The organism is Mesorhizobium sp. M7A.F.Ca.CA.001.04.2.1 (genome assembly GCF_003998485.1).
Taxonomy (GTDB): Bacteria; Pseudomonadota; Alphaproteobacteria; order Rhizobiales; family Rhizobiaceae; genus Mesorhizobium; species Mesorhizobium ciceri.
This window is the reverse complement of record NZ_RZQT01000049.1, coordinates 1-43,194: the sequence shown is the minus strand read 5'-3', so window position 1 is coordinate 43,194 and position 43,194 is coordinate 1. Positions and strand designations below refer to the sequence as shown.

General features: G+C 63.1%; 43 protein-coding genes and 1 riboswitch. Of the genes, 20 read left to right on the top strand and 23 right to left on the bottom strand.

Translation table 11 applies throughout. The annotated features are described in order from the left end of the window. From EN955_RS17295 to EN955_RS17275, 5 genes are all read left to right on the top strand, one after another. Window positions 1–431, top strand: a 431-nt coding sequence (locus EN955_RS17295) for a zinc-binding dehydrogenase (protein WP_164769888.1), incomplete at its 5' end; no start/stop codon positions are given. Between the two features lie 69 nt (window positions 432–500). After that, window positions 501–971: a YaiI/YqxD family protein gene (locus tag EN955_RS17290; RefSeq protein ID WP_024505334.1), complete on the top strand. Its 471-nt coding sequence runs from the start codon at window positions 501–503 to the stop codon at window positions 969–971. Window positions 972–994: 23 nt separating this feature from the next. Then, on the top strand, window positions 995–1,672 hold the full coding sequence (locus tag EN955_RS17285; protein WP_013531945.1) for a DUF1345 domain-containing protein: 678 nt from the start codon (window positions 995–997) through the stop codon (window positions 1,670–1,672). Between the two features lie 97 nt (window positions 1,673–1,769). Then, a complete protein-coding gene (locus EN955_RS17280) occupies window positions 1,770–2,651 on the top strand; it encodes a cytochrome b/b6 domain-containing protein (RefSeq protein WP_024505335.1) in 882 nt (293 codons plus the stop codon). A gap of 1 nt (window position 2,652) precedes the next feature. Continuing rightward, window positions 2,653–3,444: a molybdopterin-binding protein gene (locus tag EN955_RS17275; RefSeq protein ID WP_024505336.1), complete on the top strand. Its 792-nt coding sequence runs from the start codon at window positions 2,653–2,655 to the stop codon at window positions 3,442–3,444. Between the two features lie 31 nt (window positions 3,445–3,475). Here the strand turns inward: EN955_RS17275 and EN955_RS17270 are convergent, their stop codons facing one another. After that, a complete protein-coding gene (locus tag EN955_RS17270) occupies window positions 3,476–4,273 on the bottom strand; it encodes an aspartate/glutamate racemase family protein (RefSeq protein ID WP_024505337.1) in 798 nt (265 codons plus the stop codon). Window positions 4,274–4,497: 224 nt separating this feature from the next. Here EN955_RS17270 and EN955_RS17265 point away from each other — a divergent pair, with 224 nt between their 5' ends. Further along, complete coding sequence (locus tag EN955_RS17265; protein WP_024505338.1) at window positions 4,498–5,778, top strand: D-amino acid dehydrogenase; 1,281 nt, start codon at window positions 4,498–4,500, stop codon at window positions 5,776–5,778. Window positions 5,779–5,786: 8 nt separating this feature from the next. Next, window positions 5,787–6,515, top strand: a complete 729-nt coding sequence (locus tag EN955_RS17260) for a GntR family transcriptional regulator (RefSeq protein WP_024505339.1) — start codon at window positions 5,787–5,789, stop codon at window positions 6,513–6,515. A gap of 37 nt (window positions 6,516–6,552) precedes the next feature. On the opposite strand, the gene EN955_RS17255 is transcribed toward EN955_RS17260, so the two are convergent. Then, complete coding sequence (locus EN955_RS17255; RefSeq protein ID WP_024505340.1) at window positions 6,553–7,554, bottom strand: hypothetical protein; 1,002 nt, start codon at window positions 7,552–7,554, stop codon at window positions 6,553–6,555. A 244-nt stretch (window positions 7,555–7,798) separates the two neighbouring features. Continuing rightward, window positions 7,799–7,885, top strand: a riboswitch (glycine riboswitch). A gap of 149 nt (window positions 7,886–8,034) precedes the next feature. Between EN955_RS17255 and gcvT the strand changes: the two genes are divergently transcribed. The 3 genes from gcvT to gcvP are packed head-to-tail and all read left to right on the top strand — an operon-like array spanning window position 8,035 to window position 12,337. Beyond that, a complete protein-coding gene (gcvT, locus tag EN955_RS17250; protein ID WP_024505341.1) occupies window positions 8,035–9,135 on the top strand; it encodes a glycine cleavage system aminomethyltransferase GcvT in 1,101 nt (366 codons plus the stop codon). A 5-nt stretch (window positions 9,136–9,140) separates the two neighbouring features. Beyond that, on the top strand, window positions 9,141–9,509 hold the full coding sequence (gcvH, locus tag EN955_RS17245) for a glycine cleavage system protein GcvH (RefSeq protein ID WP_013531953.1): 369 nt from the start codon (window positions 9,141–9,143) through the stop codon (window positions 9,507–9,509). 17 nt (window positions 9,510–9,526) lie between these two features. Further along, window positions 9,527–12,337: an aminomethyl-transferring glycine dehydrogenase gene (gcvP, locus tag EN955_RS17240; protein ID WP_024505342.1), complete on the top strand. Its 2,811-nt coding sequence runs from the start codon at window positions 9,527–9,529 to the stop codon at window positions 12,335–12,337. Window position 12,338: 1 nt separating this feature from the next. Here gcvP and EN955_RS17235 read toward each other — a convergent pair whose 3' ends face one another. The 10 genes from EN955_RS17235 to cpaB form a co-directional block, all read right to left on the bottom strand. Beyond that, window positions 12,339–13,514: a GGDEF domain-containing protein gene (locus tag EN955_RS17235; protein ID WP_024505343.1), complete on the bottom strand. Its 1,176-nt coding sequence runs from the start codon at window positions 13,512–13,514 to the stop codon at window positions 12,339–12,341. Window positions 13,515–13,674: 160 nt separating this feature from the next. Next, window positions 13,675–14,145 (bottom strand): hypothetical protein, encoded by a 471-nt coding sequence (locus EN955_RS17230; protein ID WP_013531956.1) that lies wholly within the window; start codon window positions 14,143–14,145, stop codon window positions 13,675–13,677. A gap of 160 nt (window positions 14,146–14,305) precedes the next feature. Beyond that, entirely contained in the window at window positions 14,306–15,130 is an 825-nt protein-coding gene (locus tag EN955_RS17225; RefSeq protein ID WP_024505344.1) for a hypothetical protein, read from the bottom strand. 80 nt (window positions 15,131–15,210) lie between these two features. Continuing rightward, on the bottom strand, window positions 15,211–16,173 hold the full coding sequence (locus EN955_RS17220; RefSeq protein ID WP_013531958.1) for a type II secretion system F family protein: 963 nt from the start codon (window positions 16,171–16,173) through the stop codon (window positions 15,211–15,213). Window position 16,174: 1 nt separating this feature from the next. After that, window positions 16,175–17,140 (bottom strand): type II secretion system F family protein, encoded by a 966-nt coding sequence (locus tag EN955_RS17215; RefSeq protein ID WP_013531959.1) that lies wholly within the window; start codon window positions 17,138–17,140, stop codon window positions 16,175–16,177. 4 nt (window positions 17,141–17,144) lie between these two features. Beyond that, entirely contained in the window at window positions 17,145–18,566 is a 1,422-nt protein-coding gene (locus EN955_RS17210; protein WP_024505345.1) for a CpaF family protein, read from the bottom strand. Next, window positions 18,563–19,777, bottom strand: a complete 1,215-nt coding sequence (locus EN955_RS17205; protein WP_013531961.1) for a CpaE family protein — start codon at window positions 19,775–19,777, stop codon at window positions 18,563–18,565. Before EN955_RS17205 ends, EN955_RS17210 begins: the two co-directional genes overlap by 4 nt. Window positions 19,778–19,821: 44 nt before the next feature. Next, entirely contained in the window at window positions 19,822–20,091 is a 270-nt protein-coding gene (locus tag EN955_RS17200; RefSeq protein ID WP_013531962.1) for a hypothetical protein, read from the bottom strand. Between the two features lie 4 nt (window positions 20,092–20,095). Then, window positions 20,096–21,544 carry a type II and III secretion system protein family protein gene (locus EN955_RS17195; protein WP_013531963.1) on the bottom strand — a complete coding sequence of 483 codons (1,449 nt, stop codon included), beginning with the start codon at window positions 21,542–21,544 and terminating at the stop codon, window positions 20,096–20,098. Between the two features lie 30 nt (window positions 21,545–21,574). Next, the gene (gene cpaB / locus EN955_RS17190) at window positions 21,575–22,501 is read right to left on the bottom strand and encodes a Flp pilus assembly protein CpaB (RefSeq protein ID WP_245265407.1); all 927 of its coding nucleotides are present in this window, start codon (window positions 22,499–22,501) and stop codon (window positions 21,575–21,577) included. A gap of 237 nt (window positions 22,502–22,738) precedes the next feature. Here cpaB and parE point away from each other — a divergent pair, with 237 nt between their 5' ends. Both parE and EN955_RS17180 read left to right on the top strand, forming a co-directional pair. Continuing rightward, complete coding sequence (gene parE / locus EN955_RS17185) at window positions 22,739–24,796, top strand: DNA topoisomerase IV subunit B (RefSeq protein ID WP_013531965.1); 2,058 nt, start codon at window positions 22,739–22,741, stop codon at window positions 24,794–24,796. 45 nt (window positions 24,797–24,841) lie between these two features. After that, complete coding sequence (locus EN955_RS17180) at window positions 24,842–26,908, top strand: FUSC family protein (RefSeq protein ID WP_024505348.1); 2,067 nt, start codon at window positions 24,842–24,844, stop codon at window positions 26,906–26,908. Here EN955_RS17180 and EN955_RS17175 read toward each other — a convergent pair. Beyond that, window positions 26,905–28,029 carry a DUF2336 domain-containing protein gene (locus EN955_RS17175; RefSeq protein WP_024505349.1) on the bottom strand — a complete coding sequence of 375 codons (1,125 nt, stop codon included), beginning with the start codon at window positions 28,027–28,029 and terminating at the stop codon, window positions 26,905–26,907. The genes EN955_RS17180 and EN955_RS17175 overlap by 4 nt on opposite strands. A gap of 151 nt (window positions 28,030–28,180) precedes the next feature. On the opposite strand from EN955_RS17175, the gene EN955_RS17170 reads away from it, so the two are divergent. Then, a complete protein-coding gene (locus EN955_RS17170; protein ID WP_024505350.1) occupies window positions 28,181–28,633 on the top strand; it encodes a MaoC family dehydratase in 453 nt (150 codons plus the stop codon). A gap of 2 nt (window positions 28,634–28,635) precedes the next feature. After that, complete coding sequence (locus EN955_RS17165; RefSeq protein WP_024505351.1) at window positions 28,636–29,517, top strand: CoA ester lyase; 882 nt, start codon at window positions 28,636–28,638, stop codon at window positions 29,515–29,517. A 7-nt stretch (window positions 29,518–29,524) separates the two neighbouring features. Here the strand turns inward: EN955_RS17165 and EN955_RS17160 are convergent, their stop codons facing one another. Next, window positions 29,525–30,199 carry an isoprenylcysteine carboxylmethyltransferase family protein gene (locus EN955_RS17160; protein ID WP_024505352.1) on the bottom strand — a complete coding sequence of 225 codons (675 nt, stop codon included), beginning with the start codon at window positions 30,197–30,199 and terminating at the stop codon, window positions 29,525–29,527. Between the two features lie 396 nt (window positions 30,200–30,595). Between EN955_RS17160 and EN955_RS17155 the strand changes: the two genes are divergently transcribed. After that, window positions 30,596–31,312, top strand: coding sequence for a TetR/AcrR family transcriptional regulator (locus EN955_RS17155; RefSeq protein ID WP_024505353.1), 717 nt, complete (start codon window positions 30,596–30,598; stop codon window positions 31,310–31,312). Between the two features lie 18 nt (window positions 31,313–31,330). Here the strand turns inward: EN955_RS17155 and EN955_RS17150 are convergent, their stop codons facing one another. Further along, complete coding sequence (locus EN955_RS17150; protein ID WP_024505354.1) at window positions 31,331–31,939, bottom strand: flavin reductase family protein; 609 nt, start codon at window positions 31,937–31,939, stop codon at window positions 31,331–31,333. After that, window positions 31,940–32,524 (bottom strand): nitroreductase, encoded by a 585-nt coding sequence (locus tag EN955_RS17145; protein WP_024505355.1) that lies wholly within the window; start codon window positions 32,522–32,524, stop codon window positions 31,940–31,942. It lies immediately after the preceding gene. Between the two features lie 152 nt (window positions 32,525–32,676). Between EN955_RS17145 and EN955_RS17140 the strand changes: the two genes are divergently transcribed. After that, window positions 32,677–33,639 (top strand): hypothetical protein, encoded by a 963-nt coding sequence (locus EN955_RS17140; protein ID WP_024505356.1) that lies wholly within the window; start codon window positions 32,677–32,679, stop codon window positions 33,637–33,639. A gap of 15 nt (window positions 33,640–33,654) precedes the next feature. Here EN955_RS17140 and EN955_RS17135 read toward each other — a convergent pair whose 3' ends face one another. From EN955_RS17135 to EN955_RS17115, 5 genes are all read right to left on the bottom strand, one after another. Continuing rightward, window positions 33,655–34,593 (bottom strand): GNAT family N-acetyltransferase, encoded by a 939-nt coding sequence (locus EN955_RS17135; RefSeq protein WP_024505357.1) that lies wholly within the window; start codon window positions 34,591–34,593, stop codon window positions 33,655–33,657. Between the two features lie 84 nt (window positions 34,594–34,677). Next, window positions 34,678–36,654: a threonine--tRNA ligase gene (gene thrS, locus EN955_RS17130; RefSeq protein ID WP_024505358.1), complete on the bottom strand. Its 1,977-nt coding sequence runs from the start codon at window positions 36,652–36,654 to the stop codon at window positions 34,678–34,680. A 176-nt stretch (window positions 36,655–36,830) separates the two neighbouring features. Continuing rightward, a complete protein-coding gene (gene blaOXA, locus EN955_RS17125) occupies window positions 36,831–37,658 on the bottom strand; it encodes a class D beta-lactamase (protein ID WP_013531977.1) in 828 nt (275 codons plus the stop codon). 135 nt (window positions 37,659–37,793) lie between these two features. After that, on the bottom strand, window positions 37,794–38,168 hold the full coding sequence (yidD, locus tag EN955_RS17120) for a membrane protein insertion efficiency factor YidD (RefSeq protein WP_013531978.1): 375 nt from the start codon (window positions 38,166–38,168) through the stop codon (window positions 37,794–37,796). Between the two features lie 85 nt (window positions 38,169–38,253). Further along, window positions 38,254–38,412, bottom strand: coding sequence for a hypothetical protein (locus EN955_RS17115; RefSeq protein WP_081714426.1), 159 nt, complete (start codon window positions 38,410–38,412; stop codon window positions 38,254–38,256). Between the two features lie 92 nt (window positions 38,413–38,504). Between EN955_RS17115 and EN955_RS17110 the strand changes: the two genes are divergently transcribed. Further along, window positions 38,505–39,422 carry a LysR substrate-binding domain-containing protein gene (locus EN955_RS17110; protein ID WP_013531980.1) on the top strand — a complete coding sequence of 306 codons (918 nt, stop codon included), beginning with the start codon at window positions 38,505–38,507 and terminating at the stop codon, window positions 39,420–39,422. 104 nt (window positions 39,423–39,526) lie between these two features. Here EN955_RS17110 and EN955_RS17105 read toward each other — a convergent pair whose 3' ends face one another. Further along, on the bottom strand, window positions 39,527–39,973 hold the full coding sequence (locus tag EN955_RS17105; RefSeq protein WP_024505359.1) for an iron-sulfur cluster assembly scaffold protein: 447 nt from the start codon (window positions 39,971–39,973) through the stop codon (window positions 39,527–39,529). A gap of 240 nt (window positions 39,974–40,213) precedes the next feature. On the opposite strand from EN955_RS17105, the gene folE reads away from it, so the two are divergent. From folE to EN955_RS17090, 3 genes are all read left to right on the top strand, one after another. After that, window positions 40,214–40,849, top strand: coding sequence for a GTP cyclohydrolase I FolE (gene folE, locus EN955_RS17100; RefSeq protein WP_013531982.1), 636 nt, complete (start codon window positions 40,214–40,216; stop codon window positions 40,847–40,849). Window positions 40,850–40,884: 35 nt separating this feature from the next. Beyond that, the gene (gene hisI, locus EN955_RS17095; protein ID WP_013531983.1) at window positions 40,885–41,346 is read left to right on the top strand and encodes a phosphoribosyl-AMP cyclohydrolase; all 462 of its coding nucleotides are present in this window, start codon (window positions 40,885–40,887) and stop codon (window positions 41,344–41,346) included. A gap of 81 nt (window positions 41,347–41,427) precedes the next feature. After that, window positions 41,428–42,402: a patatin family protein gene (locus EN955_RS17090; RefSeq protein ID WP_174299064.1), complete on the top strand. Its 975-nt coding sequence runs from the start codon at window positions 41,428–41,430 to the stop codon at window positions 42,400–42,402. A 7-nt stretch (window positions 42,403–42,409) separates the two neighbouring features. Here the strand turns inward: EN955_RS17090 and EN955_RS17085 are convergent. Further along, window positions 42,410–43,194, bottom strand: a 785-nt coding sequence (locus EN955_RS17085) for a DHHA1 domain-containing protein (protein WP_245492840.1), incomplete at its 5' end; no start/stop codon positions are given.

The following is a 43,194-nucleotide window of genomic DNA, read 5'->3' as shown; positions in this document are numbered from 1 at the left end:
CGCATTTCGTCAATCCGAAGGAGATCGACGGCGATGTCGTGCCCTACCTCGTCAACATGACCAAGCGTGGCGCCGACCAGATCGGCGGCGCCGACTACACATTCGACTGCACGGGCAGCACCAAGGTGATGCGTCAGGCGCTCGAAGCCTCGCATCGCGGCTGGGGCAAGTCGGTGGTCATCGGCGTGGCCGGCGCCGGCCAGGAGATCTCGACGCGGCCGTTCCAGCTGGTCACCGGCCGCACCTGGATGGGCACCGCCTTCGGCGGCGCGCGCGGCCGCACCGATGTGCCGAAGATCGTCGACTGGTACATGGACGGCAAGATCCAGATCGACCCTATGATCACCCACACGCTCAAGCTCGAGGACATCAACAAGGGTTTCGATCTCATGCATGAGGGCAAATCGATCAGAAGCGTCGTGGTTTACTGAGGAACATCACAGGCCGCGGTCCAACCGGCGCGCGGCCTCCGTGGTTCACAATGGGAGGAGAAAAGAAACATGAGCGAACTCCCCGCCATTCTCGTCGATGCAGATGCCTGCCCGGTCAAGGCCGAGGTCGAAAAAGTGGCCGACCGGCATGGCGTCCTTGTCACCTACGTCTCCAATGGCGGCCTGCGGCCGTCGCGCGATCCGATGGTCCGCAATGTCGTGGTCTCCAAGGGCGCTGATGCCGCCGACGACTGGATCGTCGACAATGCACGCACCAACGACATTGTGATCACCGCCGACATTCCGCTGGCCGCCCGCGCGGTTGCACTCGGCGCCCATGTGCTTGGGCCAACCGGACGTCCCTTCACGCCGGAAACGATCGGCATGGCGGTGGCGATGCGCGACCTGAAGCAGCATCTGCGCGAGACCGGCGAAAGCAAGGGCTACAATGCCAGCTTCGCGCCGCAAGACCGGTCGCGGTTTCTGGGCGAACTCGATCGCATCTTGCGGCGTGCCATGAAATCGGCCACACCGGATTAGCGCTACCCAGGGCTGGAACCACCATGGCCGCCGAAGCTCCGATAGACAAACCCATGCAGCGCCACATGCTGTTTGCTGTGTCTGCCTGCTTCGGCGTCTTTGCGCTTCTGGTGGCGTTGCTGCTGCACGCTCCGCTTGCCTATTCGATCGGCGCCAACGCGTTCTTTGCCGCCTATGTCATTCTCGTCGTCGCCCAGATGCCGAAGTTCACCGGCAGGTATCTGAGCAAGAATGCGCGCGCCACCGACCAGCCGGTGCTGGTCATCTTCGCCGTGACGCTTGTCGTCGTCGGCGTTGCCGTTGTCGCATTGTTCCTGCTGATCAATCAGAAGGACAGAAGCCATCCCATCGAGCTCTTCTTCGCGCTGCTGTCGATCCCGCTCGGCTGGTTCACCATCCATGCCATGGCAGCGCTCCATTATGCTCATGTCTACTGGATGGATGGCGATGCGATGGATGCCGAGACCAGGAAGAAAATCCCGGTCGGCGGACTGCTGTTTCCGGGCGACAAACGGCCGGAGGGTTGGGACTTCCTCTATTTCTCGACGGTGATCGGCATGACGGCGCAGACCGCCGACACCAACATCTCGACGACGCATATGCGTCGTGTCGTGCTTGTCCACTCGATCCTGTCGTTTTTCTTCAACACGGTCATCGTCGCCGCTGCCGTCAATCTCGCCGTCAGCCTGGGCGGTCCGTAATAAATCCGTGATCGGATGAAACATCGGTTTGGATCGCGACGTATCAGGAGGACAATGAGCGCGCAGGCCATGCCGCGAGGCCGGGAGACGAAACACGATGGAATCCGTTGCCAGAAGCCAATCCGCCGCCGATCCAGGCGCTTCGGCGTCGAACGACAAAACGCTGATTTACCGGCAGTCGCGCTGGACGCGGCTGACGCATTGGCTGTGGGCGATCTCGCTGTTCTTCATGCTGTTGTCCGGCCTGCAGATCTTCAATGCCCGTCCGCAGCTCTATATTGGCAAGCAATCGGGCTTCGATTACAACAACACCATCTTCGCCATCGGCGCCGAGAACTCCGATGCGGGTCCGCGCGGCTACACGGAGATCTTCGGCAAGCGCTTCGACACCACTGGGGTGCTCGGCTGGTCGGGTCCGGCCGGCCAGGAGACGTCCCGCGCCTTCCCGTCCTGGGCGACCATCCCGTCCTACTATGATCTCGGCACTGCGCGCGTCATCCATTTCTTCTTTGCCTGGATACTCACCACGACGTTGATCGTCTGGTTTGTCGCCAGCACCGTGAACGGCCATTTGCGGCGCGATCTCGCGCCACGCCTCGACGATTTGAAGCGGTTGCCGCAAGACATCGTCGACCACGCCAAGCTCAAATTCCATCACACGCGCGAATACAACACGCTGCAGAAGATGGCCTATGGCGGGGTTCTGTTCGTGCTGCTGCCGCTGATGATCATCACCGGTCTGGCGATGTCGCCAAGCATGAACTCGGTGCTGCCTTTCCTCAACGATCTGCTCGGTGGCCGGCAGACGGCACGCACCATCCATTTCACCGTGATGGTGCTGCTGGTCGCCTTCTTCGTCGTCCATATCCTGATGATCCTGGCCGCCGGCCCGATCAACGAGCTGCGCTCGATCATCACCGGCTGGTACCGCACCGATCCTCCCGCACAGGACGACAATACAGCCGAGAGGAGTGCCTGACATGGCGAAGTTTGAGATCAGCCGCCGCAAATTCCTGACCGCTGCCGGCCTTGGCGCTTCCGGTATCATGCTGTCGGGCTGCGACGCCTTCGACAGCCAGCTAAGCGTCGGCAGCGGCCTGCGCAGTTTCCTCGAAAACGCCAATGGCCTGACCTACCGCGCACAGCGCCTGCTGGCCGGACGCGACGCGCTGGCGCCGGAATTCACCGAGGCCGATATCCGCCAGCCGCAGCGGCCGAATGGTGTCACCGCTCCCGATGACGACGTCTACAAGGGCCTGCTCGCCAACAATTTCGCCGACTGGCGTCTGGAAGTGACGGGTCTCGTCGAAAAGCCGCTGTCGCTCAGCCGCGAGCAGCTCCAGAACATGCCAAGCCGCACCCAGATCACCCGCCATGACTGCGTCGAAGGCTGGAGCTGCATAGCCAAATGGACCGGCACGCCGCTGTCGCTGGTGCTGGACCAGGCGGTGGTCAAACCGCAGGCGCGCTATGTCATGTTCCATTGCCTCGACACGATCGACCGCAGCCTGTCGGGCGACATCAAATATTACGGCACCATCGACCTCATCGATGCCCGTCACCCGCAGACGATCCTCGCCTACGGCCTGAACGGCAAGCCGCTGCCGGTCGAGAACGGCGCGCCGCTGCGGGTTCGCGTCGAGCGCCAGCTCGGCTACAAGATGCCGAAATATCTCTACAAGATCGAACTGGTCGACGGCTTTGCCGATGTCGGCGGTGGCAGGGGCGGCTATTGGGAAGACAATGGCTATGACTGGTACGGCGGGATCTGAGCTGCACACCGCAAATCCGGCGCTGAAGATGCTAGCCTAGCGAGCGGCGAAACAGCTCGCCTTTTCCGGCAATCTGCTCGCCAATGCCGCCAAGCCGCAGCATATGCCAGGCAAGTGCATGGTTGCTGGAGGTGACCGGTTTCCCCAACTCCTTCTCGACCTCCTCGATGATGCGGGCAACGCGCATGCTGGTGCAGGAAACGAACACCGCATCACAGTCGCTCGACGCACCGATTTCCAAGATGGCCTGCTTGACCGATGCCGGCGTGATGCGTGCAACGACATTGTCGTCCGCCTCGTTGAAGGAGCCCATGACCGGAATATCCATCCCCCGCGCCATCAGCGATGCCCGCAGCGAATGATTGATTTTCGCCAAGTAAGGGGTGAGCAGCGCGATCCTCGAGACCCCCAGGGCCTTCAGCGCGGCGCGTGCCGCGGTCACCGGATTGGTCACCTGCACACCAGGCAGCACCTCGTGAACGCGCTCGGCAACCTTATCCTCGCCGATGACCAGCGCTCCCGACGTGCAGGCAAAGCCGATCACATCGAACTTGACGTCGGGCAAGAGTCCCACCGTTGCCGGGATTACCGCCGACATTTTCATCAGGTTTTCCGGTGTGATCTCGACATCGCTGTAGAGCCGCGCCTCGTACAGCGCGATGTCGCGCGCGGGCAGCGCATAGCGGAATTCATCCTCGATGGTCTGGTCGGTCCGCAGCACGAGCAGGCCGAGATTGGCGCGCGTGCCGATACCGTCATCGGTCGTGAAGGGAATGTGTTCCTTGTCGAGGACAAGCGTGTCGTCGGCGCGCGTAACCGGGGCGTCCATGGTGCAGTGCCCTTCCTGATGTCCTCAATCAGAATTGTCGACAATAGAAACGGCGATATTGCCGAAACTGTCAAGGGCTCTGTGCAGATCCTGGGAACCGGTAAACGCCTGAATTTTGCGCTTGCGCGGATCGCTTGTCCGTCGCCGACCCATTCACCGTTGACAGGGATCGGCGTCTTCCTATTGAATTGTCGACAATAGGAACACAGCCCTTCGGGACAGCAATGCGCGTATTGATCTTGGGCGGCGGCGTGGTCGGGATCACCACCGCCTATCAGTTGCAAAAGGACGGCCACGCGGTCACTGTTCTCGAGCAGGCACCGCAGGTGGCCGAGGGCGCGAGCTGGGCAAATGCCGGCATGATCGCGCCCGGTCACTCCTTCGTCTGGTCATCGCCAGCCGCGCCAAAAATCCTGCTGAAGTCGCTGTTCCTGAAAGACCAGGCGCTTCGCTTCAAACTTTCCGCCGACCCGCATCTCTACAGCTGGTCGCTGCGCTTCCTCAGGGAATGCACGGCCGCCAAAGCGCGTCGCAATACCCTCCTCAAACATCGGCTTGCGGTCCATTCCCAATCGGTCCTGCAGGCGGTCGTCAGGGAGGAAGCGATCCAGTACGACAGGACCTCGGCCGGCATCCTTTACTTCCACCGCAGCCGTCAGGCGCTCGACAAGGGCGTCGCCAACATGCGCCTGCTGGAGGCCGACGGCCAGGAGATCCGCATTGTCGACGCACAGGAAATCATTGACCGCGAGCCGGCGCTGGCTTCGTCGCGCGGCAGCATTGCCGGCGGCATAATGTGTCCAACCGATGAAACCGGCGACGCCGCCAAGTTCACGCGCGCGCTGGCGGCCATCGTCGAAACGAGGGGCGGCAAGATCCTGACAAGCACGAGGATCGTCGGGATCGAACGCAGGAATGACGCGATCATCCGGGTCGTCACCGACAAGGGAGAATTTCTGGCCGACGCCTACGTTCTGTGTCTCGGCGCCGAAAGCCCGATCCTCGCCCGCAAGATCGGCCTTGGTCTGCCGATCTATCCGGTCAAGGGATATTCCCTGACCGTTCCCATCGTCGACCCGGCGCTGGCTCCAAAACTCCCCGTCATCGATGAGCACAATCTCGTTGCCATCACGCCGATGGGTGATCGCATCCGCGTCACCGCCACCGCGGAATTCGCGGGCTATGATCGCAGCCACAAGCCTTCGGATTTCGCCTTCATGAAGCGCATCACGCAGGACCTGTTCCCGCGCGGTATCGCCTATGATCGCGCCGAAATGCGGGCCTGCCTGAGACCCATGACGCCCGACAATCTGCCGATCCTCGGCCTGCGCAACATCAAAAACCTCTGGCTGAACACCGGCCACGGCCATATCGGCTGGACGATGGCGCATGGATCGGCCCGCATCGTCGCCGAACTGATCGCCGGCCGGGCTGCGCCGATCGCCCTCGACGGTATCCTTCCCACACAGGCGCGGTTCGCCGAACCAAGCGCCGCAAAGGCTTGACCGACGCCATGCTCCGACCCACCAGGCACAGCAACCAGGACGACGATGCGGCGTTGGCATCCAAGCCGATCAAGACCGGCCCGCGCGTCTATGAAGAGATCCGTCGCATGGCGATGGACTATCGCTTCAAGCCGAACGAGCGCATCAACGAAGTGGCGCTTGCCGCGAGGCTGAATGTCAGCCGCAGCCCGATCCGGGAGGCCCTCCAGCGGCTGGTCACGGAGGAACTCATCACCTTCCAGACCAATCGCGGCTTCTTTTGCCGCGGCTTCGATGTCGACGAGGTCGTCAATCTTTCCGACGTGCGGGCGGTGCTTGAGGAGCGCTCCGTCAGGCTGGCGATCCAGCGCGCGACCAATGAAGAGCTCGCCGCGCTCGTCGACTGGTGGACGCTCACCATGGCGCGCGCCGACTCGTTTTCCAGCGCCGAGCTGACCGCCAGGGACGAGGAGTTTCACATCCGCATCGCCAGGCTGTCAGGCAATCCCGAACTGGCGCGCATGCTCGAAGGCATCAACACGCGCATCCATTTCGTTCGCAAGATCGAAGTGGAGAAGCACCGGCGACTGTCGACGACCTACACCGAACACAGCGAAATCGCCCGAGCCATGGTAACCCGCGATGCCGACACGGCCGCAAGGCTCATGCATGACCACATCGACATCAGTGTCGCCGATGCCATGTCGACCGTCCGGGAAGGCCTGGCCCGGATATACGTCGACGTCGATCAGATCTGACCAGCATCCCGGATCCGATTAAGCAATCCCTGGCCGGTCAGGCAACCTTGTCGAGCAGCGGCCTGAGCGCCGGGTGAATTTCCGGCGAGGCGTGCTTGATCAGGGTCAGCAGCGCGCGTTCGTTCTCGTAAAGAGGCCTGTCGACGCCGATATGTTCGATCAGCCAGCCGGCTTCGCCGGCATCGATCGTCTCGGCACGGTGGGCCAGGGCCTCGGCCGCCCTGTTCTTGGCTTCCCATTCGGCTTCGATGTCGCCAGGAGATCGGTAGGCCTCCATGATGCCGGCAAGCCCGCCGGAGATCATGCGGCTGAAGAAGCCGCCGATTTCCGGATCGGCATGTTCGAGGAAGGCGTCATGGCGCAGCGCCACGTCGCGCGTCGGTGCTTCGTAGCCGGCCGAGCACATGACGAAATTGGCGATCGCCTTGACGAACAGCTCGTTCCAGGACGGATCGTTTTGTCCTTGAGCAGTCCGCTCGTTGATCTTGAGCAGCACCTCGGCCTCGGCGCGCGTGATGGCGATGTTGCCGTCGCCGCCATGGGCATGGAGTATCCGGCGCAAAAGCTCGACCTCCGCCTGCGCGACGAGGCCCGGAGCCAGCGCGCCGCCGAGCATCAGCGGCCCCTTGCCGTCAATGACGGCATGCGCCACCTGCTCCAGCGCATACACACAAAGCTGGGCCGGCGACGATTTCGCCTGTTCCAGCACATGCACCAGCAATTCGAGTTCGGTCCGGCTGTCGACCATGCCGTCGCGCGAGATCGTGCGGATCAGCCAGTCGGCATTGTCCTGCGAGATATAGCCCGATGGCTTTTCCTGGTGGACGATATAGTCGGTGACCGCCTCAATGAAGAAGGGCGGCCATTCCTGGCATTTGTCCTTCGCCGTGGCATCGAGCGCGAACAGCGCCTCGGCCTCGCCACGCGTCACGACGCCGTCGCCGAACACTTCATGGCGCAACATCGCCACGTCCTCCGCGGCGATGCGGCTTTTCGAGGTCAGCCCGGCCACCGGCGCGCTCATGATCAATTCGCCCATTTGTCGTCCCCGTCCGCCGTCGCCAAGCGCCGGCCCCATAGCGTCATACAAGCCAACATATCAGCAGTGTCTTGAAAAACCGGCAAACGGCGTGGTTAGTGAAGACTTGTCGCCAACGCATGTCGCCTGACAGCGTGCCGCGGTTTGAAGAACGACATGCATGCGCTTTAGATGTTGCTGACAGGTGACAAGCCGTCGCGCGCAAGCTATGGATGGCGCGTCGAGGACTCAGGGTCTTGAGTCCTACCTGTTTGCGGGAGAGAACAGCGAGAGCTGTCGCCGAAGGGGAAATCGCCCGAAATCTCTCAGGCAAAAGAACCGTAGACGGGAAAGACACTCTGGAAAGTCGGGGCTTGCCCCCGCGCCGAAGGTGTAAGCGCCGCTGACAGAGTTCCGGCTGCGCGAGTCTCTCAGGCTTCAGACAGAGGGGCACGGACTGGTCGCCATTCGCGACCGATTGCGTGCGACTCTGGAGACGACATGACGGGCGACGACACAAAACACCTTCCCCTTGAAGATATCCATATGGCCGCCGGTGCGCGCTTCGGCGCCTTTGCCGGCTGGTCGATGCCGCTGACCTATCCGGCCGGCGTCATGAAGGAACACCTTCACACCCGCGAGCAGGCCGGCCTGTTCGACATCTCGCACATGAAGCTGTTCGAGGTCAGCGGACCGGAAGCGGCGGCACTGCTCAACCGTGCCTGCCCACTGGATGCCGGCGCGCTCGAAATCTCGCAATCCAAACTGTCCTTTTTCCTCAACGAAGCAGGCGGCATCCTCGACGACCTGATCGTCACCAGGCTTAGCGATGCCAGGTTCATGGTGGTCGCCAATGCCGGCAACGCCGTAGCCGACGAAAAACATTTGCGTGCACTTGCCGCGGATTTCGACGCCAGGATCGAGCCGCTCGACCGCGTCTTCCTGGCCATCCAGGGTCCTGAAGCCTGGGCCGCCCTTTCCCGCGCCGGCATCGAGACCGGCTCGCTGCTGTTCATGCATGGGGTCGAACCGCGCAAGAACTGGTTCATGAGCCGGTCGGGCTATACCGGCGAGGACGGGTTCGAGATCGGCTTGCCGGAGGCCGATGCACGCGACCTCGTCGCGAAGCTGCTCGGAGACGAGCGCGTGCTGTGGATCGGCCTGGCTGCGCGCGACAGCCTGCGCCTGGAGGCCGGTCTCTGCCTGCATGGCCAGGACATCACACCGGAAACCGACCCGGCCAGCGCCGCCTTGATGTGGGCAATTCCAAAGGACATCCGCGCTTCCGGCACTTTCATCGGCGCCGATGCGCTCCGCGCCGCGGTGGAACGAGGACCCGCGCAAAAGCGCGTCGGTTTGAAGCCGGAAGGCCGCCAGCCGGTGCGTGGCGGTGCCGCGCTCTTCGACGCCGACGGCAACCCGGCCGGCCATGTCACGTCGGGCGGCTTCGGCCCCTCGGCCGGCCATCCGGTCGCCATGGGCTATGTCTCGACACCTCTGGCAAAGCCCGGAACACGGGTTTTCGCCGATGTGCGCGGCACGAAAATCCCAGTCGATATCAGCTCCCTGCCCATCACACCGCATCGCTACCGAAAAGGATGATCTCAATGGCAACGACCTATTTCACATCAGATCACGAGTGGCTCCGCGTCGAGGGCGGCATCGCCACGGTCGGCATCACTGATTACGCGCAGGAGCAGCTCGGCGACCTCGTCTTCGTCGAACTGCCGGAGACGGGAAAGAAATTGACCAAGGGCGACACCGCCGTCGTGGTCGAATCCGTCAAGGCGGCGTCCGATGTCTATGCACCAGTCGACGGCGAGATCACCGAGGCCAACGGCACGCTGTCGTCGGATCCGTCACTGGTCAATTCGGCCGCAACAGGGGCCGGCTGGCTGTGGAAGATGAAGCTTGCCGACGAAAGCCAGCTCGCCGGTCTCATGGATGAGGCCGCCTACAAAGCCCATATCGGTTGATATCAGGACTTATTGAGATGACCGCAGCACCCTACCCCTTCTCGGCCCGCCATATCGGTCCCGGCCTCAACGATACCAGAGCCATGCTGGCCGCCATCGGCGTGCCCTCGATCGAGACGCTGATCAGCCAGTCCGTCCCGAAGTCGATCCGGCTCGATCGGCCGCTTGCCCTGCCGGCACCAGCGAGCGAGGCGGAAGCGCTGGCTGAGCTTTCGGCTGTCATGGCCGGGAATACGGTGCTGAAGAGCTTCATCGGCGCCGGTTATCACGGCGTCCATGTGCCGCCGGTTATCCAGCGCAATCTGTTCGAGAACCCGGCCTGGTATACGGCCTACACGCCCTATCAGGCCGAGATCAGCCAGGGCCGGTTGGAAATGCTGTTCAACTTCCAGACCCTGGTCACCGAACTGACCGGCCTGCCGGTGGCATCGGCGTCGCTGCTGGATGAAGCAACCGCCGTGGCCGAGGCGGTCGGCATTGCGCTGCGCCATCACCGCGACAAGCGCACCAAGGTAGCACTTGCCGGCACGCCGCACCCGCAGACGCTGGACGTGGTGCGCACCCGCGCCGAGCCGCTCGGCATCGAGATCGATGGCGAGACGATCGACGACAACACCGCCGCCCTGCTTGTCTCCTGGCCGGATACATTTGGCGTCTATGGCGACCACAAGGCAGCGATCGACAAGGCACACGCGACCGGCGCTCTCGTCGTCTTCATCGCCGACCCGCTCGGCCTGACGCTGACCGACGCGCCGGCCAAGCTTGGCGCCGACATCGCCGTCGGCCCGATGCAGCGCTTTGGCGTGCCGATGGGCTTTGGCGGCCCGCACGCGGCCTATTGCGCCGTCTCCGACAGGCTGACGCGGCTGATGCCTGGCCGCCTGGTCGGCCAGTCCACCGACAGCAAGGGTCGGCCCGGATACCGGCTTGCCTTGCAGACGCGTGAGCAGCATATCCGCCGCGACAAGGCGACCTCCAACATCTGCACCGCGCAGGCGCTGCTCGCCAATATGGCGACCGCCTATGCCATCTGGCACGGCCCCGCCGGGCTGCAGGCGATTGCCGGGCGCATCCACACGCTGGCCAATCGTCTTGCCGCCGGGCTCAAAGCAGCAAACATCTCCGTGCTCGGGTCAAGCCGCTTCGACACGGTGACGGCCGAGGTGAAGGGCAAGGCAGCTTCGATCGCCGCCGCCGCTGAAAAGGGCGGCAGACTGCTGCGTGCCGTCGATGCCGACCACATCGGCATCGCCTTCGACGAAACCTCCACCGAGGCCGATCTCGACGCAATCGCGGCCCTGTTCGGCGCCAAGGCTGGTGCCTCCGCCGACAGCACGGTGCCCGGCAAGCCGCGCGGCAAGGAGTTCCTGACCCAGCCTGTTTTCCACGAAAACAAGTCGGAAACCGAGATGATGCGCTTCCTGCGCCGGCTGGCCGACAAGGACCTGGCGCTCGACCGCGCCATGATCCCGCTGGGATCCTGCACCATGAAGCTCAACGCCGCCGCCGAGATGATGCCGGTGAGCTGGCCGAGCATTGCCAATCTGCACCCTTTCGCCCCGGCCGCGCACTCGGCAGGCTACCGTGCCATGATCGGCGAGCTGGAGGGCTGGCTGTCGGAGATCACCGGCTTCGACGCCGTCACCTTGCAGCCCAATGCCGGCAGCCAGGGCGAATATGCCGGACTGCTCGCCATCCGCGGCTACCACCGCTCTCGCGGCGACAACCACCGCACCGTCTGCCTGATCCCCTCCTCGGCGCATGGCACCAATCCCGCGAGCGCGGCGATGGCCGGCATGAGCGTCGTCGTCGTGCGCTGCACCGAAGACGGCAACATCGACATGGACGACATGAAGGCCAAGGCGACTGAGCATGCGCAAAATCTCGCAGCGCTGATGTTCACCTATCCCTCGACGCATGGCGTGTTCGAGGAAGGCGCACGCGATCTCTGCGCGCTGATCCATGAGCATGGCGGCCAAGTCTATTTCGACGGTGCCAACCTCAACGCGCTGGTCGGGCTTGCCCGTCCCGGCGACATCGGCGCCGATGTCTGCCACATGAACCTGCACAAGACCTTCTGCATTCCGCATGGCGGCGGCGGACCCGGCATCGGGCCGATCGGCGTCAAGGCGCATTTGAAGCCGTATTTGCCCGGCCATGTCACCGAAGGCTCGGCGCACGCCGTCTCCGCCGCCCCCTTCGGCAGCGCCTCGATCCTGCCGATCACCTGGATGTATATCCGCATGATGGGCGCCTCGGGCCTGAAGCAGGCGACCGAAACGGCGATCCTGTCCGCCAACTACATCGCAACGCGGCTCGGTGCGCATTTCCCGGTGCTCTACAAGGGCAGGCAGGGACGCGTCGCGCATGAATGCATCCTCGACACCCGTGTGCTCAAGGAGAGTGCAGGCATCAGTGTCGACGATGTCGCCAAGCGGCTGATCGATTATGGTTTTCACGCGCCGACCATGTCCTTCCCGGTCGCCGGCACGCTGATGGTGGAGCCGACCGAGTCCGAGCCCAAGCGGGAAATCGACCGCTTCTGCGAGGCCATGATCGCCATATCGGCAGAGGCAGCAAAAGTCGCCAGGGGCGAATGGCCTTTGGCCGACAATCCGCTGGTCAACGCGCCGCACACCGCCGCCGAGGCGCTGGCCGGCCAGTGGAACCATCCCTACTCGCGCCTGGAAGCGGCCTATCCGGCCGGCGACGCCGACACGGCAGCCAAGTACTGGCCTCCGGTGTCACGCATCGACAATGTCGCCGGCGACCGCAACCTGGTCTGCTCGTGCCCGCCGCTGTCCGACTATCTGGGGGCCGCGGAGTAATTTACGCTGAGCGCAAGGCCGGCTTGATCGGCTCGGCCTTGCCCATCCTCTTGCGGCTGATGACGCAATTTCGTCCGGCGCGTTTGGCGGCATAGAGCGCCGCGTCTGCCTCGGTGAGCACGTTGTCGAGGCTGCTGCCGCTTGCCTCGCCAAAGCCGATGCCGCCGCTGACCGTGCTGCGCAATTTGCCGAGCTGAGTGGGGACGATTTCGGCGCCGAAAGCCACGCCGATCTTGCTGGCGAGATCGTAGGCCTTTTCGTCCGTCATCCGCGACATGACGACTGCGAACTCCTCGCCGCCAAGGCGAAAAGCGTCGACGCCGGGCCGGGCATATTTCTTGATGACGGCGGCAAAACGGCACAAGACCTGATCCCCAACCGGGTGACCGTAGACATCGTTCGTCCGCTTGAAGTGGTCTAGGTCGAACATGACGATGGACATGAATGGACCGAAACTCCGCTCGCCGTAAAGCGACGTCAATGCCCGGCGGTTCAGCAACCCTGTCAGCGGGTCGGTCATGGTCTCGGCCTTGAGCTCGATCTGCGCCTGCAGATGATGGAGGGAGAGCGTCAATGCTCCGAGCCCGGTCATGCAGGCCACCGCCACGACGGAATTCAATCGTTCGGCCCAATTGTCGGGCGCAATCGCGAGCGTCCATTGCCCCTTGGTCAGCAGAACCACGCCGCAAAACGCAAACGACATCGCGCAGGTGCCGCTCAGAAACGAAACCACCAGAAGGATGCGGCGATCCTGACTGCCGTTGATCCAGAACATGGCGCCGATCGCCGACAGCAGCGCCGTCACCGTGGTGTAGGTGATGATGAAACCAACGCCGTCAAAGCCCATAAAGGTCACGATGGCACAAATGGCCATGGCAGCAAGCGCCGGTGCAACGGCGCGCCTGTAGCCGGGCACGCCGAGATATTGCATGGCCGACAAGCAGAGGATCAGGAACCCCAGGCTGAGCAGCGCAAGCACGATCTGGCAAAGCAGCGGATCGGGGTCCTTGGTGTACCGCCAGAACAGGATCACATGCGCGACGAGCACCAGAATTCCGCACGCCACCGTCAGCACGAAACCTGCCTTGGGCGCGGTGAACCAGATCGCAAACATGGTGACGCTGAGGCATATGCCCGACAGCGCGGCTGCGAGCAGGAGCGAACTGAAGTCCAGCATATCGGGCAAGGGCCTCTCGAGCGTCGGCGGTTGCGCTGCATTCTAGGTCAGCGGCTGCCCCCAGATACGGATTTTCAGGCGATCCATCGATGCAACCTGCAGATAGGGTTTACAAAGCGTCGATGGCACGTGTCCCGAAACCGGACCATTGGACGCGAGATCAACCCTTGTTCAGGAGAGCGAGATTGGCGTTGACGACGGTGGGATCGGCCATGCCGGCCTTCGCTTCGAGCAGCAGCGCCTTGGCCTTCTTGCGATTGCCGCGCAACAGTTGCGAATAACCCATATTGTTGACGATCTGCGGCCTGCGACCGGCGACCTTCAGAAGCTGGCCGTAGGCACGGTCGGCGAAGTCGAAGCGGCCGAGTTCATCATAGGAAGCCGCGAGCCCCATCCAGGCCTCCGCATTGTCGGCCTTCAACTCGACGGCCTTGCGGAAGTGCTTTTCGGCGAGGCCGTAATTGGCGTCGCGAAACTGCGCCTTGCCTTGCGCCAGATCGGAGGTTTCGGTGTCTTTAGCCGCCGGTTGGATGGCGGTGGTCTTGGTGGTGTCGACGCCACTCGTCGAACAGCCAGACATCATCAAGACGGCCGCCATCGTGGCCATTGCCGGGAAATTATTGTGACGCATGCCCCTGCCTCATCGCCCGATTTGCCGGGTCGTTCTTCAGGAAACACAATATATCAGCGGCGATTAAACTTCGGTGCCGAAACGCCGCCAAAATTCGGCTTCGGGCACACCAGCCATTAACCACCAGGCCGCGGTGCTTCAGTCGCAGCCAGCGGCGTCCTCACGGCTCCAGGGCTTTGAGCCCCGCAGGAGCCGTATACCGGCTGCCGTCATAGCGCAGCCGGTAGGTTTGGCTCACGGACTTGCCGGGATGGGACTGGCACTCGCCATCCTTGTCGGGCAACGGATTGTCGGTATCCATTCGCTCGACCACCGTTATGTCGTGGTAGCCATGATGTTTGGCCGGGCTCATCGTCAGGCTAACCCGACTGGTATGGAAGGATCCGGCGCAATTGGTATCACCCTCGCCGCCATTGCCGGCCACGACCAGACCATCGAGCACCATCCTCAGGGAATCGCCATCGACGGCATAGAGCCGCAGGTCGGTTTCACTGAACGGATTAGGCAGCGAATTGTTTGCCATTTCGATGCGCAGGCCAAAGGCAGTAACATCGGGCGCCAGCGCATAGCGGCCGGTATCAAGTTCCACCTGGCGGATGGCGATGGCATCATCATTCATCAGCCCGGGCTGGAGCAGGCGCTGGCGCACCTGCCGGCTCTTCCTGTCGACAATCAAAAGCTCGATATCGCCGGCATGCGCGTAGTCGCTGGGTTGGGACCCGTCCATCAGCGGCACTGCGACCAACAGCAGGTCGTCATGGGCGGGCCAGATCTTGCAAACCAGCCCTGGCGGATCGCCATACGCGAATGTCAGGGCAATGCTGGTGTGGGGTTCGAGCGTGAACGAGGTGCCGTCGGCGCTCTTTCGAGCTTTGGGATAGGCCTGCTGCACCAAGGCGGCGGCATCGCCGCAATCGCCGGCCACGGCCCAGGCGGGCGACAGGCTGGCCGCGGCAAGGCCAAGGAAGAGGGTGCGCAGCAGCATGGACTTTCTCACCTGCAAAGCCGGGTTCGGTCAGGACAATGGTTTGTCAGCCCCTTGCTAGGGCTTTTGTGGAGCGCTCGCTAGTGCGCCGTCATTTTGACGATGACTGGAATGGCCGCGATCATCAGCACCACCGGCAGGATGCACACAACCACGGGCACCGACATCTTGGCAGGCAGAGCGTGCGCCTTTTCCTCGGCCAACGACATACGCTTATGGCGCATGTCGTCGGAGAAGACGCGCAGCGCCCCCGACAGGCTGGTGCCGAGTTCCTTGGACTGCTGCAGCAGCGTGGCGAAGGAACGCACCTCGTCCAGGCTGAGGCGATCGGCGAGCGCCTTCAGCGCATCGTCGAGGCTGCGCCCGGCCCTCAGCTCCAGCGACACCAACTGCAGGTTCTGGCTGAGCGCGGGATAAGTCTTGGCGAGTTCCTTGGAGACGCGCTCTATGCCTGCCTCCATGCTCATGCCGGCATCCGAGCAGACAATCATCAGGTCCATGAAATCGGGAAAGCCGTTGCGGTACTCACGCCTGCGTTCCCGCACTTTCTGGCTCAGCACCAGGCCGGGCAGGAAATAACCGGCCGCGCCCGACAGGATGACGAATGTCCAGCGGCTGGCCATCGTTGCGTCCGGACTGGCCATCCAGCGGTTGAGCACAAACACGCCTATTGCCGTGCCGATCATCGCAGTGAACCGGATCAGGAAGAACGTGCCGACAGCGCGCGGCTCCATGTAGCCCGCCTGGATAAGCTTCATGCGCAGCCGCGCGACATTTTCCGGATCGCTCCTGGCGTAGAATTCCTGCGCCCGCTTCACCGCCTTCTCGCGCACGATGCCGGTATTCTTCTTTTGCACCGGCTCCGGTTTGGCGGCCACGGGACCGTTGTCGACCCTGAGCCGGCGCATGACCTCGTTGCGATCGCCCTTCGCCATGACAACAGGCCAGGCAACAGCGGCAGCACCCACCGCCAGCAGCAGTATGGCCACCGGCATCAATGAGGTCGGCGCAAGCGAGGCGAGGAATTCGATGAAACCCTGCATGTCAGAACTTGAAATTCGACATCTTGAACATCATCAGATTGCCCAGCATCAGCCAGGTGATCGACGCGCCAAGCAGATACCAGGTCTTCGGCTCGCCCCAGACGTCGCTGTAGAAGCCCGGCATCAGTGCCATGATGGCGGCAAACAGCAACGCCGGCACGGCCGTCAGAATGTAGGCCGACATCCGGCCTTCTGTCGCAATGGCGCGCACCTTGCGGCGCAGCTTGCCACGCTCGCGAATCGTCGTCGCCAGGCCGTCGAGGATCTCGCGCAGATTGCCGCCCGAACTGGTCTGGATCGAGACGGCGGTGACGAACAACGGCAGATCCTCCTGGCCGACCCGGTCGAACAGCGAGTTCAACGCCGAAACCAGATCGGATCCGTAGGTCACTTCGTCGGCGATGACGCCGAACTCGCTGCCGATCGGGTCGGGCATCTCGCGCGCCACCATGGCGATCGCCACCGGCACCGGGTGGCCGGCCTTCAGGCCACGCGTGATCAGTTCCAGCGCCTCCGGCAACTGCATGCCGAACCGCTTCAGCCGGCGCTTGCGCTTGAAACGCAGCGTCAGCACCGGCAATAGCGGCATGAGCACCACGAACAGGACGAACCCCATCAGCGGCGGCAAGCCGTACCAGATGGCGACCAGGGCCATCGCCATCGCCACGCCGCAGGTGATCATCAGGAATTTCGACAGCGGCATGATCATGCCCGACTGGGTTCGCAGAGCGCGAAACCGGTCCGCCGAAAACAGCGGCGTGCCCGCGTCGAGGCCGCGCTCCTTGCGCAGTTGGACGAGCACCTGCTCCTGGCTGATCTTGTTTTCCTGCAGCTTCATGCGCCGGTTGATGGCGGTGCGCTTGTCGCTGCGGCCGGCATAAAGCAGGTAACAGGCCTCGGCGATCAGGATGCCGGTCAGCGCGGCCGCGGCATAGACGACATAGATCGCGCTCATTCCATCGAACACTTGGCTACTCCTGCGGCCGGCCGGGTTCGAAATATCGTCCGGGAAACTCGATGCCCATGGCGCGCAGGTCCTCGAGGAAGCGCGGCCGGATGCCGGTCGCCTCGTAGTGGCCCAGAATCTTGCCGTCGGCCTCCATGCCGGTGCGCACGAAGCGGAAGATCTCCTGCATCTGGATGACATCGCCTTCCATGCCGGTCACCTCGGCGACACTGGTCACCTTGCGCTTGCCGTCGGACAGGCGCGTCAGTTGGACGATCAGGTCGAGCGCGCTGGCGATCTGGCTGCGGATCGACTGCACCGTCATCGGCATGCCGGTCATGCCAAGCATCTGCTCGAGCCGCGAAATGGCGTCGCGCGGCGTGTTGGCATGGATGGTCGCCATCGACCCTTCGTGGCCGGTGTTCATTGCCTGCAGCATGTCGAAAGCCTCCTCGCCGCGGCACTCGCCGAGGATGACGCGGTCGGGGCGCATGCGCAGTGCGTTCTTGACCAGGTCGCGCTGCTTCAGCTCGCCATGGCCTTCGATGTTGGCCGGACGTGTTTCCATGCGCGCGACATGCGGCTGCTGCAGCTGGAGCTCGGCCGCGTCCTCGATGGTGATCAGCCGCTCGTCTTCCGGAATGAAGGCCGACAGTGCATTGAGCATGGTCGTCTTGCCGGTGCCGGTGCCGCCCGAAATGATCGTCGTCTTGCGGGCATGCACGGCCGCCGCCAGCACTTCGGCCATGTTCTGGGTGATGGCGCCGAATTCGACCAGTTTATGCAGGCCGAGCTTGTTCTTGGAGAATTTGCGGATCGACACCAGCGGGCCGTCGACCGCAACCGGGCGGATGGCCGCGTTGAAGCGCGAGCCGTCCAGCATGCGGGCATCGACCATCGGCTGCGATTCGTCGACGCGGCGACCGACCGCGGCGACGATCTTGTTGACGATGCGCAGGAGATGCGCCTCGTCCTTGAACGGAATGTGGACCGGCTGCAGCTTGCCCTTCTTTTCGACAAAGCAGTTCATGTGGCCGTTGATCAGGATATCGTTGATGTCGGGATCCTTGAGCAGCGGCTCGAGCGGACCGAGGCCGACCATCTCGTCGACGATGTCGTCGACCAGCGCGTCAAGCTCGACGGTGTTGATCGCCATCCGCTCCTGCTTGGTCTTTTCCGAAACGAAGTCATGCACTTGGCGGCGCATCTCATCCTTCGGCAAACGCTCCAGCGCGACAAGATTGATCTCTTCGAGCAGCAGCCGGTGGATACGCACGCGCGCATCGAGCACCTTGTTGGCATTCTTTGCCAGCGCTGCTTCCGGCTTTGCCGGCAAAGCCTTTCGGCTGGTTGGTATGACGACGGCATGATGGGCGACCGGCGTCGTCTCATGCGCGCGCTGCGGACGCGCATCGCGGTTCTGCAGGGTGGAGAAGCGGCTGGTCATCCGGCTTTCCTCTTCAGCAATCCACGGCCCATGCCAAACAGCGAGCGCGATTTCGCCCGGGTCGGGACCGCTTCTTCCGGCAGGATGATCTTCTTCAGATCGTTGACGACATTGGCGTTGGGATCGATCTCGTGCAGCGGTACGCCGCGATCGACTGCTTCGCGCACCAGCCGGTAGTTGTTGGCGATGCCGCCGACGAAATGCTCGCCAAGGATTTCCTGGACGTCCGCCTGCTTGATGCCGTTATCGAACATCTTCTGTTCGAAACGGTTGACGATGACGTTCGGCTTCACTTCCTTGCCGGCCGTCTCGTAGACCGCCTGGATCAGCCGCTGGGTGTGGCGCAGGCACGGCACCGTCATTTCCGCGACGATGTAGAGCTTGTTGGAACCGAGCAACACGGTCTCCGTCCATGGAAACCAGGTGCGGGGCATGTCGATGACGACATTGTCGAAATAGGCCGAAACGAGATCCAGCATGCGCACCACGACATCGGTCTTGAACGAGCGCATCTCGGCTGGATGCGCCGGCGCCGCCAGCACGCAAAGCCCGCTGGCATGCTTGGACAGCATCACGTCGAGCAGTTGGCGGTCGAGACGCTCGGGCTGGTTCTCGATCTCGGTGATGTCGAAACGCGGTTCGAGGTCGAGATATTCGGCACAGGCGCCCTGCTGGAAGTTGAGATCGACGACGCAGGTCGAGGCTCCGCGCGTCACCGAGTGATGCAGCTGGAAGGCGGTCTGCAGCGCCAGCGTCGTGGTGCCGACGCCGCCCGCCGCAGGCATGAAGGTATAGATTTGCGACTCGGTGTTTTCCTCGCGCCCGGGCCCTTGCAGCGCCCGTACCACGGAGCGCACCAGATCGGCCGTGGTGATCGGCTTGACCAGGAAATCCGCGACCTTGAGCTGCACGAGAATACGCACCGCGGCCGCGTTGAACTCCTGGGTGACGACGACGACCGGAACCTTGTCCTCCAGCCGACGCATGATGCGCTGCAGCGACTCGACCTCCTCCAGCCTTGCCGCATCCATGTCGACGATGATGGCGCCGAAGTCGGCTTCCTGGATCTCGCCGCGCAACTCGGTAACGTTCTTCTCCACCGTCGAGAGCTGTATGATCTCGGAGGCGGAAAATGCGGTGCGCGTGTCCTGCGCAAACGTCCTGTCGGTCGATACGAGCAGGATCTTCCTGGTCTTGATGCCGTTTGCCATTCTGTCAGCCTGTCAGGTCGCCCGTTGACCAGTTGCCCGTTGAATCAGTTGCCTGTGGTCGACTGCGACGCCTTGGCACCGGCCGCCTGATCGGGTGTGACAGCCGCGGCACTGCCTCGTTGGGCCGGCACCAGGAGCCTGGTGTTCTGGACCCCGTATTTCCAGGGATCGACCATCTGCATGACGGTGTTGGCGGCCTGCGCATTGCCGGCGCCGGCCGTTGGCCCTTCGCTGCGCACATAGTCGTCGCTGGTGCAGCCAGCGGCAAAGCCGGCCAGCAGCAAGGCGACGCTCGATCCAAAGACCAGACGCATGGCTTCAATCCTTCGGCAGGTCGAGGAAATGCCCAGCCGAAGCGGCCGCTGCAGGTTGAGTGACGCGGCCGTCTGCCAACGCCACGGTGCGACCGGCATCGGAATCCTTCACTTCCTCGGTGTTGTTGAGAAAATAGTCGGCATTGCTGGCCGGCTGCGTGCCATCTGTCGGCTCGACGAGCTTCTTCGACGGATCGACCGGCTTGACCAGATAGGGCGTTACGATGATGACGAGGTCGGTCTCGCGCCGCTGATAGGATTTCGACGAGAACAGCGCCCCAAGCACCGGCATCTTGCCGAGGCCCGGAATGCGCGACGTGGTGATGTCGTTTTGCGACTGCAGCAGTCCAGCGATCATGAAGCTCTGGCCGTTCTTCAGGTCGACCGACGTCCTGGCACGGCGCACGATGAAGCCAGGAACCGAGATCGTCCCGATATTGTAGGAGGCCGACGCGTCGATCGAGGAGACTTCCGGCGCGATATCAAGGCTGACCAGCCCGTCTTTCAGAACCGTAGGCGTGAAATCCAGGCTGACGCCGTATTTCTTGTAGCTGACCGAGATCTTGCCGTTGTCCTCCGAGACCGGGATCGGGAACTCGCCGCCGGCGAGGAAGCTCGCCGTCTGGCCGGACCGGGCGATCAAGTTCGGCTCGGCCAGTCGCCGCGCCAAGCCGCGCTCTTCCAGCGCCTTGATGGCGATATCGATCGATACGCCGTTCGATAGGAGACGACCGATGATCTCGCCAGTACCGGCCGTCGGCACTGTGCCCGGATCGATCGAGACGTCGCGGCCGCCAAGGCCATAGGCGAAATTGGCGGCGTATTTGGCACCCAGATCCTGGCCCGCCTGGCGGTTGATCTCGACAAAGCGGACGTTGAGCTGGACCTGCTGCGAAGATGAGATGTTGACTGAGTTGATCACCTCCTCGGCACCGGAAAAGCGCGTCGCGATCTTGTTTGCCTTTTCGGCGGCGACGGCATCGTCGGCCTCGCCCGACAGCACCACACGGCCATTGGCCGATCCGACCTTGATCCTGGCATCCGGCACGCTGGCGCGAATGGTGCTGGCCAGTTGGTCGGTGTCGAGCGTCACCTCGATGTCGACGGTGCCGACAAGCTGCTTTTTCTCATCGAACAGCGCAATCCCGGTGGTGCCGAGATTGTTGCCGAGCACATAGAAGGATTTGTCGGTCAGCGGATTGACGTTGGCGATCTCCGGATCGCCGATGACGATCTGGTAGAAGGCAGCACTGGTGATGATCGTCTTCGGCTTGCCCTTGGCAACCTTGATTGACGCATTCTTGGTCGACGACACGTAGACGACGTCGTTGTCAGCTCTCGCCGCCGAGGCGCCCAAGGCCAGCATCGCCGCAGCGGCCAACGAAGACGCGACAGCCACGGCGCGCAAAACGCGCAACCGCGTCATGACCCGATATATGAACAGCCCGAACATTGTCCCGTCCCTCACCCAGTCCCCACTGGTTTATTTCTGGTCCCGCGAAGGAACCTGGTATTCCTCGGCCTTCGTGCCGCGCGTTACGATGACCGTCTTGAACTTCGGTTTCTCCGGCTCCTTGGTGACGGCGTCGAACACCGAGCCGGCCGCGGCCTGCACATTCGAGGCGACCGATCCGCCGAAGGAGGAGATGGTGGTGACGCCGCTCTTGCCGTCAGCGCCTTCGCTGGCGGACCGAAGCGACAGCGAGAGCGTGCCGACGGTGCGGGCCAGCGCTACTTTCTGCGCGCCGTCCGTCGTCACCTCGATTGTCACCGAATTGGAAATCTGCGGCGTTGTCTGCCGCTCGTCGGCGCCCTGCCCGACGCTCAGCACCTTGGCATCGGCGACAACGATCTCGGAGGTGATGGTGGAACCGGCAGCGCCTTGCGCATTCTTGGCCACTTCCTGAATTTCGCCGGCATCGCGTGTCAGCACGACATCAACCCGGTCGCCCGGCGTGACGAAGCCGCCAACCCCGGCGATCTCGTCGGTACGGATGGTCACCGCCCGCATTCCGGGCGTCATCATGTTGGAGAGCGTCGCGCGGCCATTCGGGCCGGACAGCTTGGTCAGCAGCACCGGTTCGTTGACCTCGATCGGCGACAGCACCACGCGGCTGCCGTCGGCGAGCAACCCATTGATGGTGGTGAAGGCGCCCTGCGGCACGGACTCTTGCGACCACGGGATTTCGCTGAGCTGCGCGCGGTCGAGCTCCATGCCGTAGCGCAACGGGGCATTCGCCACCACGATGGTCTTGAATTCGACCTTCGGCACGACAGGTGCCGGAATCGACGACGTCTTCTCTTCGGAATCGGCCTTGGCCTGGCTTTTGACCCAGAAATCCGCGGCAAAGATCGAGATCGCGCCGAAAACGGCGGCGATGCCGATCATCGATATGGCCTTGCCCCTCACGCCTAAACCCCTGATATCAGCAGTTTCTTATTTAGTTGGGCTCACGTTAGGCGGCATTGTTAAAGAATCAGGAATCCCGGGCGTTGGTATCGGATCTATTTCCGCCGGCTTGGTTATCGAATGGTTTTGGGGTAAGAGGGCCCAGATCCCCGAACGGAACAGGAACCTCGGTCGCTTGGCGCTGAAAAGCGTGGCAGTATCGCGAGGTGATTCGCAGCACCGGAACCTATGGCAGGCATGGACGACAGCAACGATCTCTTCGGCAATATGGACAAGCAGCCGCAGCCGGTGCGTACCGCTGCGCGCCCGGCGGATCCACTGGTGGTGCAAGCCACCAAGCGTCCTGCCTCGACCAAGGACGGCAGCGAGGGCTATAGCGCCGCCGACATCGAGGTGCTGGAAGGGCTGGAGCCGGTGCGCCGCCGGCCAGGCATGTATATCGGCGGCACCGACGACAAGGCGATGCACCATCTGTTCGCCGAGGTCATCGACAATTCGATGGACGAAGCGGTTGCCGGCCACGCCACCTTCATCGATGTCGAGCTTTCGGCTGACGGCTATCTCGCCGTGACGGACAATGGCCGCGGCATCCCGATCGATCCGCACCCGAAGTTCAAGAAGCCGGCGCTTGAAGTGATCATGACGACGCTGCATTCGGGCGGCAAGTTCGACTCCAAGGTTTACGAGACATCAGGCGGCCTGCATGGCGTCGGCGTGTCCGTGGTCAACGCGCTGTCGGACCATCTCGAGGTCGAGGTCGCGCGGGGACGGCAACTCTATCGGCAAAAATTCTCGCGCGGCGTTCCCGTGACCGGCCTGGAACAGTTGGGCGAGGTCCACAACCGGCGCGGCACAAAGATCCGCTTCCACCCCGACGAGCAGATTTTCGGCAAGGGCGCGGCGTTCGAACCGGCGCGGCTCTACCGTATGACGCGCTCGAAAGCCTATCTGTTCGGCGGCGTCGAAATCCGCTGGACCTGCGATCCGTCGCTGATCAAGGAAAAAGACCAGACGCCGGCCAAGGCGGAATTCCATTTTCCCGGCGGCCTGAAGGACTATCTCAAGGCATCGCTCGGCGACGACTTCCAGGTGACGCGCGAGATTTTCGCCGGCAAGAGCGAGAAACAGGGCGGCCACGGCTCGCTCGAATGGGCGGTGACCTGGTTCGGCGGCGACGGCTTCATCAATTCCTACTGCAACACCATCCCGACCGGCGAAGGCGGCACCCACGAGGCCGGCTTCCGCAACGTTCTGACGCGAGGCCTGCGCGCCTATGCCGACCTCGTCGGCAACAAGCGCGCCTCGATCGTCACCTCGGAAGACGTCATGATCTCGGCAGCGGGCATGCTGTCGGTGTTCATCCGCGAGCCGGAATTCGTCGGCCAGACCAAGGACAGGCTGGCGACGATCGAGGCAATTCGAATTGTCGAGACCGCGATCCGCGATCCGTTCGACCATTGGCTGGCCGACAATCCGCAGGAAGCCTCGAAGCTGCTCGAATGGGTGATCGCACGCGCCGACGAGCGGGTGCGCCGGCGCCAGGAAAAAGAGGTGTCGCGCAAGAGCGCGGTGCGCAAGCTGCGGCTGCCGGGCAAGCTCGCCGACTGCACGCAGAATGCCGCGGCCGGTGCAGAACTGTTCATCGTCGAAGGCGACTCGGCCGGCGGCTCGGCCAAGCAGGCGCGCGACCGCGCCAGCCAGGCCGTGCTGCCATTGCGCGGCAAAATCCTCAACGTCGCCAGCGCCGGCAACGATAAGCTGGCGGCCAACCAACAGATTTCGGACCTGATCCAGGCGCTCGGCTGCGGTACGCGTTCGAAGTACCGCGATGAGGATCTGCGCTACGACCGCGTGATCATCATGACCGACGCCGATGTCGACGGCGCCCATATCGCCTCGCTGCTGATCACCTTCTTCTATCAGGAGATGCCGGCGCTGGTGCGTGGCGGCCATCTCTATCTCGCCGTGCCGCCGCTTTACTCGATCAGGCAAGGCGGCAAGGTCGCCTATGCCCGAGACGACGCCCACAAGGACGAGCTCCTGCGCACCGAATTCACCGGGCGCGGCAAGGTGGAACTGGGCCGCTTCAAGGGTCTGGGCGAGATGATGGCCGCCCAGCTCAAGGAAACCACCATGGATCCGAGGAAGCGAACGCTGCTCAGGATCGATGTAATCGACGCCGAGACGGCGACCAAGGACGCCGTCGATGCGTTGATGGGCACGAAGCCGGAGGCCCGCTTCCGGTTCATCCAGGAACGCGCCGAATTCGCCGAGACGGAAGTGCTGGATATCTAGCCGCCAGCCGGTCCATAACAAGGCTCCAGTTGCGGAGACGAGCATGTGACCAGGACGCGGCTGAAAGGCTATTTCGAGACGAGTTTAGCCGGGTTGACGCAGCCGACGCGCTCCGACTGGATCTTTGCCTTGCGCACCGTTTCAGCCGGCTTGATCGCGCTGCTGGCAGCCTATGCGCTGAAGCTCGACCATCCGCAATGGGCCATGATGACGGTGTTCATCGTCGCCCAGCCGGTTGCCGGCATGGTGCTGGCGAAGGGCTTCTACCGGCTGCTCGGCACGCTGGTCGGCGGCATCGCCGCGATCGGCATCACCACCGTTTTCGGCACCAACCCCTGGGTGCTGGTGACTGTGCTTGCCATCTGGATCGGCATCTGCACCTTCGTCTCGTCGCTGCTGCGCAATCCGGAAGCCTATGGCGCTGCGCTTGCCGGCTACACCGCAATGATCATAGGCCTGCCCGCTTTCGGACAGCCGCATCTCGTCGTCGACCTCGCTGTCGCGCGCTGTGCCGAGATCGTGCTCGGCATCGTCTGCGCCGGCCTGACCAGCCGGCTGATCCTGCCAAAACTGGCCAGCGACGCCATCGTCTCGCGCCTGAAACGCTGCATCCTCGATCTTGCCACCTATGCCGGCGGTGCGTTCTCCGGCGGCGACCCGGCAACGCTGTCCGCGCTGCACCGAAAGCTGGTCACGGATACCCAGACGCTCGGCGAGATGCGCGCCTATGCCAGGCTCGAGGCGCCGAGCTTCGCGCCGCGCGCGCATCCGGTCCGGCGCACGATCGGACAACTGCTCTCGGCGCTGTCGGCGGCACGTGCGTTGCATTCGCATGCCGCTCCGAAGAATGCGGCGCTCATTCCGGTGCGTTCGGAGTTGCAGGCCCTTGTCGGTGAAATGGCCGCGAAGCCCGGCGCGCTGGACGACACCACGCCTTGGGTGGCGCGGCTCGACACCATCTCGGCCAAGGCCCGGCAAATGCCCGATGCCTCGACCGACCAAGGCGACGACAGGGTCGGCACGATCACCCGCCTGACCATTGCCGCCGATTTCGCCGATGCGCTCAAGCAGGTGCTGCGCGGCCTCGATGCCCTGCGTGCGCCTGCCACGCGCCCGGCCAGGGGCAGCAGGCAGCCTGCGCTGGTGGTGCATCGCGATTACGCCGGCGCATCGCGCAACGCGGTGCGCGCTGCCCTTGCGACGCTGCTGGTCGCGGCCTTCTGGTTGACGACGAAATGGTCGGAAGCCGCCGGCACGGTCATTCTCGTTGCCGTCGTGTCGAGCCTATTTGCTGCTCGCCCCGACCCAGTGCAGGTCGCCTGGGGTTTCTTCAAGGGAACGCTTCTGGCGCTGCCGTTTGCCTTTCTCGTCGGCCAGATCGCATTGCCTGCCCTGCCCGGCTTCGGCTGGTTCATGCTGTTTGTCGTGCCGATCCTGGTGCCGACGGCGCTGGCCATGGCCAATCCACGTTATGTCGGCGTGGCGACGGCTTTCGCCATCAACTTTCTCGCCTTCCTCAGTCCACACCAGGCGATGACCTACGATCCCGGACCCTTCTTCGCCGGTTCGGCGTCGATCCTGGTCGGCATCCTGCTGGCGATCGGTGTCTTCATCGTCGTGCTGCCGGCCGATCCTTGGCTCGCGGCCAACCGCATCGTGCGCGCCATGCGTGAGGATCTGGCGCGGCTTTGCCTGCATGAGCGGGTGCCGAGGCGGTCGGCCTTCGAGAGCCTCGCCTACGACCGCATCAACCAATTGATGCCGCTGGTGCAGAATGCCGGTCAGAAAGGCGATGCGGTTCTGGGCGGCGGCGTCGCCGCCGTCACCGTCGGCCTGGAGGTCCTTCGGCTGCGCGATGCGAGCCAAAGCCATGCCATCCCATCCGAGACCGCGCTTTCGATCGCCAACTTCCTGAGAGGGCTGGCGCGCGAACTGCTCTTCCGCGCCCCCGGCGATCCGCAGACATCCACCGTCACCGTCGCCCGGCAATATGCGGCTGGTATTGCCCAGCGAAACGGTACCGGGGAATTGCTGCAGATCGCGGCATCGCTGCGCATCATCGCCGCCGCGATGGAGGATTTTCCGGATTTTTTTGCCAGGGATAGGGGCTAGGCCGCGGCGATCGCCAGCGCGTGGCCGCGTGCGTTTTCGCGCAGCGCGTCGAGATGGATCGACTTGACCAAGGCGGCGAGATTACCCTCGGCGGATTGACCGCCCACTTCCTTGAGCATCAGCCAGCTTACCTCCTGCACACCGGCGACGCGCTTGCCGTTGGCGACCTCGCGCCAGATCTTCAGCGCACGCAGGATGATGGCGTGCGTGGCGCCGGCGAGCCCGGCGCTGCGGAACAATGCCTGCAAGGCCACGTCGTGCCCGCCGGCCAGCAGCGCCCTCACACGTTGTTCGGACTGCTGGCTGAGCGCAACCAGTGCCGAGCCGAAGAAATCGACCTTGCCATGCGCGATGGTGCGGATGAGGAAGCTCGCGGTGAGGTCGCCACGCAGCCTGAGATGCTCGATCAGGGCCGCATGTTCTTCCGTGCGCGTGCCTTCGATCAGCGTCACCGAAGCCTTGACGCAGGCGTCGCGCATGACGCGGTCGGCTCGCGCCGCGCCCATCATCGCCATCACCAGTGGCGACGTTTTCAGCATTTCGCCAAGCTTGACGAGCAGCATATGCCGGCAGTCGGCCGGCAGCCTGACATCCGATATCAGCGCCTCGCGCACCAGCGGCAGGTGCCCATGCCGTTCGGCCATGCGGCGGAAGCTGAGCGAGGCGATGTCGGCGCCGCTGTTGGCGAGCAGCACGGCGCAGGCGTCCGCCTCGCCGATCTCGGCGATGGCCGCTGACAGCGCCATCGAGACGAGCGGCCGGTCTGCGATCAGTTTTTGCGTCGCCTTCGGACTCGAAGCCACGCGGTTGATCAGGTCGGCGTCGGTGAGCAGCGGCGAGCGCGCCAGCACCACGCCGGCGACTTCCGGCTGGTCGGAGGCCAGCACGCTGATGATCTGCATTGGCGCGTGTTGGCTCATCGACAGCGCCTCGGCCATCGCCAGCCGCACCTTTGACGAGGCATCGTCGAGCAACAGTGTCAGCGCCGCCTCTGCGGCGCAGCGGTCCTCGAAGGGCAATTCGGAATTGATGTAGGCTCGGGCCAGAGCGCTCGCCGCCGCGGCGCGCTCCGACACCTTGGCCGTGTAGATCCACTTCAGGAAATGCGAAACAACAACCATGCCCGCCTGCTTACGCCCCTTGCCGGAAGGTTCCGACCCCACTGACGACCGTAGGCAGAATTGGTTTACGAACCGTTCACCATGTTCATTAACTGGCTTGCGAGGCTGATTTGCAGCGCCTATCAACCGTCAAGCACCTGAGGAGAAAGAAATGGCCGGACTTTATCTCGAAGAGTTCGTCGTCGGCCATGTCTTCCAGCACACGCTGCGCAAGACCGTTACCGAAAGCGACAACATGCTGTTTTCGGTGATGACGCTGAACCCGCAGCCGCTGCACATCGACTTCGATTTCGCCGCCAGGAGCGAATGGGGCAAGCCGCTGGTCAATTCGCTGTTCACGCTCGGGCTGATGATCGGCATTTCGGTCAATGACATCACCGTCGGCACCACGGTGGCCAATCTCGGCATGAAGGAAACCGTGTTTCCACATCCGGTCTTCCATGGCGATACCGTTCGCGTCGAGACGACAGTCATTTCGGTGCGCGAGTCCAGGTCGAAGCCCGATCGCGGCATCGTCGAATTCGAGCATCGCGCCTACAACCAGCATGGCGATCTCGTCGCCAAATGCACCAGGCAAGCGATGATGCTGAAGAAGGCGGCCTGATCATGCGCTCGCTGCTGTTCGTCCCCGGTGATTCCGAGAGGAAGCTGGAAAGGGGTTTTGGTGCCGGCGCCGACGTGGTCATCGTCGACCTCGAGGATTCCGTGGCGCCGCACAACAAGGCGCTGGCGCGCGGCGTAGCGGCGCGCTTCATCCTGGAACGCAGGGCACAAACGACTTCCGCCATCTATGTCAGGGTCAATGACCTCGCGACCGGGCTGACGGATGACGATCTGGCGGCGCTGGTTCCGGCGAAACCCGACGGCATCATGCTGCCCAAGTCGAACGGCGGCCAGGATGTGCAGCACCTGTCGGCAAAACTCAGGGTGCGCGAGGCCGAAAAAGGCCTGGCCGACGGCGCGATCAAGATCCTGCCGATCATCACCGAAACGCCGGCAGGCGTGCTGGCGGCGGCAACCTATGCCGGGACCAGCGCGCGGCTTGCCGGGCTCACCTGGGGCGCGGAAGACCTGTCGGCGGCGCTCGGCGCGCGCAGCGCCCGCGACGAGCATGGCCGCTACACGGACGTGTTCCGTCACGCTCGCACCATGACCATACTCGCCGCCGGTGCGGCGGAGGTCGCGGCGATCGACACCGTCTTCCCGAATTTTCGCGACATGGCGGCCTTCGCCGCGGAGTGCGCCGAGGCCGAACGCGATGGCTTCACCGGCAAGATGGCGATCCACCCCGATCAGGTGCCGGTCATCAACGCAGCCTTCACGCCGTCGGCCGAGGCGGTGAGACAATCGGCGGCAATCGTTGCTGCGTTCGCGGCAGCGGGAAGCCCCGGCGTCGTCGCTATCGACGGCAAGATGTTCGACCGCCCGCACCTGCGGCTGGCCGAGCGGCTTCTGGCGCGGGCAAAGGCGGCAGGTGTTTCCGCCTGAGCGCCTGCTACCAAACCAATGGAATCAGGCGGTAACGGACCCGGGCCACATAGTCGTCATAGCCGCGCAGACCGGCGCGAAGCGTTTTCTCTTCGATGAAGGTGCGGATGGCCAAGAGAACGACGAGCACGAGCACCGACGCCAGCCCCCACCAGGAACCAAGCAGAAGTGCCGTGCCGGCGAAGAAGAGGATGGCGCCGGCATACATCGGATGGCGGACGTAGCTGTAAGGCCCGGTGGAGATCACACGTTGTCCGCGTTCGTCCTGGATCTTGACCACGGGCGCCGCAAAACTGTTCTCCAGCATCGTCAGATAGCAGATCCAGATTCCGAGCAGCAGGACCAGTGCGCCGACCACCTGCACCCAGACGGGAACCGCCGACCAGCCGAAACGAACGTCGAATCCCATGAATATCTGAGAACCAAAGATGACGAGCAGAAGTATGGACAGCAGCACCTTGTCGGCCGCGTCTTGATTCTTCTGGATGGGAGAGCTCAGCCGCTCATTCATCAGGCCGGGATCGCGCCTCGCCAGCGCCACGCCCAAGGTGAGACTGAGGCCCACCATCCCCACCAGATAGACCCAGGCCCCCGGCCAATGCAGCGTGCCGGCCGACAGGAAGAGCAAGGCGCCCATAGCGACGAACCAGACGAATGTCTGAAGAACCAATTTCGCGATCATGATCGACCTGCCTTGATATCCGCTGATGATTGGTATTTTAGACCATTGGTCTACCATACAGACCGCTGGTCTATAGTTCAAGCGAACCTTCGACCCGAGGCTCCGAACTCCAGCTTAACAAAAGGCTTGCAGCAGTCGGTTGTGTTGGCCGCTTTTGCCGGGCAGCCTCCGTGATAGGAATTTTTTCTTGACTCGGTGATCTCAGCTATGGTACATTTTTGCCCATGGTGCTGATTTGCGCCAGTGGCCCGCCGCACAGGCGGGTTTTTCGTTTGATGCTCCGTCAGCCAACGCGCAAGCGGAGGCTCCGAAGGGACCCGTTAACCCGAAATTCGTTGCCCTGGCTGCCGACGTCGGGACTGGACGGGAGCAGCCATCACGTGCAGAAAGTTCGTCATGCCCCGTGTCATCAAGCATCCAGAACTCAGGCGAGAAGAACTTCTGGACCATGCCCAGGCCCTGTTCCTGACCCAGGGCTATGACAAAGCGAGCCTCAATGACGTGATTGCGTCCGCCGGCATCTCGAAGGGTGCTTTCTATCATTACTTCCCCTCCAAGGAGGCTCTCCTGGAGGCATTGGCCGATCGCTTTGCAAGACAGGCACTGGCTGGGGTCCAGGACATACTCCACGATCCCGGCCTCGACCCGCTTGGCCGCCTGAATGGCCTGCTCAGCCAGTCGCGGCGGGCCAAGATCGAAACCGCGCCGGAAGCTTGGGCTCTTTTCGAGACGATGTTCCGGCCTGAGAATCTGGTGCTTTTCCACCGTATCAATCTGGCCGCCAGCGCGTCGTTTTCACCGCTGCTGGTCAAGGTCATCAGGCAAGGAATCGAAGACGGCACTTTCAGGACCTTCGATCCGGAAGGTGTCGCCGACATCGTCATGCAATTCGGCATGGCCACGCGTGATGTCGTGGCCAAGGCCATTGCCGGCGGCAGCGACGCCGACATGGAGGCCGCGATCGAAGTCCTGGAGAAACGCGTCAGGCTCTACGAGATCGCCCTCGACCGCATACTGGGCCTGCCCGATGGAAGCATTCGGATCGGCGAGCCCGGCTATGTGCGCACCGTCATGACCGCCAGGCGGCGAACGAGTGCCGGCAAGGCGCGGTAACTGGCCGAGCCTTGGTATCTAGTCCTTGTCCCAGCGTGGCCGGCGCATCGAAAACACCTCGTCGACGCTGGCATAGTCCATATAGCCGAGACGAGCGACATTGCCGGCCTTGGTGATGTCGAACAGGCCGTCCGTCAGGAAGGCGTCGTCGATATGCACGCCGACCACTTCACCGGCGACGATGACGGCACTTGTCGGCGACCCGTCCAGGGCCTTTGGCCGAAAAACTTCAGTCACCCGGCATTCGAGCGCGGCCGGCGCTGCCGCCACGCGCGGCGGGGCGACCAGCCGCGACGGCGCCATGGCAAGATCGGCATAGACGAACTCATTGACGCCGCGCGGAGCATTGACTGACGTGCGGTTCATCTTCTCCGCGAGATCGCGGCTGACCAGATTGGCGACGAACTCGCCGGTTTCCTGGGCGAAGGAGGCGCTGTCCTTCTCGCCTTCGGAGGAGAACCAGACGATGAAAGGCCGCGTCGAAACGGCATTGAAGAAGGAATATGGCGCGAGGTTGATCTCACCAGCCCTGTTCAGTGTCGAAATCCAGCCGATCGGACGCGGCGCCACGATCGCCTTCGAAGGGTCGTGCGGCAGGCCGTGGCCCTTTGAAGGCTCGTAGAACATTCAGCCGACCCACGGCCCCGAATAGTCACTGTACAGCTTTGCCGGATCGGGCCGGGGCCGCTCCGGCGCCGGGCCGGCATAGGAGCCGATATGGATGAAGCCGATGACCCGCTCCTGCGGCGCCAGCCCCAGCAGTGCCCTGCCCTCCGGCACATCCGAATACCAGTTGCTGATCATGTTGGTGCCAAAGCCCAGCGCGTTGGCTGATATCATCAGGTTCATCGCCGCCATGCCGCCCGACAGGAACATTTCCCATTGCGGGATTTTTGGATTCTCCCTGGGGACAGATACGACGCCGATCACCAGCGGTGCGCGCGAGAACCGCGCCAGTTCCTGATTGCGGCGGCCCTCCGTCAATGGGCCCTCCCGCTGCTCGGCAAGTGCTGCCAGTTGCCTGCCGATCTCGACGCGGGCGTCGCCACGGTAGAGGATGAAGCGCCAGGGCTCCAACCGGCCATGATCGGGCACCCGGGAGGCAGCAGTGATCATTGTCGCGATCTCCGCATCGCTCGGCGCCGGCTCCTTCAGATCTGGAATCGGTGCGGAGTTTCGGGTCAGCAGGAAGTCGATGATCGGCGACGCCATGGGCGCAAGTCTCCTGGACATTCTGAGCTGAAGCGCACCATCGGGGATTCGGGCGGCTCGGGCATTGGCGCGGGATACGCCGGACGGAAGAGTCGTATCGGTCGGACTCTTAAGCCTTGAAATTGCCACCGCCATGGGCTTCAACGCAAGGCATGTTTGAGGGGACTGTCCGTCTTTTCCTGATCTGGCTCGGCGCCCTGCTGTTCATGGCGCCGGTTTCGTTCGCCATGGCGCAGAATGTCGACGGTGTCAGCGACCTGAAGCTTCCGGGAATTTCGAGCTACGCGACGCCGAAAGGCGAGACGTCACTGGCGCTGAGCGGCGGCGGTGCCATCACACTCTCTGCCCAGTTGACCGACAAGGGTTCCGACATCACGCGCGGTATCGTCTGGCGGGTCTTCAAGCCGGAAGCCGTCAACGGCAAATTGCCGATGGTCGCCTCCTCGCATGGCGGCACCGCCGTCTTCCAGCTCGAACCCGGCAGCTATCTGGTTCACGCCTCCTACGGCCGGGCCGGCGCCACCAAACGCATCACTGTCGGCAAGGACGCCAAGCGCGAAAGCCTCGTGCTCGATGCCGGCGGCCTCAAGCTCGACGCCGTGCTGTCCGGCGGCGTGCGCATTCCACCGAAGAAGCTGCGCTTTTCGATCTACGAGGGCACTGCCGAGGCCAATGGCGACCGCGCGCTGATCATTCCCGATGTCGAGCCCAACAGCGTCGTGCGGCTCAACGCCGGCATCTACCATGTCGTCTCGACCTATGGCGCGGTCAATGCGGTCATTCGCTCCGACATCCGCGTCGAGGCCGGCAAGCTGACCGAAGCCACCGTCGAGCATCACGCCGCCGAGATCACGATGAAGTTGGTGCGCGAAACCGGTGGCGAGGCGATCGCCGACACGTCCTGGTCACTGCTCAACGAGTCCGGCGATCCGATCAAGGAAACCGTCGGCGCTTTCGCCTCGATGGTGCTGGCCGAGGGCGACTACACCATCATCGCCAAGAACCGCGACCGCATCTACCAGAAGGATTTTACGGTCGTGGCCGGGCAGAACCAGGAAATCGAGGTTCTGGCCACCGAGGCCGCGGCGATGGATCCTGAAGAAGGCGCGGATTAACCTTCGTTTTAAGGATCAAGCCGCCAGTTCGGTCCGCGCCGGCAGGAACGGGATCCGGCGGCGTGGCAAAGCTGGCGCCAGGTCGAACACGCCGCGATAGAGGCGGTCGAGCAAGGCCTTGCGGTCGCGCAACGGCTCCAGTTCGCTCCAGCTCAGCACATCGCCGACGCGCACGTCGATCGCCTTGCCCGACAGCCGCGCGAATTCGTGGATGAGCAGCGACGTGCGCAGCGTCAGCGAGGCCTTGCCGACGAACTTGGCCACCCGGCCGTCGCGCTCGGCCATGTTCATCGGCCCGCTGACAAGATGGAACAGCCTGCCGTTCTGCCCGGAAAAATGCATCGGGATGACCGACGCCCTGGCGTCCTGGACGAGGCGGGCCGGAAACATCTTCCACGGCAGATCGCGCGCCCGGCCAAAACCCTTTGGCGCGGTGGCGACACCGCCGGCCGGAAAGACCACGATGGTGACGCCCTCCTTCAGCAACCGCACCGCTTCATGGCGCACGGCCATGTTGTTCTTCAGCGCATCCTTGGTCTCCGAAAAGTCGATCGGCAGCGAATAAGGCTCCATCTCGCGGATCTTGAGCAGATCCTTGTGGATCATCACCCGGAACGGACGGCCGAGCTGCTCGGCCAGCGACAGCACGGCGATACCGTCGCCGATGCCGAACGGATGATTGGCGACGATCACCAGCGGCGTGTCCGGCAATTGCGCGGGTGGCCACTGATCAGCGGTCCGCACCCCCACATCGATCAGGTCGAGCATGCGGCTGAACACGCGTTCGCCGGTCGGCACGACCTGGCGGCGCCAGAAATCATAGAGCGCGGTATAGCGGTCGCGGCCCGACAGGCCTTCGACCGAGTGAATGAACCAGCGCGCCAGCGCCGGCTGGCGCGGATTGGCATAGGAAAGCTCGGGAAAAGGTCGTTCGCGCAATTTCAACTTGAGCATAGGGGCTCGTTACAAGGTCGGCGTGACAGGGATATGAAAATGGCGGTGGATCGCTCCACCGCCATTTGGTCGAAACTATGCCAATCAGGCCGCGCGTTTGCGCCGGCGGTCGGGTGTAACAGCTTCCTCGGTCAGTTGCGCGATCGCCTGGTCAAGGCCAAGCGATTCCTGGTCGCGCGAGCCCAGTCGGCGCATGTTGACCGTCTGCTCTTCCGCTTCGCGCTTGCCGCAGACGAGGATGACCGGAACCTTGGCCAGGCTGTGCTCGCGGACCTTGTAGTTGATCTTCTCGTTGCGCAGATCCGCTTCCGCCAACAGCCCAGCGGCCTTGAGCTTTGTCACCACCTCGGTCGCATAGTCGTCGGCATCCGACGTGATCGTCGCCACCACCACTTGCAGCGGCGCGAACCACAGCGGGAAATGGCCGGAATAGTTCTCGATCAGGATGCCGAGGAAGCGCTCCATCGAGCCGCAGATGGCGCGGTGAACCATGACAGGCTGCTTCTTCTCGGAATCCGAGCCGATATAGAAGGCGCCAAACCGCTCCGGCAGGTTGAAATCGACCTGCGTCGTGCCGCACTGCCATTCGCGGCCGATGGCATCCTTCAGCACATATTCGAATTTCGGCCCGTAGAAGGCGCCCTCACCCGGATTGATCGAAGTCTTGATGCGATTGCCGGACCGTGTCCTGATCGTCTCCAGCACGCCGCCCATGATCGCCTCGGCGTGATCCCACGCCTCGTCGGTACCGACGCGTTTGTCCGGCCGCGTCGAGAGCTTGACGCTGATTTCGTCGAAACCGAAATCAGCATAGGTCGACAGGACCAGATCGTTGATGCGCAGGCATTCCGCCGCCAATTGCTCCTCGGTGCAGAAGATGTGCGCATCGTCTTGCGTAAAACCGCGCACGCGCATCAGCCCGTGCAGCGCGCCGGATGGTTCGTAACGGTGGACGTTGCCGAATTCCGCAAGTTTGACAGGCAGATCGCGATAAGACTTCAACCCATGCTTGAAAATCTGCACATGGCCCGGGCAGTTCATCGGCTTCAGAGCGAAAACCCGGTCGTCATCGGTATCGTCGCCGGCCACCGTCACCTTGAACATGGCGTCGCGATACCATCCCCAATGGCCTGACGTCTCCCACAGGCTCTTGTCGAGAACCTGCGGCGCGTTGACCTCCTGATAGCCCTGCTCGTCGAGGCGGCGGCGCATGTAGTTGACCAGGTTCTGGAACATCTTCCAGCCCTTGGCGTGCCAGAAGACGACGCCAGGCCCCTCTTCCTGGAAATGGAACAGGTCCATCTCGCGGCCGATCTTCCTGTGGTCGCGCTTCTCGGCCTCCTCCAGCATCGTCTGATAGGCTTCGAGCTGCGCCTGATCAGCCCAGGCCGTGCCGTAGATGCGGGTCAGCATCGGATTGTTCGAATCGCCGCGCCAATAGGCGCCGGCCACCTTCATCAGTTTGAAGGCGTTGCCGATCTGCCCCGTCGAGGCCATGTGCGGGCCACGGCAAAGATCGAACCAGTCGCCCTGCGCGTAGATCTTGAGATCCTGATCCTCGGGAATGGCGTCGATCAGTTCCAGCTTGTAGCGTTCGCCCTTGTCGGCAAACACTTTCTTCGCCTTGTCGCGCGACCAGACTTCCTTGGTGAACGGCTTGTTGCGCGAAATGATCTCGCGCATCTTCTTCTCGATCACGGGAAAATCGTCAGGCGTGAACGGCTCGTTGCGGGCGAAGTCGTAGTAAAACCCGTTCTCGATCACCGGCCCGATGGTCACCTGCGTTCCCGGCCACAATTCCTGCACGGCTTCCGCCAACACATGTGCGGCGTCGTGACGGATCAGTTCGAGTGCGCGCGGGTCGTCGCGGGTGACGATCTCGACCTTGCCGGATTTGCCAAGCGGATCGCTGAGATCGCGGACGGTGCCGTCGATCGCATAGGCGACCGCCTTCTTGGCCAGCGATTTTGAGATCGATTCGGCGAGGCCCGCACCGGTCATCGCCGCGTCGTATTCGCGGACGGAGCCATCGGGAAATGTCAGGGAAACGGAATTCAGCATGTATATCTCCTATCCAGTCCCGCAAACGAGCGCGGGTGGTTGAAATGCATGTCGCCCAAAAGTGTGTGGACGGTTTTGGGGTTACGACATGCAAAGAGTAGGCCGGATGCGTCCGGCAGCGGCTGTCTTTTATGGACAGATTCCGCCGCCGTAAAGCCCGGCTCAAATGTCAGACTTCATTTGATGAGCAGCGGCAGGTCCTTCAGGAACGCGGCTCGGGTCTTGAGGCCTTTGGGCATATCGGTCCGATCGGTGTCGACGACAAGGCGCGCAAAGACGATCTGGCGGCCATCCTTGTTCGCCCAGCCGACGAACCACCCAAGCGAGCGCTTATCCTGAACCTTGTCGGCATCGTTGCGCAGCCTAGTGCTTCCGGTCTTGCCCTGCACCGTCCAGCCTCCGGCCTGGAAGGTCGGGATGATGGCTGATGTCATGTCGTAGGCCCTGGCCGAGACAGGCAGCTTGCGGGCCAGCAGCTTGCGCAGGAAATCGACCTGCTCGACCGGCGTGATCTTGAGCGAGGAGTTTATCCAGGATTGGGTCAAACCATCATTCTTGCCGGGATTGCCGGAAACATCGGCATTGCCGTAGCCGAATTTGGAGACATAGCCAGCCAATTTTTCCGGCCCGAGCCGACTGGTGATTTCACGGGAGAACCAGACGATCGAATCCCGTTCCCAGATCACCGGATCGACGGTCTTCTGGTCCCGCTTCACCGCCTTGAACTCCGGCTTGTAGTCCCACGCCGGCGTATGCTCGTCGCTCAGGATCCCGCTGTCATAGCCGATCAGCGACAGCGGCACCTTGAACGTCGAGGCCGGGCTGAACCGCTGGTCGCACACTCCGTCCTGGTAAAGCGTCTTGCCGCTCGCCGCATCGGCGATCACCGTGCACTGCAAATCCCCCAGCGGCGCCGATTGCGCGCGCAGCGGAAATCCCAGCAGCCAGGCGAGCAGGAACAGAATCCCGGCAAAGATGAAGGGAAGACGGTCGAAATTGCGCATTTTCTGCTCGCTCCAGAAGGGGGTTCGCGAGCGGCTTAGCGGGGTCTCTTGTCTCGATTTTGTCTCAAATGCGCAGTCTTTGTGCAGGCTGTTGTTAACCCTACCGGATCGTAAACCTGCTATTCTCCCCGGCCATCATTCCTGCGCTTTGTCGCGCTTGCTGCCGATCCGCCAGTACCGCCAGGGCATGAACCAGAGATAGCGATCCGCAAGCGCCTCCGGCACCAGGTCTATGCCATGCGTGCCGAATGGCCCGCAGCGCAGCACGCGGAAGAATCCCATCCAGCCGCCGGCCCACAGACCATGGCGGGCGATCGCCTCATGCGCATATTCCGAACAGGTCGGCAGATGCCGGCAGGAATTGCCGACAAAGCCCGACAGCGTCAGCTGGTAGAGGCGCACGAGCGACGTGCCGAGGAGACGGCCTGGCGTCTTGCGCCAGGGGCCGGGCCAGTTGCGGCCGCGTTTTTGCGACCCGTCTATATGCGCATGCCCATGCTGGTCGCGCACCACAGTCTCCGTATCGCGTTTCCCAGGCGATAGATGTGGACTTCCGCCGGAGAACGCAATCCCCGCTCCTTCCGCGCCCCCGCCATCACGGACGGGAACGGCGAGACGGCTGCCTGTCAGCCGACGGCGCCCAGCGGCCACGACTGGCCGGCTCCTCGCGGCGCTTTGAATACTGCTTTTCGTCACGCCATTGAAACGTCGCGATCCGCATGACATCGCCAAAAATGTTCAGCAACTGGATCATGGTCGGTCTCCTTTGACATGGATTAGACCGCCGCTGGCCTTCGCCTTCAAACGAGTATAATTTCCACTTCGGATAATCCTGGGTTATGCGAAATGAAGCGTGGGCGCCTGCCGCTGACGGCATTGAGGAGCTTCGAGGCGGCGGGCCGGCATCTGAGCTTCAGCCGGGCGGCCGAGGAGCTTTTCGTCTCGCAGGCGGCGATCAGCCGGCAGATCCGCGAGCTCGAAATCTTCCTGCATCGACCCTTGTTCGAACGTCACCATCGACGAGTCGAACTGACCGACACCGGCCGGCGTCTGCTGGATCAGCTTGTCAGAAGTTTCGACGCCATCGATACCTTGCTTGGCGATCTGGTGGCGACACCGGCGCAGTCCGTGGTCCGTGTCAGTGTCGAGCCGTCGCTTGCCTCCGTGTGGCTGGTGCCCCGGCTCAACCGCTTTCGCCAATTGCGGCCCGACATCGACGTCTCTCTCGAGGTCGATCCAAGGCTGATCGAGTTCCGCAGCGATCAGCCGGAGCTTGCCTTGCGCTTCAGCGCGCATGCCGACTCGTGGCCGCGCAGCCAGGCCGAGCGGCTTGCCTCGACGGTCGATTCGCCGGTCCTGTCGCCGGCGCTGCTTGCTTCTGGCCCTGCCCTCAGGAAGCCAATCGATCTTGGCCGCTACACGCTTTTGCACGAGGAGAATCGCCAGGGCTGGGTGCGCTGGTTCGAAGCGGCCGGCGTGCCCGCCGACGCCGTGCCCGCGCGCGGGCCGATGCTGGCGGATGCGTCGCTTTCAAAGCAGGCCGCCTTGCTCGGACATGGCGTGGCATTGGGCGATCTGTTGCAGATCGGCGGGGAAATCGCATCCGGCGCGCTGGTCAAGCCGTTCGACATCGACGTCGCATCCGGCGCCTATTGGCTGGTGGCCAGAAACCTGCACGACCTCTCGGAGCCGGCCGCCGCGTTCGCCGACTGGCTCAGAAGTGAATTTGCCGAAAGCAGGCGGGCGCTGGAAGCGCAGGCTTAAACCCTTCTGGCCCGGTTCCTGTCCAGCCAAATGCCAAGCCGTGGCAACAAAGATTTTGGGCGCCTGCGCGAAGCCTGCGCACCGTGGACGGCCAAATCCCAAGGTCAGGCCGCTTCTTCGGCGCGCTTCTTCTCGATCTGGCCGATCGCGTCGACCACGGCATCGAAAGTCAGCATGGTCGAAGCGTGCCGCGCCTTGTAGTCGCGCACCGGCTCCAAATATCTGAGATCCGCAAAGCGGCCGTCCGGCGGGGCGCCATTTTCCTTGAGCATCTTCAGCATGGTGTCGCGCACCGCGCGCAATTCCTCGGCACTCGCGCCGACGACATGCTGCGCCATGATCGATGACGACGCCTGGCCGAGCGCGCAGGCCTTCACGTCATGGGCAAAATCCGTGACGACGCCGTCCTGCATCTTGAGGTCGACGGTGACGGTCGAACCGCATAGCTTGGAGTGCGCCTTGGCGGTCGCGTCAGGACGATCGAGACGGCCGATGCGGGCGATGTTTCCGGCAAAACCGAGAATTTTCGCGTTGTAGACGTCGTTTATCATAATTTTCCAATCCGTCGCCGCCAAGCGAACAGCGATTGCCGCTGTCGTGTCTTCCTTTCGCTCGCTATGACCTTATATAATGCTGGCAGTCCGGTATCGACAAGAACGACGAAAGCCAATGTCCTTGCCGGGAAGTTCACGCCGCTTACGGGGCTGGAAACGGGGCGAGTTTCCGACACCGAAAGGTCGTGGTCCGTTCAACTCGTTCCTCCGCCGAGAGGGACTACGGGAGACGCCTTTATGGATGCCGTCATCAAGAAGCTCATGCCACAGTCAGCCTATATGGAAAAGCCGGTCACCGACCGGCCAAGCGAAGCCGAAGTCGAAGCCGCCGTGCGCACGCTTTTGCGCTGGACCGGCGACAATCCGGACCGCGAAGGGTTGGTCGACACGCCGAAGCGGGTGGCAAAGGCCTTTCGCGAAATGTTCGGTGGTTACGACATGTGCCCGGCCGACGAGCTCGGCCGCACCTTCGAGGAGGTCGCCGGCTACGATGACCTGGTGATCGTCAAGGACATCACATTCCATTCGCATTGCGAGCACCATATGGTGCCGATCATCGGCAAGGCGCATGTCGGATATCTTCCGGACGGCAAGGTCGTCGGCCTGTCCAAGATCGCACGCGTCGTCGATATCTTCGCCCACCGCCTGCAAACCCAGGAGGCGCTGACGGCGCAGATCGCCGGCGTCATCCAGGACGTGCTCAATCCGCGCGGCGTCGCCGTCATGATCGAGGCCGAGCACATGTGCATGGCCATGCGCGGCATCCGCAAGCAGGGATCAACCACGCTGACCTCGACCTTCACCGGCGTTTTCAAGGACACGCCCGAAGAGCAGGTCCGTTTCGTCACCATGGTGCGCGGCGGCGGGGTCTGATCGGCCCTCGCCGGCCATCAAAACAAGGACCGGCGATGTCGGCACTGGAATTTCCAAAAGCTCCGTCGGACAAGAAGGCTCTCGAGGAAGGCGCGGTGTTTTCGCCGCGCTTCGATGCAGCCGGGCTGGTCACGGTCGTCGTGACAGACGCCGCGGACGGCATGCTGTTGATGGTTGCGCATATGAACGCGCAAGCACTGGCGCTGACGCTTGAGACCGGCATCGCCCACTACTGGTCGCGCTCGCGCAGCGCGCTTTGGAAAAAGGGCGAAACATCAGGCAATTTTCAGCATGTCGTCGAGATGCTCACGGATTGTGACCAGGATGCCATATGGTTGCGCGTCAAAGTGTTGGGCCACGACGCAACCTGTCACACTGGCCGGCGTTCATGCTTTTATCGGACGGTGGGGCTGGTCGACGGCAAAGGGACGCTTGCCATCGACGGCAGCAAGCCGCTGTTCGATGCAGAAAACACGTATCGGAAACCAACAGCTTGAACCTTCTGCCTGACACCAACGACACAGATTCATCATTTCGATACGCCCCGCTCGTATAGTAGCCTCGGGACAAGGGAGATCATGATGCTCGAGTGGGCGTCATTGCGTAACAGACCAGATGTCAGGGAGGCCAACGGCCTGTCCTCGTCAGGCGGCGCGTCCGAAACGAACTCCCAGAAGAAAACAGGCATTTCGCTCGCCTTGGGTGGCGGGTGCGCCCGTGGCTGGGCGCATATCGGCGTGCTGCGCGCGCTGGATGAAGCCGGCATCGAAGTATCGATGATCGCCGGCACCTCGATCGGCGCGCTGGTCGGCGGCTGCTATCTCGCCGGCAAACTGGACGAGCTCGAAGAATTCGCCCGCAGCCTGACCAAGCGCCGCATCTTCGGCCTGCTCGATCTCAATTTGCGCGGCAGCGGCCTGTTCGGCGGCATGAAACTCGATGCAAGGCTGCGCGAGCACATGGCCGGCATTCGTTTCGAGGACCTTGCCAAGCCGTTCGTCGCGGTCACTTCCGAAATCCGCACCGGCCACGAAATCTGGCTGTCGAGCGGCTCATTGATTACCGCCATGCGCGCCTCTTATGCGCTTCCCGGCGTGTTCGAGCCGGTGAATTGCAACGGCCGCGTGCTGGTCGACGGCGCTCTGGTCAACCCCGTACCGGTTTCGGTCTGCCGCGCCTACGAGCAGCCGCTCGTCGTGGCGGTCAACCTTCACTATGACCTGTTCGGCCGTGCCGCCGTCATCAAGCACAGCGCTGGCGAACTGGTCGTCGAAAAGGACGCGCCGAGGGCCGGACATGGCGATCCCGAACACCAGTCGCATCAGACCCGGCTCGGCATCACCGGCGTCATGGTCGAGGCCTTCAACATCATCCAGGACCGCATTTCGCGCGCAAGACTTGCCGGCGATCCGCCAGACATGTCGCTGCAGCCGAAGCTCAGCCATATCGGCCTGACCGAGTTCCACCGCGCCGACGAGGCGATCAATCTCGGCTATCAGGCGACGATGGCGCAGATCGGCGAACTGACCCGGCTGCAGACAGTTCTCGCCTGATCAAAACCTACGCACGAGCCGCATCGGTGATACGAAACTGAACGGTGCGGTTGCCGTTCCAGTAATTCCCTGAGAGCGAACCGGCGACGTGGATTGTCTTGCCCCGGTTCTTGAACAGGAATTCGCCAAGCGCGGTATCGACGGCGCGAAAGGCGATCGCCTGGATCCGGCCGCCGCTTTCCGATTGCAGCTCGACGCGGATGTGATTGGTGCCGACCGGCCGCGCATCGGCCAACCGGTGGCGCGGCAACGCGAAAACAGGGGCCACGTGCCCGGCACCGAACGGTCCGGCTTGTTCCAGCGCGTCGAGCAGGCTGAGTGTCGCGCCTTCAGCGGCAAGCGCACCGTCTATGGCCAGGCTTTCCTCGCCCTGCAGGCGAAACACGTCGGCTGCCGCCCGCTCTTCGAAAAACGCCCTGAGCTCACCAAGCCTCGCCCGCTCGACGGTGATGCCCGCCGCCATGCCATGCCCGCCACCCTTGACGATCAGACCGGCAATGGCCGCCTCGCGCACCAGCCGGCCGAGGTCGAAACCCGAGACCGAGCGGCCCGAGCCGGTGCCGATGCCGTTGGCGTTGAAGGCGATGGCGAAGGCCGGCCGGCGGGCATGATCCTTCAGCCGTGAGGCGAGCAAACCGACGATGCCCGGATGCCAGCTGTTGCTGGCGGTGACGACGATAGCCGGGCCATTGCCGCCGGCGAGCTCCGCATCGGCCTCGGCGCGCGCCGCCGCGAGCATCTCCTGCTCCATCAGCTGCCGTTCCTGGTTGAGCCGGTCGAGCGTCTCGGCAA

Excerpts from the sequence above, each read along its gene's own strand:
- EN955_RS17290 (WP_024505334.1), top strand. The coding sequence starts at position 501 with ATGAGCGAACTCCCCGCCATTCTCGTCGATGCAGATGCCTGCCCGGTC.
- EN955_RS17285 (WP_013531945.1), top strand. The coding sequence starts at position 995 with ATGGCCGCCGAAGCTCCGATAGACAAACCCATGCAGCGCCACATGCTG.
- EN955_RS17280 (WP_024505335.1), top strand. The coding sequence starts at position 1,770 with ATGGAATCCGTTGCCAGAAGCCAATCCGCCGCCGATCCAGGCGCTTCG.
- EN955_RS17275 (WP_024505336.1), top strand. The coding sequence starts at position 2,653 with ATGGCGAAGTTTGAGATCAGCCGCCGCAAATTCCTGACCGCTGCCGGC.
- EN955_RS17270 (WP_024505337.1), bottom strand. The coding sequence starts at position 4,273 with ATGGACGCCCCGGTTACGCGCGCCGACGACACGCTTGTCCTCGACAAG.
- EN955_RS17265 (WP_024505338.1), top strand. The coding sequence starts at position 4,498 with ATGCGCGTATTGATCTTGGGCGGCGGCGTGGTCGGGATCACCACCGCC.
- EN955_RS17260 (WP_024505339.1), top strand. The coding sequence starts at position 5,787 with ATGCTCCGACCCACCAGGCACAGCAACCAGGACGACGATGCGGCGTTG.
- EN955_RS17255 (WP_024505340.1), bottom strand. The coding sequence starts at position 7,554 with ATGGGCGAATTGATCATGAGCGCGCCGGTGGCCGGGCTGACCTCGAAA.
- gcvT (WP_024505341.1), top strand. The coding sequence starts at position 8,035 with ATGACGGGCGACGACACAAAACACCTTCCCCTTGAAGATATCCATATG.
- gcvH (WP_013531953.1), top strand. The coding sequence starts at position 9,141 with ATGGCAACGACCTATTTCACATCAGATCACGAGTGGCTCCGCGTCGAG.
- gcvP (WP_024505342.1), top strand. The coding sequence starts at position 9,527 with ATGACCGCAGCACCCTACCCCTTCTCGGCCCGCCATATCGGTCCCGGC.
- EN955_RS17235 (WP_024505343.1), bottom strand. The coding sequence starts at position 13,514 with ATGCTGGACTTCAGTTCGCTCCTGCTCGCAGCCGCGCTGTCGGGCATA.
- EN955_RS17230 (WP_013531956.1), bottom strand. The coding sequence starts at position 14,145 with ATGCGTCACAATAATTTCCCGGCAATGGCCACGATGGCGGCCGTCTTG.
- EN955_RS17225 (WP_024505344.1), bottom strand. The coding sequence starts at position 15,130 with ATGCTGCTGCGCACCCTCTTCCTTGGCCTTGCCGCGGCCAGCCTGTCG.
- EN955_RS17220 (WP_013531958.1), bottom strand. The coding sequence starts at position 16,173 with ATGCAGGGTTTCATCGAATTCCTCGCCTCGCTTGCGCCGACCTCATTG.
- EN955_RS17210 (WP_024505345.1), bottom strand. The coding sequence starts at position 18,566 with ATGACCAGCCGCTTCTCCACCCTGCAGAACCGCGATGCGCGTCCGCAG.
- EN955_RS17205 (WP_013531961.1), bottom strand. The coding sequence starts at position 19,777 with ATGGCAAACGGCATCAAGACCAGGAAGATCCTGCTCGTATCGACCGAC.
- EN955_RS17200 (WP_013531962.1), bottom strand. The coding sequence starts at position 20,091 with ATGCGTCTGGTCTTTGGATCGAGCGTCGCCTTGCTGCTGGCCGGCTTT.
- EN955_RS17195 (WP_013531963.1), bottom strand. The coding sequence starts at position 21,544 with ATGTTCGGGCTGTTCATATATCGGGTCATGACGCGGTTGCGCGTTTTG.
- parE (WP_013531965.1), top strand. The coding sequence starts at position 22,739 with ATGGACGACAGCAACGATCTCTTCGGCAATATGGACAAGCAGCCGCAG.
- EN955_RS17175 (WP_024505349.1), bottom strand. The coding sequence starts at position 28,029 with ATGGTTGTTGTTTCGCATTTCCTGAAGTGGATCTACACGGCCAAGGTG.
- EN955_RS17170 (WP_024505350.1), top strand. The coding sequence starts at position 28,181 with ATGGCCGGACTTTATCTCGAAGAGTTCGTCGTCGGCCATGTCTTCCAG.
- EN955_RS17165 (WP_024505351.1), top strand. The coding sequence starts at position 28,636 with ATGCGCTCGCTGCTGTTCGTCCCCGGTGATTCCGAGAGGAAGCTGGAA.
- EN955_RS17160 (WP_024505352.1), bottom strand. The coding sequence starts at position 30,199 with ATGATCGCGAAATTGGTTCTTCAGACATTCGTCTGGTTCGTCGCTATG.
- EN955_RS17155 (WP_024505353.1), top strand. The coding sequence starts at position 30,596 with ATGCCCCGTGTCATCAAGCATCCAGAACTCAGGCGAGAAGAACTTCTG.
- EN955_RS17150 (WP_024505354.1), bottom strand. The coding sequence starts at position 31,939 with ATGTTCTACGAGCCTTCAAAGGGCCACGGCCTGCCGCACGACCCTTCG.
- EN955_RS17145 (WP_024505355.1), bottom strand. The coding sequence starts at position 32,524 with ATGGCGTCGCCGATCATCGACTTCCTGCTGACCCGAAACTCCGCACCG.
- EN955_RS17140 (WP_024505356.1), top strand. The coding sequence starts at position 32,677 with ATGTTTGAGGGGACTGTCCGTCTTTTCCTGATCTGGCTCGGCGCCCTG.
- EN955_RS17135 (WP_024505357.1), bottom strand. The coding sequence starts at position 34,593 with ATGCTCAAGTTGAAATTGCGCGAACGACCTTTTCCCGAGCTTTCCTAT.
- thrS (WP_024505358.1), bottom strand. The coding sequence starts at position 36,654 with ATGCTGAATTCCGTTTCCCTGACATTTCCCGATGGCTCCGTCCGCGAA.
- blaOXA (WP_013531977.1), bottom strand. The coding sequence starts at position 37,658 with ATGCGCAATTTCGACCGTCTTCCCTTCATCTTTGCCGGGATTCTGTTC.
- EN955_RS17115 (WP_081714426.1), bottom strand. The coding sequence starts at position 38,412 with ATGATCCAGTTGCTGAACATTTTTGGCGATGTCATGCGGATCGCGACG.
- EN955_RS17110 (WP_013531980.1), top strand. The coding sequence starts at position 38,505 with ATGAAGCGTGGGCGCCTGCCGCTGACGGCATTGAGGAGCTTCGAGGCG.
- EN955_RS17105 (WP_024505359.1), bottom strand. The coding sequence starts at position 39,973 with ATGATAAACGACGTCTACAACGCGAAAATTCTCGGTTTTGCCGGAAAC.
- folE (WP_013531982.1), top strand. The coding sequence starts at position 40,214 with ATGGATGCCGTCATCAAGAAGCTCATGCCACAGTCAGCCTATATGGAA.
- hisI (WP_013531983.1), top strand. The coding sequence starts at position 40,885 with ATGTCGGCACTGGAATTTCCAAAAGCTCCGTCGGACAAGAAGGCTCTC.
- EN955_RS17090 (WP_174299064.1), top strand. The coding sequence starts at position 41,428 with ATGATGCTCGAGTGGGCGTCATTGCGTAACAGACCAGATGTCAGGGAG.